Origin of the sequence: Neorhizobium sp. BT27B, from assembly GCF_050455485.1 — a bacterium.
In the GTDB taxonomy this organism is placed as follows: domain Bacteria; phylum Pseudomonadota; class Alphaproteobacteria; order Rhizobiales; family Rhizobiaceae; genus Neorhizobium.
Genome location: NZ_JBCIYT010000003.1, coordinates 280,049 through 337,719, shown reverse-complemented (window position 1 = coordinate 337,719; position 57,671 = coordinate 280,049). Strand labels below are relative to the sequence as shown.

At 60.6% G+C, this 57,671-nt stretch carries 51 protein-coding genes and 1 pseudogene (2 of these 52 running past the window's edge); 24 read left to right on the top strand and 28 right to left on the bottom strand.

Translation table 11 applies throughout. The features are described 5' to 3' along the window. A protein-coding gene (locus AAIH70_RS10315; protein ID WP_165931936.1) for a thiamine pyrophosphate-binding protein crosses the window boundary here: on the top strand, window positions 1–123 show its 3' portion. 1,527 nt of this gene lie to the left of the window's left edge; 123 of the gene's 1,650 nt are visible here — the last part of the coding sequence; its start codon lies off the left edge, out of view; the stop codon is at window positions 121–123. Between the two features lie 59 nt (window positions 124–182). On the opposite strand, the gene AAIH70_RS10310 is transcribed toward AAIH70_RS10315, so the two are convergent. From AAIH70_RS10310 to AAIH70_RS10300, 3 genes are all read right to left on the bottom strand, one after another. After that, a complete protein-coding gene (locus AAIH70_RS10310) occupies window positions 183–524 on the bottom strand; it encodes a RidA family protein (RefSeq protein ID WP_132272150.1) in 342 nt (113 codons plus the stop codon). A 67-nt stretch (window positions 525–591) separates the two neighbouring features. After that, entirely contained in the window at window positions 592–930 is a 339-nt protein-coding gene (locus tag AAIH70_RS10305) for a TIGR01244 family sulfur transferase (protein WP_132272149.1), read from the bottom strand. Window positions 931–1,010: 80 nt separating this feature from the next. Beyond that, window positions 1,011–1,850 (bottom strand): DUF4432 family protein, encoded by an 840-nt coding sequence (locus AAIH70_RS10300; RefSeq protein ID WP_132272148.1) that lies wholly within the window; start codon window positions 1,848–1,850, stop codon window positions 1,011–1,013. A gap of 189 nt (window positions 1,851–2,039) precedes the next feature. Between AAIH70_RS10300 and AAIH70_RS10295 the strand changes: the two genes are divergently transcribed. Then, a complete protein-coding gene (locus tag AAIH70_RS10295) occupies window positions 2,040–3,452 on the top strand; it encodes a L,D-transpeptidase (protein WP_165931935.1) in 1,413 nt (470 codons plus the stop codon). A 69-nt stretch (window positions 3,453–3,521) separates the two neighbouring features. Here the strand turns inward: AAIH70_RS10295 and AAIH70_RS10290 are convergent, their stop codons facing one another. The 8 genes from AAIH70_RS10290 to AAIH70_RS10255 all read right to left on the bottom strand — a co-directional run bounded on the left by AAIH70_RS10290 (window position 3,522) and on the right by AAIH70_RS10255 (window position 11,829). Beyond that, window positions 3,522–4,238 (bottom strand): AAA family ATPase, encoded by a 717-nt coding sequence (locus tag AAIH70_RS10290; protein ID WP_430033984.1) that lies wholly within the window; start codon window positions 4,236–4,238, stop codon window positions 3,522–3,524. A 230-nt stretch (window positions 4,239–4,468) separates the two neighbouring features. Further along, window positions 4,469–5,614 carry an iron-containing alcohol dehydrogenase gene (locus tag AAIH70_RS10285; protein WP_132272146.1) on the bottom strand — a complete coding sequence of 382 codons (1,146 nt, stop codon included), beginning with the start codon at window positions 5,612–5,614 and terminating at the stop codon, window positions 4,469–4,471. Then, complete coding sequence (locus tag AAIH70_RS10280) at window positions 5,611–6,996, bottom strand: aldehyde dehydrogenase family protein (protein WP_132272145.1); 1,386 nt, start codon at window positions 6,994–6,996, stop codon at window positions 5,611–5,613. The genes AAIH70_RS10285 and AAIH70_RS10280 overlap by 4 nt, the downstream gene beginning before the upstream one ends. A gap of 33 nt (window positions 6,997–7,029) precedes the next feature. Continuing rightward, window positions 7,030–7,449, bottom strand: a complete 420-nt coding sequence (locus AAIH70_RS10275; RefSeq protein ID WP_132272144.1) for a type II toxin-antitoxin system VapC family toxin — start codon at window positions 7,447–7,449, stop codon at window positions 7,030–7,032. Then, the gene (locus tag AAIH70_RS10270) at window positions 7,439–7,879 is read right to left on the bottom strand and encodes a helix-turn-helix domain-containing protein (protein WP_132272143.1); all 441 of its coding nucleotides are present in this window, start codon (window positions 7,877–7,879) and stop codon (window positions 7,439–7,441) included. Before AAIH70_RS10270 ends, AAIH70_RS10275 begins: the two co-directional genes overlap by 11 nt. Before the next feature lie 82 nt (window positions 7,880–7,961). Beyond that, window positions 7,962–9,332: a glutamine synthetase family protein gene (locus tag AAIH70_RS10265; RefSeq protein WP_132272142.1), complete on the bottom strand. Its 1,371-nt coding sequence runs from the start codon at window positions 9,330–9,332 to the stop codon at window positions 7,962–7,964. A 74-nt stretch (window positions 9,333–9,406) separates the two neighbouring features. Continuing rightward, a complete protein-coding gene (locus tag AAIH70_RS10260; protein WP_132272141.1) occupies window positions 9,407–10,924 on the bottom strand; it encodes an amino acid permease in 1,518 nt (505 codons plus the stop codon). Between the two features lie 134 nt (window positions 10,925–11,058). Further along, window positions 11,059–11,829 (bottom strand): N-formylglutamate amidohydrolase, encoded by a 771-nt coding sequence (locus tag AAIH70_RS10255; RefSeq protein ID WP_132272140.1) that lies wholly within the window; start codon window positions 11,827–11,829, stop codon window positions 11,059–11,061. A gap of 171 nt (window positions 11,830–12,000) precedes the next feature. Here AAIH70_RS10255 and AAIH70_RS10250 point away from each other — a divergent pair, with 171 nt between their 5' ends. From AAIH70_RS10250 to AAIH70_RS10220, 7 genes are all read left to right on the top strand, one after another. Then, window positions 12,001–12,909, top strand: a complete 909-nt coding sequence (locus tag AAIH70_RS10250; protein ID WP_132272139.1) for a MurR/RpiR family transcriptional regulator — start codon at window positions 12,001–12,003, stop codon at window positions 12,907–12,909. Window positions 12,910–13,039: 130 nt separating this feature from the next. Next, window positions 13,040–14,143: an ABC transporter substrate-binding protein gene (locus AAIH70_RS10245; RefSeq protein WP_132272138.1), complete on the top strand. Its 1,104-nt coding sequence runs from the start codon at window positions 13,040–13,042 to the stop codon at window positions 14,141–14,143. 69 nt (window positions 14,144–14,212) lie between these two features. Continuing rightward, complete coding sequence (locus tag AAIH70_RS10240; RefSeq protein ID WP_132272137.1) at window positions 14,213–15,085, top strand: ABC transporter permease; 873 nt, start codon at window positions 14,213–14,215, stop codon at window positions 15,083–15,085. 10 nt (window positions 15,086–15,095) lie between these two features. Next, a complete protein-coding gene (locus tag AAIH70_RS10235; RefSeq protein ID WP_132272136.1) occupies window positions 15,096–15,884 on the top strand; it encodes an ABC transporter permease in 789 nt (262 codons plus the stop codon). 11 nt (window positions 15,885–15,895) lie between these two features. Next, entirely contained in the window at window positions 15,896–16,957 is a 1,062-nt protein-coding gene (locus tag AAIH70_RS10230; protein ID WP_132272135.1) for an ABC transporter ATP-binding protein, read from the top strand. Window positions 16,958–17,279: 322 nt separating this feature from the next. Further along, on the top strand, window positions 17,280–17,870 hold the full coding sequence (locus tag AAIH70_RS10225) for a DAK2 domain-containing protein (RefSeq protein WP_132272134.1): 591 nt from the start codon (window positions 17,280–17,282) through the stop codon (window positions 17,868–17,870). A 55-nt stretch (window positions 17,871–17,925) separates the two neighbouring features. After that, entirely contained in the window at window positions 17,926–18,813 is an 888-nt protein-coding gene (locus tag AAIH70_RS10220; RefSeq protein ID WP_430033978.1) for an aminoglycoside phosphotransferase family protein, read from the top strand. Window positions 18,814–18,948: 135 nt separating this feature from the next. Here the strand turns inward: AAIH70_RS10220 and metH are convergent, their stop codons facing one another. Further along, window positions 18,949–22,716 (bottom strand): methionine synthase, encoded by a 3,768-nt coding sequence (gene metH / locus AAIH70_RS10215; RefSeq protein WP_132272132.1) that lies wholly within the window; start codon window positions 22,714–22,716, stop codon window positions 18,949–18,951. A gap of 185 nt (window positions 22,717–22,901) precedes the next feature. Between metH and AAIH70_RS10210 the strand changes: the two genes are divergently transcribed. Next, complete coding sequence (locus tag AAIH70_RS10210; protein ID WP_132272131.1) at window positions 22,902–24,152, top strand: AGE family epimerase/isomerase; 1,251 nt, start codon at window positions 22,902–22,904, stop codon at window positions 24,150–24,152. An 82-nt stretch (window positions 24,153–24,234) separates the two neighbouring features. Here AAIH70_RS10210 and AAIH70_RS10205 read toward each other — a convergent pair whose 3' ends face one another. From AAIH70_RS10205 to AAIH70_RS10175, 7 genes are all read right to left on the bottom strand, one after another. Further along, window positions 24,235–24,432 (bottom strand): hypothetical protein, encoded by a 198-nt coding sequence (locus AAIH70_RS10205; RefSeq protein ID WP_132272130.1) that lies wholly within the window; start codon window positions 24,430–24,432, stop codon window positions 24,235–24,237. 130 nt (window positions 24,433–24,562) lie between these two features. Beyond that, window positions 24,563–24,886: a hypothetical protein gene (locus AAIH70_RS10200; RefSeq protein WP_430033975.1), complete on the bottom strand. Its 324-nt coding sequence runs from the start codon at window positions 24,884–24,886 to the stop codon at window positions 24,563–24,565. 137 nt (window positions 24,887–25,023) lie between these two features. Next, window positions 25,024–26,070 (bottom strand): LacI family DNA-binding transcriptional regulator, encoded by a 1,047-nt coding sequence (locus AAIH70_RS10195; RefSeq protein WP_245519039.1) that lies wholly within the window; start codon window positions 26,068–26,070, stop codon window positions 25,024–25,026. 7 nt (window positions 26,071–26,077) lie between these two features. Continuing rightward, on the bottom strand, window positions 26,078–26,902 hold the full coding sequence (locus AAIH70_RS10190; protein ID WP_132272128.1) for an ABC transporter permease: 825 nt from the start codon (window positions 26,900–26,902) through the stop codon (window positions 26,078–26,080). After that, complete coding sequence (locus tag AAIH70_RS10185; RefSeq protein WP_132272127.1) at window positions 26,899–27,720, bottom strand: ABC transporter permease; 822 nt, start codon at window positions 27,718–27,720, stop codon at window positions 26,899–26,901. The genes AAIH70_RS10190 and AAIH70_RS10185 overlap by 4 nt, the downstream gene beginning before the upstream one ends. Before the next feature lie 192 nt (window positions 27,721–27,912). Next, window positions 27,913–29,058 (bottom strand): extracellular solute-binding protein, encoded by a 1,146-nt coding sequence (locus AAIH70_RS10180; RefSeq protein ID WP_132272126.1) that lies wholly within the window; start codon window positions 29,056–29,058, stop codon window positions 27,913–27,915. 37 nt (window positions 29,059–29,095) lie between these two features. After that, a complete protein-coding gene (locus tag AAIH70_RS10175; protein ID WP_132272125.1) occupies window positions 29,096–30,229 on the bottom strand; it encodes an ABC transporter ATP-binding protein in 1,134 nt (377 codons plus the stop codon). A 293-nt stretch (window positions 30,230–30,522) separates the two neighbouring features. Between AAIH70_RS10175 and AAIH70_RS10170 the strand changes: the two genes are divergently transcribed. Further along, a complete protein-coding gene (locus tag AAIH70_RS10170; RefSeq protein WP_281033526.1) occupies window positions 30,523–30,648 on the top strand; it encodes a hypothetical protein in 126 nt (41 codons plus the stop codon). A 79-nt stretch (window positions 30,649–30,727) separates the two neighbouring features. Here AAIH70_RS10170 and putA read toward each other — a convergent pair whose 3' ends face one another. Then, on the bottom strand, window positions 30,728–34,402 hold the full coding sequence (gene putA, locus AAIH70_RS10165) for a trifunctional transcriptional regulator/proline dehydrogenase/L-glutamate gamma-semialdehyde dehydrogenase (RefSeq protein WP_430034206.1): 3,675 nt from the start codon (window positions 34,400–34,402) through the stop codon (window positions 30,728–30,730). Window positions 34,403–34,599: 197 nt separating this feature from the next. Between putA and AAIH70_RS10160 the strand changes: the two genes are divergently transcribed. Continuing rightward, a complete protein-coding gene (locus AAIH70_RS10160) occupies window positions 34,600–35,070 on the top strand; it encodes an Lrp/AsnC family transcriptional regulator (RefSeq protein WP_132272124.1) in 471 nt (156 codons plus the stop codon). Between the two features lie 75 nt (window positions 35,071–35,145). Here the strand turns inward: AAIH70_RS10160 and AAIH70_RS10155 are convergent, their stop codons facing one another. Next, window positions 35,146–35,319 carry a DUF1328 domain-containing protein gene (locus tag AAIH70_RS10155; RefSeq protein WP_132272123.1) on the bottom strand — a complete coding sequence of 58 codons (174 nt, stop codon included), beginning with the start codon at window positions 35,317–35,319 and terminating at the stop codon, window positions 35,146–35,148. A 235-nt stretch (window positions 35,320–35,554) separates the two neighbouring features. On the opposite strand from AAIH70_RS10155, the gene AAIH70_RS10150 reads away from it, so the two are divergent. From AAIH70_RS10150 to AAIH70_RS10135, 4 genes and pseudogenes are all read left to right on the top strand, one after another. Beyond that, complete coding sequence (locus AAIH70_RS10150) at window positions 35,555–35,794, top strand: hypothetical protein (protein WP_132272122.1); 240 nt, start codon at window positions 35,555–35,557, stop codon at window positions 35,792–35,794. A gap of 438 nt (window positions 35,795–36,232) precedes the next feature. Beyond that, window positions 36,233–37,558, top strand: a complete 1,326-nt coding sequence (locus AAIH70_RS10145; protein ID WP_245519038.1) for a TolC family outer membrane protein — start codon at window positions 36,233–36,235, stop codon at window positions 37,556–37,558. Continuing rightward, window positions 37,555–39,762, top strand: a pseudogene (locus tag AAIH70_RS10140) (type I secretion system permease/ATPase); the annotation flags it as partial. The gene AAIH70_RS10145 and the pseudogene AAIH70_RS10140, both read left to right, overlap by 4 nt. 172 nt (window positions 39,763–39,934) lie before the next feature. Beyond that, the gene (locus AAIH70_RS10135) at window positions 39,935–41,158 is read left to right on the top strand and encodes an HlyD family efflux transporter periplasmic adaptor subunit (RefSeq protein WP_132272120.1); all 1,224 of its coding nucleotides are present in this window, start codon (window positions 39,935–39,937) and stop codon (window positions 41,156–41,158) included. A gap of 16 nt (window positions 41,159–41,174) precedes the next feature. On the opposite strand, the gene AAIH70_RS10130 is transcribed toward AAIH70_RS10135, so the two are convergent. From AAIH70_RS10130 to AAIH70_RS10120, 3 genes are all read right to left on the bottom strand, one after another. Continuing rightward, entirely contained in the window at window positions 41,175–42,926 is a 1,752-nt protein-coding gene (locus AAIH70_RS10130) for a hypothetical protein (protein WP_430033970.1), read from the bottom strand. Next, window positions 42,923–43,624 carry an EAL domain-containing protein gene (locus tag AAIH70_RS10125; RefSeq protein WP_430033968.1) on the bottom strand — a complete coding sequence of 234 codons (702 nt, stop codon included), beginning with the start codon at window positions 43,622–43,624 and terminating at the stop codon, window positions 42,923–42,925. The genes AAIH70_RS10130 and AAIH70_RS10125 overlap by 4 nt, the downstream gene beginning before the upstream one ends. A 355-nt stretch (window positions 43,625–43,979) precedes the next feature. After that, the gene (locus AAIH70_RS10120; RefSeq protein WP_132272118.1) at window positions 43,980–44,222 is read right to left on the bottom strand and encodes a hypothetical protein; all 243 of its coding nucleotides are present in this window, start codon (window positions 44,220–44,222) and stop codon (window positions 43,980–43,982) included. Between the two features lie 158 nt (window positions 44,223–44,380). On the opposite strand from AAIH70_RS10120, the gene AAIH70_RS10115 reads away from it, so the two are divergent. The 8 genes from AAIH70_RS10115 (at window position 44,381) to AAIH70_RS10080 (ending at window position 53,369) form a co-directional block, all read left to right on the top strand. After that, entirely contained in the window at window positions 44,381–46,162 is a 1,782-nt protein-coding gene (locus AAIH70_RS10115) for a putative bifunctional diguanylate cyclase/phosphodiesterase (protein ID WP_430033966.1), read from the top strand. A gap of 143 nt (window positions 46,163–46,305) precedes the next feature. Further along, window positions 46,306–47,187 carry a dihydrodipicolinate synthase family protein gene (locus AAIH70_RS10110; RefSeq protein ID WP_132272117.1) on the top strand — a complete coding sequence of 294 codons (882 nt, stop codon included), beginning with the start codon at window positions 46,306–46,308 and terminating at the stop codon, window positions 47,185–47,187. 27 nt (window positions 47,188–47,214) lie between these two features. After that, on the top strand, window positions 47,215–47,889 hold the full coding sequence (locus AAIH70_RS10105; protein WP_132272116.1) for a GntR family transcriptional regulator: 675 nt from the start codon (window positions 47,215–47,217) through the stop codon (window positions 47,887–47,889). 68 nt (window positions 47,890–47,957) lie between these two features. Further along, window positions 47,958–49,286 carry an ABC transporter substrate-binding protein gene (locus AAIH70_RS10100; protein WP_132272115.1) on the top strand — a complete coding sequence of 443 codons (1,329 nt, stop codon included), beginning with the start codon at window positions 47,958–47,960 and terminating at the stop codon, window positions 49,284–49,286. Further along, window positions 49,286–50,224: a carbohydrate ABC transporter permease gene (locus AAIH70_RS10095; protein ID WP_132272114.1), complete on the top strand. Its 939-nt coding sequence runs from the start codon at window positions 49,286–49,288 to the stop codon at window positions 50,222–50,224. The genes AAIH70_RS10100 and AAIH70_RS10095 overlap by 1 nt, the downstream gene beginning before the upstream one ends. Beyond that, a complete protein-coding gene (locus AAIH70_RS10090; protein WP_132272113.1) occupies window positions 50,224–51,045 on the top strand; it encodes a carbohydrate ABC transporter permease in 822 nt (273 codons plus the stop codon). Before AAIH70_RS10095 ends, AAIH70_RS10090 begins: the two co-directional genes overlap by 1 nt. Before the next feature lie 33 nt (window positions 51,046–51,078). Further along, complete coding sequence (locus tag AAIH70_RS10085) at window positions 51,079–52,137, top strand: ABC transporter ATP-binding protein (protein WP_132272112.1); 1,059 nt, start codon at window positions 51,079–51,081, stop codon at window positions 52,135–52,137. Window positions 52,138–52,412: 275 nt separating this feature from the next. Then, window positions 52,413–53,369 (top strand): quinone oxidoreductase family protein, encoded by a 957-nt coding sequence (locus tag AAIH70_RS10080; RefSeq protein WP_132272111.1) that lies wholly within the window; start codon window positions 52,413–52,415, stop codon window positions 53,367–53,369. Between the two features lie 119 nt (window positions 53,370–53,488). Here AAIH70_RS10080 and AAIH70_RS10075 read toward each other — a convergent pair whose 3' ends face one another. The 4 genes from AAIH70_RS10075 to AAIH70_RS10060 all read right to left on the bottom strand — a co-directional run. After that, the gene (locus tag AAIH70_RS10075; RefSeq protein WP_430033962.1) at window positions 53,489–54,532 is read right to left on the bottom strand and encodes an ABC transporter ATP-binding protein; all 1,044 of its coding nucleotides are present in this window, start codon (window positions 54,530–54,532) and stop codon (window positions 53,489–53,491) included. After that, window positions 54,529–56,100, bottom strand: a complete 1,572-nt coding sequence (locus tag AAIH70_RS10070) for an ABC transporter permease (RefSeq protein WP_132272109.1) — start codon at window positions 56,098–56,100, stop codon at window positions 54,529–54,531. Before AAIH70_RS10070 ends, AAIH70_RS10075 begins: the two co-directional genes overlap by 4 nt. Before the next feature lie 43 nt (window positions 56,101–56,143). Beyond that, entirely contained in the window at window positions 56,144–57,154 is a 1,011-nt protein-coding gene (locus tag AAIH70_RS10065; RefSeq protein WP_132272108.1) for an iron ABC transporter substrate-binding protein, read from the bottom strand. 163 nt (window positions 57,155–57,317) lie between these two features. Then, window positions 57,318–57,671 carry the 3' portion of a DNA translocase FtsK gene (locus AAIH70_RS10060; protein ID WP_348639707.1) on the bottom strand. 3,033 nt of this gene lie beyond the right edge of the window, so only the last 354 of its 3,387 coding nucleotides appear in the window; the start codon falls outside the window, past its right edge; it ends in the stop codon at window positions 57,318–57,320.

Genomic DNA, 57,671 nt, shown 5'->3' with positions numbered 1-57,671 from the left:
GATTTTGGCCCGGCCTATGAGCGGGCACGCGCCAGCGGCAAGCCTTCCATCATCGAGGTGCGGCTTGATCCCGAGGCGATCACGCCAGCCAAAACGTTGACACAGATCCGCGACAAGGCTTGAACGAAAAAGGCCGGGGCATCAAATGATGCCCCGGCCTTTTCATTGAACAGTCAAAAGAATCAGATCGCCGCGGTGACGATGAATTCGACCTTGTACTTCGGCGCAGCCAGCTTGGCTTCGCTGGTGGCGCGTGCTGGCGTGTTTGCCGGATCAACCCATGCTTCCCAGGCAGCGTTCATTTCCGCGAAGTAGGAAATGTCCGAGATGTAGATCAGCGTCTGCAGGATCTTGGACTTGTCCGTACCGGCAGCAGCCAGCAGACGGTCAACTTCGCCCAGCGCGTCCTTGCACTGTTCGGTAACCGTTTCACCTTCGCCAACCTGGCCAGCCAGATAAACGGTGTTGCCGTGGACGACTGCGCCGCTCATGCGGGCGCCGGAATCGATACGCTTGATGGTCATGGGAATGCTCCTCGAGAAAAATGCGAGCGTGGAGAAGCCGGCACCGGAAGGGTGCCGGAGGCGAAAATCAGCCGCGGAAACGCTGGCTCTGTTCGTAAATGGCGGTCGAGCGGGCGCCCGAGCGGCAATAGCCGAGCATTGGCTTGGGCAGGTCTTCCAGCGCATCGACCATTTCGGTTACGCCTTCAGGCGTAAGCCCCATGCGGCCGACCGGGATATGGCGGATCTGGATACCCAGTTCCTGCGCCCGCGCGGCAACATCGGCAAAAGCGGGCTGACCCGGCTCTTCCTCGTCAGGACGATGGCAGACGATCGACTTGAACCCTTCAGCCTTCACCTGATCGACGTCCTCGACTGTGATCTGGCCGCTGACCGAATACTCGTCGTTGACCTGGCGGATATCCATGCGTGAGCCTCCAGCTTTTTCAGTTGCCGCACACTTAGCGTGATGCGCCGCGAAGCGTCAATGCGAGCCGCGGCAATGATTTAGACAAAAACAAAACGCAGCGCGTAGTCGGCACTTTCGCCGGGCTGCAGCATGGCAAGCTCGCCGCTTCTGGCAAGTTCGCCACGCTCCGCCAGCCGATGCGACACCGGCTCGATGCCGAGCACATGCGCCGGCGCCTTCTGGTTTCGCCACATCTGCAGATAAGGCAACGTATCGGTCCTGAACCTGACGTGCAGCGTGCGGCCATCGAGCGCGGCGATCGGCCCAAGCGTCACTTCCGCCCATTCCTCGCCGTCCGGGGCAGCCGGCAGGCAAAACACGCTGCCCGGTTCCTCGCCGAAATTCCACGGCAGCGCGCCACCTTCGAACATCTTGCCGCCAAGCCGAACACCATCATCGAACAGCCATGCGCCGAGGTTCATATGATACATATGAACGCGCGCAAATGGCGTCGAACCGGCATTCGTCACGCGGTCTCTGAGAGACACTTCCCCCGTCTGCCCGTCGATGCGCCAGTGGCGTTCCAGCAGCGCGGAACCACCGTCGGCAAGCGCGACTGCCACCTTTGCATGGCATTCGGCATCGTCACCCTGCGCATCCCAGAACAGGATGTCTGCCGGGTGGGCGGAGAAGGATCCATGCAGCGGGTATTTTTTGCCATCCATGCGCCCGGCGATCGCATCGGGGTGACGGATATGATCCGGCCCGCAGGTGAACAGAAATCCTTCGAGCGAATGATCGATACGCGGATCGCCATCGTCGGGGATAGCCCTGCCCGGCGCAACATCGATGCCATCAACGATGCACGAACCGATATCGAGAACCGAAACGGGGTCGAGGAACAGTTTTGGCCCTGCGCCAGTGGAAAATGCCTTCATGCTTGCCTCCCCCCGAGACTATGTTCATTGGTAAACGAACAAACACGTGAATTTTAACAGGACCTTCACCACGAATTCATTTTTTCCATACTAGAGTCGCAATTAACTAGTCAGGAACAAAGAGCTCGAACGTTGGAACGAGGCGCCACCCTTGCGGGTTGGTGAAGAAGTTTAAGGATCGGTGATATCGTGAAGCGCAGTCTCGTTACAAGTCTCAGCCTCATTGCCCTGACCGCGGTTGCTGCTCCGGTTCAGGCGCAGGTCATGTATCGTGATTATGGCGGCGCGCCGCAATACCAGTACGAGCGCCAGTATGGCGGCGAGCAGCCAACCCTCGTCACGCCCGAAGGCTATATCCTCGATTACACGCCGGAGCCCGGCGAATTCGTCGTGACGCGAGACCGAAATGGCCGGCGGACCTATATGGACCGCGCCGGCAATGTGGTTGCCACCGAAATGCAGCAGCAGAACCGTCGTGATCGCGGTGGTTATGCGCGCAGCGAGCAGATGCCCGGCGTCTCCCCCGGCTATCGCGATTACCGTGATTATCGCGGCAATGGCAGCAATGGCGGCCAGTATGATGGCGAAGTCACCGGCTCGGTGCCGGATCGCGGCTCGATCACCCGCCTGCCGCTCGATGCGCCGTCCAACGATCCGGCGCAATACGATCCGAACTACGCCTCGATCGAACCGAACCAGACCCAGCCTCTCGGCCCCGAGCCGAGACATTCCGGCACGACGATCACGGTCACCAACAAGCCGCAGGCCGAGATCGCCGCACTGCAGGTATTCCTCGACCGCGAAGGCATTTCGCCGGGCGTGATCGACGGCCGTCTCGGCGATAACGTCAACAAGGCTATCGCCGCCTGGCAGGAAATGACCGGCGAGACACTCGACCCGAACAATGCCGAGGATATCGTCCAGCGCCTCTCCTATTCTGGCGGCATGCCGATCGTCGAATACACGATCACCGCTGCCGATGCGGCCGGGCCCTACGTCGCCTCCATTCCCGACGATTACGCCCACAAGGCGCAGCTGCCGGCCCTTTCCTACACCTCGACCAGCGAAAAACTGGCCGAGCAGTTTCATATGGACGAGGGCTACCTGAAGGCGATCAATCCCAATGTCGACTTCACCATTCCGGGGACGATCATCAAGGTGATCAGCCCCGGCCAGCCCAAGACGGGCGAAGTCACCCGCATCATTGCAGACAAGGGCCGCAAGCAGGTGTTTGCCTATGGCGCGGACGGCAAGCTGATTTCGGCCTATCCGGCGACGATCGGCTCTTCGGACACGCCCTCGCCCGTCGGCAACCACACGGTTGCCCGCATCGCCCTGAACCCGGGTTATACCTACAATCCGAAAATCAATTTCACGCAGGGTGAAAACCGCGAAATCCTGCAGATCCCGCCGGGTCCGAACGGCCCGGTCGGCACGGTCTGGATCGCCTTGTCAAAACCTACCTACGGCATCCACGGCACGCCGGAGCCATCGAAGATCGGCAAGACCAACAGCCATGGCTGTATCCGCCTCACCAACTGGGATGCGACGGAACTGGCCAAGATGGTGAAGCCGGGCACGACGGTAGAGTTCGTCGAATAATCGCCAAGTGATCAAACAAACAAAGGCCCCGGAAGCACGCTTCCGGGGCCTTTGTTTTTACGATGTGACTCAAGCAGCCTGACGGCGGAACGAAAAGATGCGCGGCAGACCGGAGCGCACCACCCGCACCGGCATCAACCGCATCACTTCGGTCGCAAAAGCCGCCGCGTTTTCACGCGCCTTGTCGACATTGCTGACCTTGGCCGGATCCAGCGTGTGCAGCGTGCCACCCACTTCAAAAAGCTCCTTGAAGGCGTTGCGTTCGTTGATCGGCGTGTTCAGCACATTGACGCCGCGTGCGGCCAGCAGGCCCTTGATGGCCACCAGCGCTTTTGTCGTCACCATCGAGGCGACACGCGTCAGAACCATCGAATGGGCGATGTCGAGACCCGCCTTTTCCTTCATCATCGCGAGAAGATCGAGAATCTGCGCCGCACCCTTGGCGTCCATGGCCGAACCCTGAACCGGGATCATCACGTGGTCGGACAGACCGATGGCCGTCGTCACCAGCGCGTCACGAGCACCGGCGAGATCGATGATGAAATAGTCGGTTCGATCCGCCATATCGCGCAAATGACATTGCAGCGAGGCGAGACTGACCTCGGAGATCACGTCGATATTGCGCAACGCCCCCGACATCTGCGCCCATTGGCTGATCCAGCGCTGCGGATCGGCGTCGATCAGCGTGACGCGATGACCGGAATGGGCAAGCTCGGTGGCCAGCAGAAGTGCTGCCGTCGTCTTGCCGGCGCCGCCCTTGGCATTGGCGAATGAAATCACTGGCATGCGAAAATCCTTGAAAAGGTGCGAGCCGCATCGCTCCTGGAGGCACCGGGAAACATGGTGCCGAGATTCACATCCTTTCCAAACATGGTTAACGAGATATTAATTCAGGTGTCGTTAATATAATCATTGAGTTTTGAGCTTAGGCTTCAGAACGTAAAAACCCGCAGCCAAGCCGCGGGTTTTGCTCCATATTTTCATGGCCGATTAAAAACGCCTCGACAACGGAACAGTTAAAAGCAGTCGCGAAACAGAGCTTTTGTGTTTTCCAGCGTTAACGGAACCGGATTGCCGCCGGCACTCGGATCCTCGATCGCCATCGCCGCAAGCTCGTCGATACGGTCAGGCGTGATTCCCATGGCCGTCAGCGTATCGGGCACGCCAAGCTCGGAGCGCAGTGACAGGACGTAATCGTAAAATCCGTCAAACCCGCCGGTTATGCCGAGATAAGCAGCAGCGCGAGAAATCTTGTCCTCGATCGCAGCGCGGTTGAAACGCAGCACGGCCGGCATCACCACCGCATTCGTCATGCCATGATGGGTGTTGTAGACGGCGCCGATCGGGTGCGACAGCGCATGGATGGCGCCAAGCCCCTTCTGGAAGGCGACGGCACCCATGGCGGCGGCCGACATCATGTTGGTACGGGCTTCCAGATCGGTCCCTTCCCTGTAGGCGCGCGGCAAAAATTCCTTCACCAGTCGTAGGCCTTCAAGCGCGATGCCGGCCGACATCGGGTGATAGAAGGGCGAGGAATAGGCTTCGAGGCAATGCGCGAACGCATCCATGCCGGTGCCGGCGGTGATCACTTTTGGCATGCCGACCGTCAGTTCCGGATCGCAGATCACCACGCCGGGCAAAAACTTCGGGTGAAAGATGATCTTTTTCACATGCGTCTGCGAATTGGTGATGACCGAGGCGCGACCGACTTCCGAACCGGTGCCGGCCGTGGTCGGAACGGCGACGATCGGCGCGATGCCCTCGACCGACGCCCGCGTCCACCAGTCGCCGATGTCCTCGAAATCCCAGACAGGCCGGGTCTGCCCGACCATGAAGGCCACGCATTTGCCGAGATCCAGCCCTGAGCCGCCACCAAAGGCCACGACGCCGTCATGCCCGCCATCGCGAAACGCCTTGATGCCTGCTTCGAGGTTGATCTCGTTCGGGTTGGGATCGACATTGGCAAACAGCGCGCGCCCGAGACCCGCCTCCTCCAGCACGTCGAGAGCCGTCAGCGTGATCGCCATGGTCGACAGGCCGCGATCGGTAATAAGCAGCGGCTTTTTCATGCCGAGCGACTTGGCTGCCTCGGCCAGTTCCCTGATCCGGCCACGGCCCATCTTGACGACGGTGGGATAACTCCAGTTCGCAACGATGTTCATGCTGTGACCTTCTTCAGGTGATAGGACTTTGGACGCGTGAGATTGTGGAAGCCGAGAACCGAGAGCGAACCGCCCCGGCCGGTCTGCTTGACGCCGGTCCAGACCAGCGCAGGGTCGAGATAATCGGCGCGGTTCATGAACACGGTGCCTGTCTCGATTTCGGCACCGATCCGCGACGCCCGCTCGACGTCCTTTGTCCAGAGCGAAGCGGTGAGGCCATACTGGCTGTCGTTCATGAGCGCCAAAGCCTCGTCATCGCCCTTCACCTTCATGATGCCGACCGCCGGCCCAAAGGTTTCCTCGCGCATGAAGGCCATGGAGTGATCGACATTCACCAGAACCTGCGGCGCGAGATAGGCGCCACCATCATCGGCCGGAAACAGTTTTGCATCGACCAGCGCCTTGGCGCCCTTGGCAACGGCATCCGCCACCTGCTCGCGCACCAGTTTGGCAAACCGCTTATTGGCCATCGGCCCGAGTGTTGTCTCCGCATCCAGCGGATTGCCAAGCTTGTAGTTAGACACCCACGCCACCGACTTTTCGACAAAGGCGTCGTAGAGGCTTTCATGCACATAGACGCGTTCGATACCACAGCAGCACTGGCCCGAATTGAAGGTCGCACCGTCCATCAGCGTATCGACCGCCGCATCCAGATCGGCATCCTCCATCACGTAACCGGGGTCCTTGCCGCCAAGCTCCAGTCCCAACCCGGTAAAGGTGCCGGCAGCGGCCCGCTCGATGGCACGCCCGCCCTCCACCGAACCGGTGAAATTGATGAAGTTGAAGGAGCCAGCCGCAATCAGCGCAGCACTCGTCTCGTGATCGAGAAAGACGTTCTGAAACACGTCATCCGGCACGCCGGCCTCGATAAAGGCACGCACCATCCGCTCGCCCACCAGCAGCGTCTGCGCCGCATGTTTGATGATGACGGTATTGCCGGCCATCAGCGCCGGCGCCACCGTGTTGATGGCGGTCATGTATGGATAGTTCCATGGTGCGATGACGAAGACGACGCCATGCGGCTCGCGTTCGATGCGGCGGGCAAAATTTTGGCTGTCCTCCACCTCGATCGGTTTCAGCGCATCGGCGGCGATGGAGGCGACATAGTTGGAGCGTTCGTTGAAGCCGCGAAATTCACCGCCATAGCGCACCGGCCGTCCCATCATCCAGGCCAGTTCCGGCACCACCTCGTCCACCATCTCGTTCAGCCGGGCGACACCTTTCATCACCAGTTGCACGCGGTCTTCCAGCGGCCGCTTCGCCCAGCTTTTCTGTGCCTTTTTTGCCCGCGCGACAGCCTCTTTCGCGGCATCGAGAGAGAGCACCGGCCGCTCGGCATAAACCGAGCCATACACCGGCGAAATGCATTGGATCATCGTCATTTCCAGAAAGTCTCCCAGATTTCAGCAGAGGTATCAGCAGGCGAGCGTGCGGACATGACCCGCAGCACCGTAGTCGAGAATGGCACGGTCACGCGTGATGATGGTGAGGTCGTGTTCGCGGGCGGTGGCGATGAGAATGCGGTCCGCTGGATCGCGATGGATAGGATCGGGCAGGAAACAGGATTTCATGAGAATGTCGGAGGACACATTAGCAAGCCGCGCGGCCAGTCTCGCGACGGCTTCTTCGAACCACAATTTCGGATCCCTGCGGATGATCAGGCGTCCCTTGCCGACCAGCATGCCGATTTCCCATGCGGAGAAAATCGAAACCCACACGCGATCGGAAACCGGTTCGATACTACGCATCACGCGCTGCGCCTCGGCGCCAATGGCTTCGTCCTCGGCAAGATAGATCAGGGCGCAGGTATCGAACAGATAACGCTCAGTCCTCATAGGCTTCGACCCAATCCGGCTCGACAGGAGCAGTCAAATCCACCCCCGCGGCGATCGTGACGGTGCCCTTCATGCATCCTCGCACACGATCGTAAAAATTGGTCGCCTCGAGATCGAGGCCTTCCTGCCGCATACGCCGGGGACGTTGTTCGGCAGGGAACTCGGAAACATCCGTCGCACTGTCATAACTGGTTTGATTATCCTCAGCGAAACCAATGACACCTCCCCGCCGATGCGCGGCGATTTCAAGCGGCGATACCTTGAGATATTCCGCCACGCCATCCTGCTCCTCGGCGCTCATCTTGCGCTCGCCCTTCAGCATGCGGGAAACGGAACTCGGATCGAGCTTCAGATGTTTGGCCAGCTCGCTACTCGACGAGCCGATTTCCTTCAGCCTTGCGAAAAACCAGTCACTGTCGATCTTGACCATGGCGCCATCCTCGAAAACCAAATTCAACCTAGGCGATTATCGAGAAAAACTCAACAATCGCCGGAAATCGGTTGCAGTTTCCTCACGCCCTTTCGAACCCGCGCGCCACCTCCCAGTCGGTCACCCGCCGGTCATATTCCTCCTGCTCCCACTGCGCCGCACGCGTATAATGATCAATCACGTCATCGCCAAAGGCTCGGCGCAGCATGGCGGATGTCGTCATCGTTTCGGTTGCAGCGCGCAGCGTCACCGGGATTTCGCGCACGTCCTTGACACCATAGGCATCCCCCACGAAAGCCGGCTCCAGCGCCATCTTCTGCTCGATGCCGTCAATACCCGCCGCGATCAGTGCCGCCATGGCGAGATACGGGTTGAGATCGGCCCCACCGACACGGCATTCCACACGCACCGCCTTGGTGTCCTCTCCGCAGAGCCTATAACCGGCGGTGCGATTGTCCTTCGACCACACGGCCTTGGTGGGCGCAAACGTGCCGGCCACGTATCGCTTGTAGGAATTGATGTAGGGCGCCAGAAAATAGGTGATCTCGCCGGCATGGGCGAGCAGGCCGGCAATATAGTGCCGCATCGTTTCCGACATGCCGTGTTCGCCATTCTTGTCGAAAAACAGCGGCGTCTTGCCATCCGCGCTCCACAGCGACTGATGGATATGCGACGATGAACCGGCGGCCGAATAATGCCACTTGGCGAGAAACGTGATGGCCTTGCCCTTGAGGAAGGCGATTTCCTTGCAGCCGTTTTTGACGATCACATGCCGGTCGGCCATGGTCAGCGCGTCGGTATAACGGACGTTGATCTCCTCCTGCCCCGCCGATGCCTCACCCTTGGAATTTTCCACCGGAATACCCGCGCCCTGCAGGCCGGTGCGGATGGCCCGCATCACATCCTCTTCCTTGGTGGTCTGAAAGATGTGGTAGTCCTCGTTATAGGCGCTGGCGAGTTTCAGGCTGCGATAACCGCTCTGCTCCGCCTGTTCATAGGTCTGGTCAAACAGAAAGAATTCCAGCTCCGTCGCCATGAAGGCCTTCATGCCCATGGTTTCCAGCCGCGCCACCTGCTTCTTGAGAATGGCGCGCGGCGAATGCGGCACTTCCTCATGGGTGTGGTGATCCAGCACGTCGCACAGCACCAAAGCCGTGCCCTCCAGCCACGGAATGCGCCGCAGCGTCGAAAGGTCCGGCTTCATCGTATAATCGCCATACCCCTTCTCCCAGCTCGTCGCCTTGTAGCCGGAAACGGTCTCCATCTCGATATCGGTGGCCAGCAGATAGTTGCAGCTATGGGTCTCCTTCCAGGCGCTTTCGACGAAAAACTCCGCCTGAAAACGCTTGCCCATCAGCCGGCCCTGCATGTCCACCTGACAAGCAAGAACAGTATCGATGACGCCATCGGAGACGTCAGCCTTCAGGTCTTCGAATGTGTATGCGGTGGTCATGCTGCTCCCACTTTCATGTCCATGTCGGATAAATCGGCCGGCGGCATTGCCGCCGGCCCCTCCTCATCATCCGGTCAGGCGCGCGCTGCCGCCGAAGCTGCGATCGCCTTTTCCTTGTGTTCCAGCGCAAACTCCTCTTCCGGCGACAGGATCAGCTTGTGACGGCCGATCAGCGCGAAATAGGCAATGGCGACTGCGAACCATACGGCCACCCACAACACGCCCTTGGTGAAGTTCGGATCCTGCACCTGATAGACCAGCGTCACGCAGGCGATGATCACCGTCAGCGCCGCACCCGGAATTCCGAGCGGCGAACGGAACGGCCGTTCGATGTTCGGCAGGTTTTTGCGCAGCAGGATGAAGGAGATCGCCTGCATGATGTAGGAGAACATTGCTCCGAACACCGCCATGTTGAGCAGCACCGCGCCGATGACGCTGCCGCCGGCTTCTGCCCCCAGCGAGAACCAGATGACCAGCATGACGGCGAGACCGACGGCTGCACCGGTCAGCATGGCAATATGGGGTGTGCGGAATTTCGAGTGCGTGATCGACAGCACGGTCGGGAAATAGCCCGCACGCGACAGCGAATAGATCTGACGGCCCTGCGCATAAAGGATCGTATGGAAGCTGGCGATCAGGCCGGTGAGCGCCACGAGGCCGAGAACCACCACGCCGCTATCGCCGTAAACCGCCTTGAACCCGTCGAGCAGCGGCTCCAGCGCCGAACCGAGATGGAAGGCGCCGACGCCCGGCAGCGACGGGTTGAGCAGCACGATCATGAAGGCGGACACCATCAGCGTGATGATGCCGAGAATGATGCCCTTGGGCATGTCACGCTTGGGATCGACCGATTCTTCGGCAGCCAGCGGCAGCTGCTCGATGGCGAGGAACAGCCACACGGCAAAAGGCAGTGTCGCCAGCACGCCGGAAAAGCCGAAGGGGAACCAGGAACCATTGCCTTCCGGCAGTTCGATCGCCGCACCGTCCGGCCCGACGCCGATATTCAGCGCCCAACGCGAAAAATCCATGTTCGGGATGGCGCTGATCCAGAAGAACACCAGCACAGCCAGCGAAATCAGCGTGATCACCAGTGTCACCTTGAACGACAGTTCCAGCCCAAAAATGTTGAGTCCGAGGAAGACCGCGTAGAAGAACACCCACAAGAGCGGCGAATAGACCGGGTCCAGCCCTAGAATGGTGTTCACGTAAGCGGTAATGAACGTCACGATGACGGCGGGCGTCAGCACATATTCGACGTTTTCGCAAAGCCCGGTGATGAACCCGCCCCATGGACCCATGGCGGTACGGGCAAAGGAATAGGCCGCACCGGTATGCGGCAAAGCCGGGCTCATTTCGGCGATAGAGAATGTCAGGCCGAGATACATGATGGCGATGATGATGCCGGCCACCAGCATGCCGCCCCAGCCGCCCGTGGCAAAACCAAAGTTCCAGCCGGAGAAATGGCCGGAAATGACCGCGCCGACGCCGAGCGCCCAGAGCGACCATACGCCCGCATAACGGGATAGATGTCTTTTTTCGAAATAGGATGCGTCAGCCTTTTTGTAGCTGACCCCTGATGATGAATTGTCCATGCCTTCTCTCCTGATCAAAGAAAAAACAGGCGACCGGCCGGAATGGCCGAGCAACGCCCCCAGTACGATTTTCGGCATCGCCCGATATTTCGGTGTCGGCGCCGGACATTAGCTGTTTCCCTAGAAGTCTTTCGTCAGGCGTCCACGAGGCTTTCGCGCAGCAGACCCGTCAGGAAATCGGCCACGAATCCTTGGCCGACATCATCTGTAATCAAATCGTTCCTTATCTCGATCATGACATTGAGAAGCCCTGGCCCGATGGCATGGACTTCCAGCGTGTGGGTCACGCCATCGGCGGCCCCGTAAGGTTCGTTGCGGGCGATCAGGTACAGGTTTGTATCGGCAGCCGCCGCCAGCATGCGATCGGCCAGCCGACTGTCCCGATCATGCAGAAAGCCGATCTCCACTTCGCGCTTCTGGCCGTAATAGACCGGCGTAAAGCTGTGCACCGTCACCAGCACAGTCGCCCTGCCCGCTTTTGTCCGGGCAGCAATTTCCTGTGCAATCCGTCCCTGAAACGGCAGATAGAGCGCCGCAGTTCGCCGCGCCTTCTCCGCCTCCGACAGGTTCTCGTTGCCGGGAATGCGAAACACTTCACTGACATCGCGCATCGCAGCCGGCGACGTCGGCGGCCTGTTGCAATCATAGATCAGCCGAGAAAATCGCTGGTAGACCAGCACGGCATCCAGATTTTTCGCGATGCGTTGGGAAACAGCAAGAGCGCCGGGGTCCCAGGCGATATGCGATGTCAGCGCATCGGCCGGCAGACCGAGATCGCCATAGCCTTCGGGCAGCCGGTTGGAGGCATGTTCGCAGACCAGCAGCACATCGCTGCGACCACCGGCATTGTCGACCGCAACCGGATCGCCATCCGCCTCTGTCAGAACTGCAGACTGCACCAACATGCATGCCCCGCCGGGTTGGTTAAAAAACCATCAAGAAAAGAATTCTTCATCTTTTGGTTGAGGTCAATCGCCTTTCTGAAAGAATCTTTTCAATGCCGCCATTGACAGGAGCCACCGCTCGATTGTTAATTTCGCTCAAACCGGCAAAGACCGGAGGGGAACATAGCATCCGTGCCAGAGACCTCGCGCACAGTGTCAGACGTCATACGCCGCGGCTACGACGGACTGACGCCGACCGAGAGGAAACTGGCGGATAGCCTGCTGGAGAACTATCCGGTGTCTGGGCTTGGCAGCATAACCGCGACTGCGGAAAACGCCGGTGTTTCGACGGCGACGGTGGCGCGCGCCGTGCAGAAACTTGGCTTCAAGGGTTATCCCGAATTCCAGCTGCGCCTGCATCAGGAGCTGGAAGCAACGATTTCCAACCCGATCGCCAAGCACGATCACTGGCAGGACCGCTGGGCCGCGCGTGCCCCCGATACCCATATCCTCAACCGCTTTGCCGAAGCCGTGACCGACAATTTGCGCGACACGCTAGCCGAGATCGACATCGCGGCGTTCGACGGCACGACGGCTCTGCTGCAGGATCTGGATCGCCACCTCTATTTCATCGGCGGCCGCATCACTGGCTCGCTTGCCGAGTATTTTTTCACCCACATGCAGGTGATCCGGCCACGCACCACGCTGATTTCCAACAATTCCAGTTCATGGCCGCAGCATGTGCTCAACATGAATGCCGGCGACGTTCTGGTGATCTTCGATATCCGCCGTTACGAGCAGGAGATGGCGACGCTGGCGGAAGCCGCCAAAGCGGCCGGCGTCGTCATTGTCTTGTTCACCGACCTCTGGGCCTCGCCGGTGGTCCGCCATGCCCGCCACACGTTCAAATCCCGCATCGAGGCGCCCTCCGCTTGGGATTCTTCGGTGGTCACGCTGTTTATTGTGGAAGCGCTGATCGAGGCGGTACAGAGTGCAGGCTGGGAAACCACCCGCAAACGCATGCATTCCTTGGAAAATCTTTTCGAGCGAAGCCGTCTTTTCCGCCGTTTGGGGAAAAACGATCGCGTAAAAGAGGAGTGATCCACTAAAATCCGTGGAAATCCAAAGCTTTGCATTGATGCATGCTCAGCTGTGCATACTGTCACATACGATACATGAACCGGCTCTACGAGTGTCGCCCGACACGAACTGAAAACCTCAGGAGGATCCCGTGATCACCAAGACCAAACGTCTTCTGTCCATCACCACCGCCATGGTCGTTGCTTCGACCAGTTTTGCCTTCGCCGAGCCGAGCGCAGAGCTGATCGCAGCCGCCAAGAAGGAAGGCTCGCTCACCACCATCGCTCTGCCCCACAGCTGGTGCGGTTACGGCGACATCATTGCCGGCTTCAAGGCCAAGTACGGCATCGAAGTCAACGAACTGAACCCGGATGCAAGCTCGGGCGACGAAATCGAAGCCATCAAGGCCAACAAGGGCAATACCGGCCCGCAGGCGCCTGACGTCATCGACGTCGGTCTCTCCTTCGGCCCATCCTCCAAGGCTGAAAAGCTGATCCAGCCCTACAAGGTATCGACCTGGGCTTCGATCCCGGACGACGCCAAGGATGCTGAAGGTTACTGGTACGGCGATTATTACGGCGTTCTCTCCTTCATCGTGAACACCGACATCGTCAAGAAGGTCCCGAAGGACTGGAAAGACCTGACCGGTTCGGACTACGCCAACTCGGTTGCTCTCGCCGGTGACCCGCGCTCGTCCAACCAGGCCGTTCAGGGCGTTTACGCCGCCGGTATCGCCGCTGGCGAAACCGATGCCACCAAGGCTGGTGAAGCCGGCCTTAAGCTGTTTGCCGAAATCAACAAGGCCGGCAATTTTGTGCCCGTCATCGGCAAGTCCGCTTCGCTCGCTCAGGGCTCCACCCCGATCGTCATCGCCTGGGACTACAACGGTCTGTCCTGGCGCGACACGCTGAAGGGCAACCCGCCGCTCGAAGTCGTCGTTCCGGAAACCGGCGTTGTAGCCGGCGTCTACGTACAGGCGATCTCGGCCTTCGCACCGCACCCGAACGCTGCCAAGCTGTGGATGGAATACATCTACTCCGACGAAGGCCAGCTGGGTTACCTGAAGGGCTATTGCCACCCGATCCGCTTCAACGATCTTGCCAAGAACAACAAGATCCCGAAGGAAATGCTCGACGCCCTGCCGCCGGCCGCTGCCTATGAAAAGGCAAAGTTCCCGACGCTCGACGATCAGGCCGCTGGCAAGACCGCAATCACCACCCAGTGGGACAAGGTTGTTGGCGCCAACATCCAGTAATGTCTGAAATCGGCCTCCCCGTTTCAACGCGGGGAGGCTTTTATTCCTCCGGCAGAAACGGCGGCATTGATGTCCACCGCATCCCCCTTCATCGACCGTCGCACGATCATCGACTGGCTCGGCATCGCGCCGTTCATGATCTTTGCCCTGATGTTCCTGATCGTTCCGACGCTTTATCTCGTCACCGGCGCGTTTTTTAACGCCGAAGGTCAGTTCACCTTCCAGAACATCGCCGACCTGTTTACGCCGACCATTCTGTCCGCCTACTGGATCTCGATAAAGGTCTCGCTTGCCTCCTCGCTCGGTGGCGCGCTGATCGGCTTTGCGCTGGCCTGGGCGATCGTGCTCGGCGGCCTGCCCTCGTGGATCCGCAACGGCCTTTTGACCTTTTCCGGCGTCGCCTCCAACTTTGCCGGCGTGCCGCTCGCCTTCGCCTTTATCGCCACGCTGGGCCGCACCGGCCTCGTGACGGTCTTCCTGCGCGACTGGTTCGGCTTCAATCTCTATTCGACCGGCTTCAACCTTCTTTCCTTTTTCGGCCTGACCATCACCTACATGTTCTTCCAGATCCCGCTGATGGTGCTGATCCTGACGCCAGCTTTGGACGGCCTGAAAAAGGAATGGCGTGAGGCTTCCGAAATCCTCGGTGCCTCGACATGGCAATACTGGAGGATGATCGGCCTGCCGATCCTGTGGCCGAGCCTGCTCGGCACATCCCTGTTGCTGTTCGCCAACGCCTTTGGCGCCATCGCCACGGCCTATGCGCTGACTGGCGCCTCGCTCAACATCGTGCCGATCCTGCTGTATGCGCAGATCCGCGGCGACGTGTTGCATAACCCCAATCTTGGTTATGCACTGGCGCTCGGCATGATCGTCATCACCGGCCTCTCCAACGTGCTGTACATCTGGCTGCGTATGCGCGCCGAACGCTGGCAAAAGTGAGGGCGCGACCATGAAGATGAGCAAATTTTTCGCCTGGCTCGCCATCGCCGTCGGCGTCACCTATTTCTTCGTGCCGCTGCTTGGCACGTTCGAATTTTCGCTGCGCATGCGCCGAGGCGAATATTCGCTGGATGCCTATGGCTCGGTGTTTTCCGACGTGCAGTTCCAGCAGACATTTGGCTTCTCGATGCTGATGGCGCTGTTCACCATCGCCTTCGGCATGCTGCTGGTCGTGCCCACCGCCTATTGGGTACGCCTGCGCCTGCCGCAGATGCGCCCCTTCGTGGAATTCGTCACGCTGATGCCGCTGGTCATCCCGGCCATCGTCATCGTGTTCGGTTATCTCAGGCTCTACAATTCCTCATCCTACATCCCCTTCACCGGCTCGACCTTCGGCACCAATATCCTGCTGGTGATGTCCTATATCACCCTGTCGCTGCCCTATATGTACCGCTCGGTCGATACCGCCATGCGCACCATCGACGTGCGCACGCTGACGGAAGCTGCCGAAATCCTCGGTGCCAAATGGCCGACCATCCTGTTCAAGTGCATCTTCCCGAACGTCATGTCGGGCGTGCTGTCGGGCGCCTTCATCACATTCGCCATCGTCATCGGCGAATTCACCATGGCAGCGCTGCTCAACCGTCCGGCCTTCGGCCCCTATCTGCAGTTGGTCGGCGCCAACAAGGCCTATGAGCCTTCGGCACTCGCCATCATCGCCTTTGCCATCACCTGGCTTTCCATGGGCCTCATCCAGCTCGTGTCGCGCTTCGGCAAGCTGACACAGTCCCGTCCTTAAAGGTTTTCCCAATGCCCTTTCTCGCACTCGCAAACATCAAGAAGAGCTTTGGCCAGACCCAGGTCGTCCATGATTTCAACATGGCGATCGAAAAGGGCGAGTTCATCTCCTTCCTCGGCCCGTCCGGCTGCGGCAAGACGACGATCCTGCGCATGATCGCCGGCTTCGAGCAGCCGAGCGGCGGCACGATCCATATCAACGGCAAGGATCAGACGCGACTGAAACCCAACCAGCGCAATATCGGCATGGTGTTTCAGGCCTACGCGCTCTTCCCGAACATGACCGTGTTCGACAACGTCGCCTTCGGCCTCAAGGTCGCAGGCCAGCCGAAAGCCGAAATCGAGACGCGGGTGAAGGAGATGCTGAAACTCATCCATCTCGAACATCTGGCCGACCGTTACCCCTACCAGATGTCCGGCGGCCAGCAGCAGCGCGTGGCACTGGCGCGCGCGCTTGCGCCAAAGCCGCAGGTCCTGTTGCTGGACGAGCCACTCTCCGCTCTCGACGCAAAGATCCGCGTGTCGCTGCGTGAGGAAATCCGCCAGATCCAGCGCCAGCTCGGCATCACCACCGTTTTCGTTACCCATGACCAGGAAGAGGCGCTGTCGATCTCCGACCGCATCGTCGTCATGAATGCCGGCCGCGCCGACCAGATCGGCACGCCATCTGACATCTACAACCGCCCGACCACACGCTTCGTCGCCTCCTTCGTCGGCACGCTCAACATCATTGAGGCAACGATCGTCGATCCGGCCGCCGGCACCGTGATGATCGGCGACCAGACGATTGCACTGCGCGAATCGATAGCCGACAAGACCGGTGGCGAAACCATCTCGCTGGCTTTGCGCCCGGAAGCGGGCTCGCTGTCCGAAAGCGCCAAGGGCGACACCGCCCTGACCGGCAAGGTGGTTTCGGCAAACTTCCTCGGCTCGGTGGTGCGAACCCGCATCGCGGTGGGCAAGAACACTGTCTCGTTCGACATGTTCAACTCGCCGGATCTCGTCATGCCCGCGCCCGACGAGGTCGTAACCCTGCGCTTTTCGGCCGGCGATCTTCTCGTGATCCGCGACTAATTTTAGCGGGCGCTTGTGGAAAAAGCGCCCGCGCCGCAATTTGTGATCACCGATTACGAAAAATCGTAAAAGGCCGTGAGGGCAGAAGAACGGGCGACGCGGCCTGTTTTATGACTTCGGGCCGAAATGACAACATAAGCCCTGTTTTCCCGGCATTCTGGGCTGCAAGACAATGCGGCAGCGCACAATAAATTGGACCATCGAGCGCCACTCCGTTTCGCCCAAATCTCGCCAAGCAGCCTACTTTCACCGGCTTTCTACCCTTGCCAAGCTAAAAACTTTTTGAAAGACCGGAGAGGCACAAGAAAGAAAGGCAGGGTTCATGCGGAACACCGACAGCGTTTCAATCTTCGAGATGTTCTCCGAGATCGCCGTGGCGATCAACGAAAACAGCCACCGGCTGGTGCACCTGACGGACCAGGAAGGCCGCGGCGACCACGGTGCGATCACACCCGACATGTTCGACGCCATCGAGGCAGCTCTTGCCGGCCTTGAACCGTCCGAATGGACCCCCGGCCGCTATTTCGACCTTGCTGCCGAAACCCTGCTGACCATACCAGGCGTCGCACCTCGCCTCTATGCCAGCGCATTCCGCCGCGCCGGCAGCGCGCTGATGCGCAAGCGCTCCATTCTGGCTGAAGACTTTGGCAACGCCTTCGCCGCGATGGCGACAAGCTTTCGCGACCATGCCGAGCGTGAACCCGGCGGTGCCGAGATCGCCAGCGTCTGGCTGCGGGCGGCAAAAGCCTATTCCGCAGAGGCGCAGGCGGGTGGTGGAATTCCGGCCTGCCTCGAGGCGGCCACCACGGCGGCCGAAGACAAGCCGGCAGGGTTTCCCGCACGCGGCGCAGGTGAACTGTCATCCATCCTCGTCATCCGCGCCATGCGGGATGCACTGAGCCAGGAAAATTGAAATCTTCGAAGGCACGCGTCATGCGGGTGTCATTTGTCTTTTCTAGCGTCGGCCCATGCATGATGATGACATCTTTATCGACGACGCCCTGATCGCCCGTTTGCTGCGCCAGCACACACCGCAATGGGCCGATCTGCCGTGCGAGCGGATCACGTCCTCCGGCACGGATAATGCGCTTTACCAACTGGGTGATACGCTTTTGCTGCGGCTTCCACGCCGTGGCCACGCCATTGATTTGATCGCCAATGAACTCGACTGGCTGCCGCACATGCAGGGCCTCCCGCTCTCCGTGCCCAACCTGCGCTACCGCGGCACGGCCGATCTTAGCAAACCGGTCGATTTCGGCATTTTCGACTGGCTGGACGGTGATCTTGCGACACCGGACAAGCTTGCCGATCCTGTTGAGGCCGCAGACGATCTCGCCGCGTTCCTGCGCGCGCTGCATGAAAAAGACACGACAGGCGCCCCACGTTCCGGCCCGCTTAACAACCGGCGTGGCGTTGCGCTCGATGACCTGTCGCCGGTCACGCGCCCCGCCATTGACATGCTTGCCGACGAGATCGACAGCGAAGCGGCGCACCGGCTGTGGAAACGGGCTTGCGCTCGCCCCCTGCCGAAACAATCCGTCTGGCTGCACGGCGATCTGAAGGCCGACAATCTGCTTGCCCGAGATGGGCGGCTGCATGCCGTTCTGGATTGGGGACTTGCTGCCGTTGGCGATCCGGCGGCCGATTACGCAACGGCCTGGGTCTGGATCGATCCCGCCGCCCGCGACCGCTTTCGCGAGGTTCTCGGCTTATCGGATGACGACTGGCTACGGGCGGAAGGCTGGGCGCTTTATGGCGCGGTCATTGCACTCAGCTATTATCGCGACGGCCGCAACGAGGCGCTGTGTCGGCAGTGCCGGTTGACGCTGAGCAGGCTGCAACTACTCCTCGCCTGACCGTACTGACCCAACCAGTATCCCTCGCGATGTCACCCTCGGGCCAGTCCCGAGGGTCTAAACACGGTGCCAAGATCTGGAGTTGGCAGATGCTCGGGACAGGCCCGAGCATGACGGTGTTGGAACGACGCGGCCTTACGCCGCCTCATCCTTGGCCGCACCGCCAACCACATAGTTCAGCACCGGCCCGAGCCAGCGCTCGATCTCCTCGACCGCCATGCCCTTGCGTGCCGCGTAATCTTCCACCTGATCGCGCTCCACCTTGGCGACGCCAAAATAATAACTGTCCGGATGGCCGATATAGAGGCCGGAGACGGACGAGCCGGGCCACATGGCGTAGCTTTCGGTCAGAATAACACCAGTTGCTTCCGTCGCGTCGAGCAGGCGGAACAGCGTATCCTTTTCCGTATGATCGGGCTGGGCCGGATAACCGGGTGCCGGACGAATGCCGGCATATTCCTCGTGGATCAGTTCGTCATTGCCAAAAGTCTCATCCGGCGCGTAACCCCAGAATTCCTTGCGGACGCGCTGGTGCATGTGTTCGGCGAAGGCTTCGGCAAAACGGTCGGCCAGCGCCTTGACGAGGATCGACGAATAATCGTCGTTCGCCCGCTCAAACCGCTCTGCAATCGCCACTTCCTCGATCCCGGCAGTGACGACGAAACCGCCAACATAATCTTGTCTGCCGCTATCGACCGGCGCAACGAAATCCGACAGCGCCACGTTCGGGCGGCCATCGCGTTTCGACAGCTGCTGACGCAGCGTGAAGAAGGTCGCGGCCTCTTCCGTGCGGCTCTCGTCGGTATAGACGCGGATATCGTCACCCACCGTGTTGGCCGGCCAGAAGCCGATGACGGCACGCGGACGGAACCAGTTTTCCGCGATGATCTTTTTCAGCATGGCCTGTGCATCGGTCCACAGCTGGCGGGCTGCCTCACCCTGCTTCTCGTCTTCGAGAATGGCCGGATAACGCCCCTTCAGCTCCCAGGTCTGGAAGAACGGCGTCCAGTCGATATATTTCGCCAGTTCCTCAAGATCGTAGCCTTCGAACACCTTGGTGCCGAAGAACTGCGGCTTGACCGGGCTGTAGGCATCCCAATCCACCTTATGGGCATTGGCACGGGCACGCGCCAGCGGTAGGCGGATCTTGTCCGCTTCCGAGCGGGCGTGAGCTGCCGCCACCTTGGCATATTCGGCGCGGATGTCGGCGACGTAGTTTTCACGACCGTCTTCCGCAAGAAGGTTCGAGACGACGCCCACGGCACGCGATGCGTCGGTGACGTAGACCGTCTGGCCCTTGTCATAACCCGGATGGATTTTGACGGCCGTATGGACACGGCTGGTCGTCGCGCCGCCGATCAGCAGCGGGATGTCAAATCCCTGCCGCTGCATTTCGGCAGCCACATGAACCATCTCGTCCAGTGACGGGGTGATCAGGCCGGACAGGCCGATGACATCGACCTTCTCGGCAATCGCCGTCTCCAGAATCTTGGTCGCGGGCACCATCACGCCGAGATCGATGATCTCGTAATTGTTGCAGGCCAGAACCACGCCGACGATGTTCTTGCCGATATCGTGGACATCGCCCTTCACCGTCGCCATCAGGATTTTCCCCGCAGCCTTGCGCTGGTCGCCGCCGTTGAGACGCTTTTCCTCTTCCATGTAAGGCAGAAGCACGGCCACGGCCTGCTTCATCACACGCGCGGATTTCACCACCTGCGGCAGGAACATTTTTCCCGAACCGAACAGGTCGCCGACCACGTTCATGCCGGCCATCAGCGGGCCTTCGATGACATGCAGCGGGCGCTCGGCCTTCAGGCGGGCTTCCTCGGTGTCTGCCTCGATATATTCGGTAATGCCGTTGACCAGCGCATGCGAGATACGCTCTTCGACGGAGCGTTCGCGCCAGGACAGATCCTGCACGCGTGCCTCACGGCCCGGACCACCACGGAAACGTTCCGCCACTTCCAGCAGCCGTTCGGTGCCATCGCTGCGGCGGTTCAGCACCACGTCTTCGCAGGCCTCACGCAGTTCCGCGTCGATCTGGTCGTAGACGGCCAACTGGCCGGCATTGACGATGCCCATGTCCATGCCCGCCTGAATGGCGTGGTAGAGGAACACGGCATGCATCGCCTCGCGCACCGGCTCATTGCCGCGGAACGAGAAGGACAGGTTAGAAACGCCGCCAGAAATATGCACGAGCGGCATTTTTTCGCGGATCGTGCGGGTCGCCTCGATGAAGTCGACGCCGTAATTATTGTGTTCCTCGATGCCGGTGGCAACCGCAAACACGTTGGGATCGAAGATGATGTCTTCCGGCGGGAAACCGGCCTGTTCGGTCAGGATCTTGTAGGCTCGAGAGCAGATATCGACCTTGCGCTGATAGGTGTCCGCCTGTCCGGTTTCATCGAAGGCCATGACGACGACGGCCGCGCCATAGGAGCGCACCAGCTTCGCCTGACGGACAAAATTCTCTTCGCCTTCCTTCAGCGAGATCGAGTTGACGATCGACTTGCCCTGAACGCATTTCAGGCCCGCTTCGATGATCTCGAATTTCGACGAGTCGATCATGATCGGCACGCGGGCGATATCCGGCTCGGCGGCGATCAGGTTCAGGAATTCGACCATCGCCTTTTCACTGTCGATCAGGCCTTCATCCATGTTGATGTCGATGACCTGCGCGCCGTTTTCCACCTGATCGCGGGCGACTGCGAGAGCGGCGGTATAGTCACCGGCGGTGATCAGCTTGCGGAATTTGGCCGAGCCGGTGACATTGGTGCGCTCGCCAACGTTGACGAACGGAATGTCCTTGGTGAGCGTGAAGGGTTCCAGACCCGACAGCGACATGAACGGCTTGTGTTCCGGGATTGGGCGCGGCTTGTGCTTGGCAACGGCTTCGGCAATGGCGCGAATATGGTCCGGCGTCGAACCGCAGCAGCCGCCGACGATGTTGACGAGACCGTCGCGGGCAAAACCCTCGACCTGTGCGGCCATGATTTCCGGCGTTTCGTCATACTGACCGAACTCGTTCGGCAGGCCGGCATTAGGATAGGCACAGATGAACGTGTCGGCAACGCCCGACAGTTCCTGCAGGTGCGGACGCATGGCGTCGGCACCGAGCGCGCAGTTGAGGCCGATCGTGAACGGATTGGAATGGCTGACCGAATCCCAGAAAGCGGTCGGCGTCTGGCCGGAAAGCGTGCGGCCGGAAAGGTCTGTGATCGTGCCGGAAATCATCACCGGCAGGGTGATGCCCTTGGCGGCAAAACGCTCATTGCAGGCGAAAATGGCAGCCTTGGCGTTCAGCGTATCAAAGATGGTTTCGATCAGGATGATGTCGGCGCCGCCGTCGATCAGGCCGTCGATCTGCTCGCCATAGGCAATCCGCAGATCGTCGAACGAAACGGCGCGGTAACCGGGATTGTTGACGTCGGGAGAAATCGACGCGGTGCGGTTGGTCGGGCCGATGGCGCCGGCCACGAAACGGCGCTTGCCATCCTCGCGTTCGGCACGCTGGCAGGCGCGGCGCACGATCTCGGCGCCCTCCTTGTTGAGGTCGTAAACTGCACCTTCCATCTCGTAATCGGCCTGCGCGATGCGGGTCGAGGAGAAGGTGTTGGTTTCGAGAATATCGGCCCCCGCCATGGCGTAGCGATAATGGATATCCTCGATCGCCTGCGGCTGGGTGAGGATCAGAAGGTCGTTATTGCCCTGCTGATGGCAGGCGCAGCCGATAAAACGGTGGCCACGGAACTGGTCTTCATCGAAGCCCAGCCCCTGGATCTGCGTGCCCATGGCGCCATCAAGCACGAGGATGCGTTCGCTGGCAGCCTTGCGCAGCGCCTCGAACACTTCATTGCCGTCGCGGACAGCCCCTTCAGGACCGAAAACAGTATCGAACACGGCAAACTCCCTTGACGTCATGGATTTCAAACACCCAGATCACATAAAGATATCTTTATGTCAATATATGACGGATGTTATATGGGCCTGTCCTCGCCCGATTGCACACCATGGCCGATGACAGACTCACACCCGCCCTATATAGGCATTCGGCAAACTGTTGTGCACGAAATTGGAGGATTATCATGGCATTGGCAGATCGGGATCTCGGCAACTGGACAACCCGCCCTTACCATCGCGACTGGCTGACCGCGCAGGCAAACGGCCTTTTCAGCTTCTTCCAGCACAATTCGATCAATCCCAAGGGCGGCTTTTACGATCTCGATGATCACGGCAAGCCTTTGGATGCGAATGGTCAGGTGCGCAACATCCACATCGCCGCCCGCGCTGTTCACTGCTTTGCCATCGGCACGCTGCTCGGCCGCCCCGGCGCATACGATGTCGTCGATCACGGCATGGATTATCTCTGGAACCACCACCGCGACACACAAAACGGCGGATATTTCTGGTCGCTTGATGACAATGGCCCGGTCGATGCCAACAAGCAGGGTTACGGCCACGCTTTCGTGCTGCTGGCAGCTTCCTCGGCCAAACTCGTCGGCCATCCGCTGGCGGACAAGATGCTGGCCGACATTACCGAGGTCATCAACACCAAATTCTGGGACGAGCAGCACGGCGCGATCGCGGAAGAATTCACACCCGACTGGCAGCCGCTCGACGGCGGCAATTACCGCGGCCAGAATTCCAACATGCACCTCACCGAAGCGCTGATGGCGGCCTTCGAGGCGACCGGTGATGCCGCATATCTCACCAAGGCCGAACGCATCGCCGATCTCGTCATCCGCCGGGCTGCCGGTTCAGTGAACTGGCGCGTTGCAGAACATTTCGACACGTCCTGGAATATCGACAAGGCCTATTACCACGAGAACGAAATGTTCCGCCCCGCCGGCACTACGCCGGGCCACTGGCTGGAATGGGCGCGCCTCATCCTGCAGCTCTGGGTACTCGGCGACAAGATGCACGAATGGATGCTGGACGCGGCAAAGAACCTGTTCGAGCAGTCGATGGTGCTCGGCTGGGATGATGACAAGGGCGGCTTTTTCTACACGCTCGACTGGGACGACAAGCCGGCAAAGCGCAACAAGCTGTGGTGGCCTGCCTGCGAAGGTGCGGGTGCTGCCCATTTCCTCAATGAGCACCTGCCCTCGGATTTCCATGAGGAAAACTACCGCAAAATCTGGAACATCATCGAGCGCCGTTTCATCGATCATAAGAACGGCGGCTGGCATGAGGAACTGACGGAAGACCTCGTGCCTTCCCATGACCTGTTTCCGGGCAAGGGCGATATCTACCACGCCCTGCAGGCCTGCCTGATCCCGCTCTATCCGGCGACCGGCAGTGTCACGCGCGGCATTCTGGAAGCCGGCAAACGCTGATCCACATCACGTCTTTGCAAAACAAAACAGGCGGCTGCATTTTCGTGCAGCCGCCTGTTTCATGAAGAAATTCTTTTAAGGATCAGATCTGGCCGATCCGGCATTCCGAAACACGACGGGCAGAACCGTAATCACGCTTGAAGGACGCTCCCGAAAAATCCTTGCGAGCAAACTCCACCAGTTCCTTTTCGGTCAACTGCAGCACACCATCGGCAAATGTGCCGGTCGCTGCGATATCGTCGGTTGCAAGTGGCGTGGCGACTGGTCTGCTAAACAACATCTGTGCTTCTCCCGTGTGCTGTCTGAAACGCGCAAAACACGTTTCGGTTCCTCACTCTCCCCAGTGAAGATTAACAAATTAACCATTAAATTTAACGGAAGCATGTCAGAAGCGCCATCTGACGAAAATGTCAGATCGTTTGTTTGACGAGATCGGCCAGACGGCGGATTTCATCGGCCACCTGCCGCAAAATCTGCGCCGCCAAGGCGTCCGGCAAGCTCGCCGATTCGCGCCGCAGCATGTCCAGATCGGAAACGATTCCCGTCGGAAGCGAGGCGGCGCCCTTGCCGATATCGAGCAATTCCCGCTGGGTTTCGATCGCCGCCGCCGCCCGCGCCACGAGGATCTTGCGCTGATGCGGTTTGACGTCGCCGATCGACCCGGCGGCCGTCGTCAACTCCGCAACCAGTGCGCTGGCGGCGGTCACACGATAATTCTGATTGGCGTTTTCCATCATTGTCCGGCGGTCAAGGTTGTCAGAGAGACGCTGTTATCGCATCGGCCATTACCGAAGCTTGCGACCCCTGTCCCCGTCAGTGCCGCACAAGGGCCAGCAACCGCACCGTCGTCCCCAGAAACTGCGGGGCCCCGTCATTCCTGCGCGCCGTAAACCGGCCAGAAGCTGTCGCGCACCACCAGTTCGGGGATGACGCGCTGGTGAAACGGCGGTTCATCGGGATTGTCGATTCGCCGTTGCAGCAGTTCCACAGCCCGGTCTGCCATCACGATCGGATCCTGCCGGAACGTAGTCAGACGGAAACCGAGCCATGCCGCTTCCGGCACGTCGTCGAAACCGATCACGGCAACATCCTCCGGCACCCGCAGCCCGCGCTCACAGCGCAGGTGGTCAAGCAGACCGAAGGCGATCAGGTCATTGGTGCAAAACACCGCATCAGGGTGGTCATCACCGGCAAACAGTTTTCGCGCGACAGCCAGACCCGTCGTATAATCGGACTCCGCACCACCGCGCGCCACGGAGGTGCGACAGCCAGCCGCCTGCGCGGCCTCGATAAATGCCGTCTCACGTTCCAGAATGCTCGGCGTGCCGGAAGACGAAGTGGCCACCGCCAGATGTCTGCGCCCTGCCCCGGCGAAAACATCGGCCGCCTTGCGCGACGCCTCCGAATTGCCGGCATGCACATGGTCGGCATTTGCTTCCGAGCGGCCGATCATCACAAGCGGCTGGCCATTGCGCTGTGCCTCTTCGAAAAACGCCGCCGGCGGCGAACCGGACAGCACGATGGTGGCTTCGGCGCGATGACCGATCAGCATTTTTTGCGCCGCCAGCAGTTCGGCTTCGGTCTGCCCGGTATTGATGAGGATGGGGATGCTGCCACGGCGGATCAGCGCCTTGGCAAGCGCTGCCGTCAGATGCGCGCGAAACCCCAGTTCCGGCTTCATGGCGACGATGCCCACCAGCCGGCTCTGGTTGTTGAGCACGCCACGCGCCAGATCGTTGACGTGGTAACCAAGCGCCTTGGCCGCCGCCTGCACCTTTTCGCGGGTGGCAGGTGCCACGCTTGCACCCTTGGTGAAGGTGCGCGACACCGCCGAGCGGGAAACGCCGGCCAGTTCCGCCACCTGCTGGGCGCTGACGAAACGCATTCTGTTGGCTTGCGATTTGTCTTCGTCTGTCATCTCAGCCTCAATGTCCGACACGCGACAGCACGTCGGCTTTCAGGAAACGTTCCACCAGGAGCATGAACACCAGCGATGGCACGAGCAGCAGCAAGGCCGTGATCGAGGCGATCTGGTAATTGCCGCCGGATGCGCTGGTGTAGAGGAGCAGCGGCAGCATGTTGACGTCAGGCGCGCCGACAAAAAAGCTGCCGGTAAATTCGTCGAGGCTTTCCAAGAACACGAAGATCGCGCTCGCCATCAGGCCGGGCGCCGCCAATGGCAAGGTCACATCGCGGAAGGTCCGCATCGGCCCCGCACCGATATTGCGTGCCGCCTGCTCCAGTTCCGGATCAATGGCGGAAAAGGCGGCAGTGGCGATCCACACGGCGTAAACTACGCCATGCGAGACATGCACGAGCACAACGCCGGGGATCGTGCCATTGAGGCCGATTTCATAGAATATGCGGGCGATATTGACGTAGACCGTCAGGTTCGGAAACGCCTGCGGGATGAGGAAAGCCAGCAGGATGAGGCCCCGCAGCGGCAGTTTCAGCCGCGCCAGCGCATAACCTGCCGGGATCGCCAAAGCCAGCGCCACGGCCACCGTCAGAAGCGCCACGACCAGCGAATTGCCGAGCGATTCCAGCGCGCCGCCGCGCGGTGCAAACACCTTTGCCCATGAACTGAACCCGTATTCGAGCGGAAACGTGTGCGGGAAATACCATTTCTCCGTCACGGTCCAGAGCAGCATGTTGAACAGTGGCCCAAAGATGAAAAAGGCCATCAGTCCGAAAATGATGCCGCGCGGCACCCACCAGAGGGCGGCAAGATTGTTGCGCAAGGCGGTCATGTCCGCTCCTTCAGGCTGATGCGGAGATAGATCCAGGCGACCGACGAGGCGAGCACCAGCGAGATCAGGCCGAGCGCATTGGCGACGCCGTAATCACCATAGGCATTGACGCGGAAAGCGATGTCGGCGGTCAGCATGGTCGGCGTTTGGGCGTTGATCATCAACGGCACCGACAGCACCGACATCATGGTGACGAAGGAAAGGATCAGGCCGACGGTGAGCGTCACCGCCACCTGCGGCACGATGATTTCGAAAAGGACGCGCAGTTTCGAGGCACCGAGATTACGGGCCGCCTCGATCGTATCGCGGTTGAGTGAGGCCATGGCGCCGGCCACCAGCAGCGCCACGAACGGCGTCTGTTTCCACACGAAAGCGAAGACGATGCCGCGCCAGTCGAGAAAACTCACCGTATCGAGCGGCGTCATCAGCCCGAGACTGACGGCGGTATTGTTCATCATGCCGTTCTTGGAGAGGAACGTGCGCATCAACTGCCCGACGACGATGAAGGGAATGAACATCGGCCAGCGATAGAGAAAGCGCAGCGCCGCCACGGCGAGCGGATGGCCGCCGAGTGTCAGGTAACCGCCAATGGCGATCGAGGCAAAGCCGATCAGCACGGTCGACAGCGACACGATGACGACAGTGAAAATGATGTCCTTCGTGTAGAGATCGAAGGTTTTTGTGAAATTGCCCCAGCCGAAGGAGCCATCGACCTGAAATGCGCCGACAGCCGACATGATCAGCGGCAGGATGAACAACAGCGCGATCACCGCCAATGCGGGCAGGACGAGGAGAAGACCGAGGAGACGTCTGGACATGGGTTTGCTCGCTGAGTGCGACTGCACGTGATTTCTTCTCCCCAGCGGGGAGAAGATGTCCGAAGGACAGATGAGGGGGAAGCACCAACGCAAGCAGGCGCGAACAGAAGCGTCGAATGTGCCGCCCTGCCCCCCCTCATCCGGCCCTTCCGGGCCACCTTCTCCCCGAGGGGAGAAGAAAAAGCTTGAGGCTTACTTCACCGACTTCTCGTAAGCCTCGAGGATCGCCGAGTTGTACGGAGCGATCGGGAAAGGCTTGCCGTTTTCAGCCAGATCGGCCGGCGAGATGTCGACAAAAAGCTTGTTCCAGGTGGCGTCGTCGAGTTCGGCCTTGACCTTGTCGGCGTCGATGCCCGGATACCAGTTGAAGCGCTTGACGATGCCTTCGGCCTGTACCTTCGGGCTGGTGGCAAGCGCCACGAACTTTTCGGCGAGGTCCTTCTGGGCGGTCTTTTCAGGGATGACGTAATGCATCGGCTGTCCCGGCATGCCCGGAGCCGGCAGAACCAGCTTCATGGTCGGCGGCAGCTGGCCGCTGGCCTGCCACGAATAGAACATGTCGACCCAGACCGGGCCCATGGCGATTTCGCCGCGCGACAGCAGGTCAAGCGTGCCGGCATTGCCCGGCGTCAGCGTCGCATTGGTGGTGAACTCGGCAAGGCTCTTGAAGGCGCCGTCCCACTTCTTGGTGTCATCGGCGTTGAACGGGCCGTTCATGAGCACCTTGGCATCGCTGTCGCCGAAGGCGTAGATCCAGCCCATCACGAAGGACACGCCGGAAGCGCCGCCCTTGATGCCGTTATAACCGAACTGTTTTGGGTGGGCCTTGGCCCACTCGGCCAGATCCTTGTAGGTCTTGGGCGGGTTCGGAACGAGATCGGGGTTATAGGCAATCGCCGTCTGGCTGTTGAACATCGGCATGACGTAACCGTCGACATTGGTGCCGAGCGCCATCTTGGCATTGCCACGTGTTACCAGCTTGCCGGTGTCGATATCGTCGCGATACTTTGCGAGATACGCCTTGGTGACCATCGGGCCAACGAACTTTTCGTGGACGACGGCAACGTCGACATCCCACTTTTCGGACTTGGCAGCAGCCTGCGCGTCAAAACGCTCCAAGAGTTTCTGCGAACCGGCATCGCCCGGGCCGGTGCCCACGGCGCGAACCGTGTTGCCCGGATAGGTCTTTTCGAACAACGGTCCGAGATACTGGTTGATGTAATCGACCATGTTCTGGTCGCCGGCAGTGGCAACCGTCAGTTCCGCGGCCTTGGCCGGGAAGGCAGCCGAAATACCGGTAAGCGTGACGGCGATGGCAGCGTAGGAAAATCTCTTCATGGGTCTCTCCAGAGATTGAAGTCGGATCAGAGAAAAGTCAGGCTGGAATTTTCACCGCCTCCGGCGATACGCCGGGGCGGGAAACTGGATCGCCCGAAGGCGAATTGAACAGGAACAGCGTCTGCGCCGGTACGAACACCGCAACCGGCTGACCCGGCGTAAAAGCCCGATCGGCATCGGCCATGATTTCGCGCTCACCGATGCGCACCGCATGGCGCCAATGGCCACCGGGATAACTGACGGCCACGACCTCGCCGAAGAAGCGCGCACCGGGCATGGTCGCCGGCGTATCGATGTCGGACAGTTTTGCCGCTTCGGGGCGGAAACGCGCCTCGACCGGGCCGCTGCCAAGCGGACGATCACCGACCGGCACCGAGCCACCCTCGCCCGCAGCACCCGGCTGCAGCAGAAAATTGTCGCCGTCGCGAACACCATCGAGATGCAGCAGGTTTTCAGCGCCCATGAAGGCGGCAACGAAGGAGGATGCCGGACGGTTATAGACCTCTTCCGGCGAGCCCTGCTGTGCAATGCGACCGCCATCGAGAATGACGATCCTGTCAGCCATCACCATCGCCTCTTCGCGATCATGGGTGACGTGAACGGCGGTGATGCCGAGCCGCTTCTGCAAGGCCCGCAGCTCATGCCGCACGCTGAGACGAATACGGGCATCGAGATTGGAAAGCGGCTCGTCGAGCAGCAGGATTTCCGGATCGACGGCAAGTGCCCGGCCCAGCGCCACGCGCTGGCGCTGGCCGCCGGAGAGATTTGCGGGCTTGCGCCCCTCCAGGCCGCCAAGGCCGAGCATGGTCGCCATCTCCGCAACACGCCGCGCGATTTCCTCACGAGCGATACCACGCAGCTTCAGGCCGTAGCCGATATTCTGCGCCACCGTCATGTGCGGCCACAATGCGTAGGACTGGAACACCAGCGCCATGCCGCGCTTGTCCGGCTGATGGCGGGTGATGTCGCGACCATTGACGGTGACCTGCCCGTCGGACGGTTCGATGAAGCCGGCGATGACGCGCAGAAGCGTGGTCTTGCCGCAACCGGAAGAGCCCAGCAGCGCCACGAACTCACCCTTGCCGATCGACAGATCGATGTCCTTCAGGACCCGCGTCTGGCCATAACGGCTGGCCACGCCACGCAGTTGAAGAAACCCGTCATCACTCATATTCGCCCCCGTTGCACAGGCGTGCAATCACTATGGAAGCTTCTTTAGAGTGTGATTTTTACAGCCGGATGACAGTGGAGCGGGATAGAGCGTGAAGGCACAGAGCGGAGTGGCGGTACACCCTGTTCAAACCGAGACTGAACCCGACACTTCGGCGTGATCGCCCCGTCTTTCAGCCGAACGGACTGATGCGGATTGGCCACAGCATTCCTACATAACCCTTGAGAAGCCGGGCAATCGGGAACCGCGATCAGGCAATCGTCGTTTTCCGCTTACCCACAAGGAGTTTTCGCATGCGCATTGTATTCGTGATCATGGTCGTATCGGTACTGGGCATTCTCGGTCTGAAATATGCCGACAACACGCTGGGTAACGACATCATGGCAACACCGGAACAGATGGCCGGCGTTGACGACTGATACGTGAGAAAATTTGCCCCATGAAAAAGGCCGCAGCGGTTTCCCGCGCGGCCTTTTTGTTGGATAGCCCCGCTGAGCGCTATCCGATCGACATCAGGCTGGCATTACCGCCGGCCGCTGCCGTGTTGGTGGAGATTGATACCTCTTCCAGAAGCCAGTTCAGGCAATAGGCCTGCGGATCGGCGATCAGCGTTTCCGTGGTTGCCGACTGCACCAGAACCAGCGGCCCCGGCATGGCGGCAATCGCCTTGTTCACCGTCTTCAGCCGTTCGCCGTCACCTTCCACCAGCGCACCGGCATAAGGCCCCTGCTCCGACCAGTCCTTTGCCCAGCTGATCCGTGCCGAAACGGACACAGGAAGACCAGCAAGCACATCGCGCAGACCGCTCGTCTCGTCGACCACGACCGTATTGCCGGTCGCAAGCGCTGCCCCGAGCTGCCAGAACAACCCACCCTTGGTCTGCGGCAGAAGCAGGATGCGGCCGCGCGGATGCAGGCCGTAGAGATTGCGCTCGCCCACCGGACCCGGCAGTTCCTGCTCCAGCCCCAGCGCCGACGTGCTTGCCAGCGTACGCACCACTTCAGCCGCATCGGCCTCGCCGCTCTCATCGAGGAAGCGGGCGAAATCGGCGGTCGCCTCGTCGCGATGCACCGAACTCAGCTGCGGCGGTTCCGGCTGCACGCCAACCAGACGGCCGAGATAAAGCGGCCCGCCCGCCTTCGGGCCCGTACCGGACAAGCCGCGCCCGCCAAAAGGCTGCACACCGACGACGGCACCGATGACGTTGCGGTTGACATAGAGATTACCGGCCTTCACGCGGCTCGTCACATGCGCGATGGTTTCATCGAGACGTGTGTGCAGGCCAAAGGTCAGGCCGTAACCGGTGCCGTTGATCTGGTCGATCAGCTTGTCGAGATCGGCGCGGCGATAGCGGATCACATGCAGGACGGGTCCAAAAACTTCGCGTGTGAGATCGGCGAGTGACGGCAGTTCGATGATCGTCGGCGCGACAAAGGTACCGACGGAAGCGTTGTCGCCAAGATCGATCTGCTCCACCTTGCGGCCGAGCTTGCGCATCGCCTCGATATGGCCTTCGATATTGCCCTTGGCTTCCGCCGTGATGACCGGGCCGATATCGGCCGACAGCACATCGGTACGGCCGATCGTCAATTCATGCAGTGCGCCCTTGAGCATATGCAGAATACGGTCGGCGACATCCTCCTGCAGGCACAGAACCCGGAGAGCCGAGCAACGCTGGCCGGCACTGTCGAAGGCGGATGCGATGACATCGGCGACCACCTGCTCGGCCAGCGCCGAAGAGTCGACGATCATGGCATTCTGGCCACCGGTCTCGGCGATCAGCGGGATCGGACGGCCGGAAGCAGACACACGGTCGGCCAGCTGTTTCTGGATCAGCCGCGCCACTTCCGTCGAACCGGTGAACATCACACCGGCGACGTCCGGCGCACCAACAAGGGCTGCGCCGATCCGTCCGTCACCCGGCAGGAATTGCAGCGCCTCCAGCGGAATGCCGGCTTCGCGCAGAATGCGCACGCCTTCAGCGGCGATCAGCGGCGTTTCTTCGGCAGGTTTTGCCAGAACCGGATTGCCGGCAACGAGGGCCGCCGCCACCTGACCGGTAAAGATCGCCAGCGGAAAATTCCAAGGGCTGATGCAGACGATCGGCCCGAGTGCGGTGTGCGCCGGCCCCAGCGTGCGGCGGGTCTGCTGCGCGTAATAGCGCAGGAAATCGATCGCCTCGCGCACTTCGGCAATCGCGTTCGGCATGGATTTGCCGGCCTCGCGCATGACGAGACCGAGCAGACCCGGCATTTCCGCCTGCATCAGGTCGGCGGCGCGCTCAAGGCACTCGGCACGCTCGACCGGAGAAACGGCAGCCCAGCTTGCGGCTGATGCGGCAGCGCGAGCAACAGTATTGCGCGCCTCCTCTTCCGTCGCCTCGGTGACAGTGCCAACGGTGTCGCGATGATCGCCCGGATTAAGAACCGGCTGCGACGAGCCGGCGGCCTCTGCGCCAATCAGTTGCGGCACGGCGCGCCATTCCATCCCTGCGCCCTGTTTGACGGCAACGGATACGGCAGCCAGCACATCCTCGTTGGAAAGGTCGATACCCGCCGAATTTTTCCGGGCAGAGCCGAAAAGATCTTCCGGCAGCGCGATGCGGTCATGCCCCGCCCCCGGTTCCACCATCGCCTTCACCACATCCACCGGATCGGCAATCAGGTCGTCGACCGACACAAGCGGATCGCCGATACGGTTGACGAAGGAGGAATTGGCACCGTTTTCGAGAAGGCGGCGCACCAGATAGGCGAGCAGCGTTTCATGCGTGCCGACCGGTGCATAGATGCGGGCCGGACGGCCAAGATTTTTCGCGCCAACGACTTCCTCGTACAGCGGTTCGCCCATGCCATGCAGGCACTGGAATTCGTATTTGCCGACATAAAAGTCAGGGCCGGCGAGATGATAGATCGTCGCCAGCGACTGGGCATTGTGGGTTGCAAACTGCGGAAACACATGCTCCGTCGCCGCCAGCAGCTTTTTGGCGCAGGCGATATAGGACACGTCGGTGTGCACCTTGCGGGTAAACACCGGAAAACCGTCGAGACCATCGAGCTGCGCCCGCTTGATCTCGGCATCCCAATAGGCGCCTTTTACCAGACGCACCATGATCCGGTGCTTGGAGCGACGGGCGAGATCGATGATGAAATCGAGCACGTATGGGCAGCGCTTGCCATAGGCCTGCACCACGAAGCCGATACCATCCCAACCGGAAAGATCCGCATCGAGGCAAAGCCCTTCCAAGAGGTCGAGCGAAAGCTCCAGCCGGTCCATTTCCTCGGCATCGATATTGAGGCCGATATTGTAGGACTTTGCGATCGCCGCCAGCGCCTTCACTTTCGGCAGCAGCTCATCCATGACGCGCGCGGCCTGGGCGCGAACGTAACGCGGATGCAACGCCGAAAGCTTGATCGAGATGCCCGGACCTTCATAGATTCCGCGTCCGGCAGACGCCTTGCCAATCGCATGGATGGCATTTTCGTAGTCGCGGTAATAACGCTGGGCATCCGCAGCAGTGGTCGCGGCCTCTCCCAGCATGTCGTAGGAATAACCAAAACCCTTGTCTTCCATATCCTTTGCGCGCTTCAGCGCCTCGGTTATGGTTTCGCCGGTCACGAACTGCTCTCCCATCATGCGCATCGCCATGTCGACGCCGCGGCGGATCACCGGTTCGCCGCAACGGGCGATCAGACGGGTGAGCGCGGCGGTCAGGCTGCGGTCATTGACGGTGGCGGTCAGCTTGCCGGTGACGACGAGGCCCCAGGTGGCGGCATTGACGAACAGCGAACGCCCGCCGCCCACATGCGATTTCCAGTCGCCATCGGAAATCTTGTCGCGGATCAGCGCATCGCGGGTGGCGGTATCGGGGATGCGAAGCAGCGCTTCGGCAAGGCACATCAGCGCCACGCCTTCCTGGCTGGACAACGAATATTCCTGCACCAGCCCCTCGACGCCGGAACCGCGATGTTTTGCCCGCAGCGAGGTGATCAGCTTGCGCGCGGTATTTTTTGCCTTGGCGCTCAGCTCTTCCGAAACGGTCGCGGCCTCCAGAAGCGGCGCAACACAATCCGGCTCCGGCCGGCGATAAGCGGCCGTGATGGCAGCGCGCAACGGCGTCTTTTCGCTCAAGGGCGGTGCGAAATTTTCGAAAACCGGGCGAAAGGGCAGATCCATCTGCGTCGTCGAAACCGGGCCTGGTGCTGCTGGCTGTTCCACTCTGTCTGCCATTTGCGATGTCCTCATCTGGGCTGCGGCGTTGATGTCGCCGCTTTGCTTGCTGAATATCATCTTCTCACTTGAGAGCACGGACTTGAATACGGGCAGTTTCTGGTGTTTTTCTCTTTTATAACGCCGCTTGAAAGTCAAAACACATGGCAAAAGCCACGATCACTGGTGAACTTGACGCCTTCGACCGAAAAATCGTCGATGCTCTGGCCGATGACGGCCGCATGTCTATTACCGATCTGTCCCAGAAGGTCGGCCTTTCCAAGACCCCCTGCCAGATTCGCCTGAAGCGGCTGGTCGATGAAGGTTATATCACCGGTTTTCGCGCCACGCTCAATCCGCAGAAATTCGGGCTGGATCATATCGCCTTTACGGAAGTGAAATTGTCGGACACCCGCGAGGCGGCGCTGGGCGAGTTCAACGCTGCGGTAAAGAAGCTGCGGGAAGTGGAAGAATGCCACATGATCGCCGGCTCTTTCGACTATCTTTTGAAAGTGCGCACCGCCGATATCCGCCGATACCGTATCGTGCTCGGCGAAAAGATTTCAGCCCTGCCGCATGTGGCGAGCACGTCCACGTTTGTGGTCATGCAGTCTGTAAAGGACAAGGGGTTCTGAGCCTCTCACGGCAAAAGCCGCCATCGCGAGCGATGACGGCTTCTTTATTCACGTCGCCACCGAGATCATCCGAGATCAGAAGATCGCGCTGCCGGCCATCAGCGCCAGCACGAGGAAGATCAGGAAGATCACCAGCGCGATGTAGAAGAGCAGCTTGGCGATACCGGCCGTCGCCGCGGAAATCCCCGAAAAACCGAGAAAACCGGAGACGAGGGAGATGACGAGGAAGATGAGAGCCCATTTCAGCATGGATTTCGTCCTTGGTGATCAATGCGCTGACAACGAATAACCCGCCTCCACAGTTCCATCGTGGCGTCTGCCGATCGAAAGAAAAAACAAAGGCAAAACACTGAGCCGCGACCATGGTCGCGCGCTGCCATATGTTTACCGGCCATAAACCACGCCATCGCGCCGGACTTGATCATTCCCCCTCTCAACGAACATAATGCTATACTAATATAAAAAGACTGCAGCGACCTGAGGGATGAAAACGATCGAAAACCACCCCCAAACCATTGCGAAACCGCCGTTATCCCCACCGGACATCTCGCTCGTAGAACGGGCGTTTCTACGCGCCCTGACGATATTGGGATTATCGACGCGCGAACCCGAAGCCGTTCGTCTGGCAGCACTGGCCATCCATCTGTTCCAGACCGGCCTGCATGACGAGGATCTCTTGCGCCGGGCGATCCTCAGCGCCGGCGAACCTCATGATGCGCACTGACGGGCAAACGTCCGGAATCCGACCGTGCATCTCCCCCATGACGTGTCCAGCGTCGCGAATATGACGCTATAAGTGAATTTACAACGAAAGGTAGCCGAAACACTCTCGCACAAGCTTCGAATATTAGTGATAGTTAAGACGCGAATCTGTTCGTTTTGATGGACGGACTGGCAGTGGCGACAATCGGAATGCCTCGATCACGTTCGAAGGCGGGGAAAAACATGAAGCGGCCGGCTTTCCCATCGCCGGTCGAAACGATCCGCGCATGACGCGCGCGACGGAGGGTGAATGTACAGACGGCTCTGGGGAAAGCCGACTGCTCTTGTATTGCTTGGATGTTGGACTTTGACTTCGTGTACGACCCCGACCACGTCCGAGGACGCGGCAAAGGGGGCAAATCTTAACCCGGGCTCCGTTCAACGCGGATCCCTTTCGCCTTTGCAGCAAAAGGAGGAAGCACTGCGCACCTCTCAGGAGCAGAGCCAGTCTCTGCCATCGCCGCAAACAACAGCCGATTATTCGTCACCGCTTTCCGTCAAGAAGGGATCGCTGGAAGAAGCCGTGCTGCGCGCCGTGTCCTGGCATCCGGCGATCACCGCATCGGCCGGACGCGTCAATCAGAGTTCGCAGGAAATCGACGTCGCGCGCGCCGGTTATTATCCAAAGGTCCAAGGCGGCCTCAATTCCGGTTATGGCAACGGTTCCGACGGCGGCTTTCGCCCGCGCGCCACCCTGCAGGTGTCGCAGATGGTCTATGATTTCGGCAAGGTTTCCAATTCCGTCGAGGCGGAAAAGGCCGGCGAAGCCGTCAGCCGCGCCCGGATGCTGGAAAGCATCGATACCATTGTGCGCGATACCACATATGCCGTCATCGAAGTGCAGCGTTACCGCGCCATGATGAAGGTCGCGAAAGACCAGCTTGCCGGCGTCGGCGAGATCGCAAAACTCGTCACCCAGCGCACCGATAGCGGCGCCAGCACCAGATCGGACAAGGTGCAGGCAGAGGCCCGCGTGCAGGCGGCCCAGTCGCAGGTCATGGAAGTTTCGTCCAGCCTCAGCCGCTGGGAAAGCACGCTTTCGGCGCTTGCCGGTGTCAGCGGCCGTGTTGCCCTGTCCTCCGGGCGCTCGCCGACCCTATCCAAAGCCTGCGAGGTGCTGGAACCGGACTGGCAACAGGTGCCGACGCTGTTGCAGGCCGAAGCCGGCAAACGCGAGGCGGCAGCAAAACTGGCTCTCAGCCGCTCGGAAATCTTTCCGACGATCCAGCTTCAGGCGGATGGCAGTTACGATATGGCCGGCTCCTCCAGCTATTCGCGCGTCGACAATCCCGATTTCACCGTTGGCCTCAATCTCGTCGGCAATCTTTATGAAGGCGGCGCCAGCGCTGCCCGTCGCGATGCCGCTGATTATGCGTTGAAGGCAGCCGAAGCCGAAATGCAGGCAGCCCGGTTCGAGACCGGCCGCAGCCTCAACGAGGCGCGCGGCCAAGTGACGGGCCTCAAACAGCTGCTCGCTTCGCTTGCCTCACGCAACGGCATGATGATCGAGACCCGCGACCTCTACCGCGAGCAATATGTGCAGCTCGGCACCCGCACCCTGCTCGATCTTCTCAACGCCGAACAGGAACTGCACGCCGCCCGCTTCGATGCCGTCAATACCGAACATGACCTGAGAAAGCTGGATGCCGATTGCCTCTTCAACTCCGGCATGGCGCGCAAGGCCTTTCGTCTGAACGGAACCGTGGTTCGTGGAGTGAGTTTGTGAGAAATACGCAGGCATCGCCACAGCATTCCGATGCTCCGGCGGAAAAAGTCGCAGACGGACGGGAGGCTGACGCGCTGAAATCGCTGGGCAGCCTGCATTTCGAACCTTGGCTCGAAGCCCTGCAGCACGTCGCCCAGCATTACCGTATGCCCACATCCGTCGAACGCGTTCGCCACGCCGCCGAATGGGACGAACTCAGCGACGAGCCGGAAATGATCCGCAGCATCGCCCGCCAGATGGGCCTGCAGGTCAAGTTCGGCAATGCCGGCTCGACCGGGCTTTCAAGCTGGAACCTGCCGGTCGTGCTGCAGCTTTCCGATGGCAGGATCGGCGTCCTGACGGCACTCGGCAAGGAGTTCGCAAGCTTTGCCTTCAGTGGTGATCGCGGGCTGGAAACCCCGGTTCCGCTGGAAACACTGAAGGACAATGTCGACAGGCTGCTCATTCCGCGTCCGGCCCGCGCCGTGCCCGACCAGCGTGTCGATGCCTATATCAAACCCTACCAGAAGAATTGGCTGCGCCGCATCGTTCTGCGTGACCTGCGGCCTTATGGCCATGTGATGCTGGCATCCTTCGTCGCCAACGTTCTGGGCATGACCGGCATCCTGTTTTCCATGCAGGTCTATGACCGCGTCGTGCCGGCGCAATCCTATCCGACACTGTACGTGCTGTTCAGCGGCGTCATGCTTGCCATTGGCTTCGATTTCCTCATGCGTCGCCTGCGAACGGGCGTTGTCGATCTGCTCGGCAAACGCGCCGACCTGCGCATGTCGGACACTGTTTTCGGCCATGCCCTGCGGGTCAAGAACAGCGCCCGCCCCGCCTCCACCGGCACGTTCATCGCGCAGTTGCGTGATCTCGAACAGGTGCGAGAGCTTTTGACCTCCACCACGGTCACTGCCGTTGCCGATCTGCCCTTCGTGCTGCTTTTCCTTGTTCTGTTCTGGTTTATCGGCGGCATCATCGTGCTGGTGCCGATCGCTGCAATCTTCGCCATGCTCATTCCCGGCATTCTTGCGCAGCGAAAGATCCGCATCCATGCCAGCGAAGCCATGCGCGAAGCCTCTCTTCGCAACGCCATGCTGGTCGAGGCCGTACAGGGTATCGAGGATATAAAGACACTGCAGGCGGAAGAGCGTTTCCAGCAGCAATGGAACCACTTCAACCTCGTCACCGGCGAGGCACAGATCCGCTCGCGCGATATCGCCAACACGCTCAACACCTGGACCGGCAGCGTCCAGACCGGCGTTTATGCGGTGATCATCTTTGTCGGCGCACCGATGGTGATCGCCGGCGACATGACGACCGGCGCGCTTGTCGGCGCATCCATGCTCGGCTCGCGGATGATCGCGCCGATGGCGCAGATCGCCCAGGTGTTGACCCGCCTGCAGCATGCCAAGGTGGCAATGCACAGCCTCAACGAGCTGATGCGCCTGCCGGTCGATCACCCGGATGAAGAATCGCGTGTGCATCTCACCCGCATTCGTGGCGATTATCGCCTCAAGTCGGCCGTTTTCCGTTACAGCCCGGAAGCCGGCGTCCCTGCCCTTTCGGTGCGGGATCTGTCCATCCGGCCGGGCGAGCATATCGCCGTGCTCGGCAAGAACGGCGCCGGCAAATCCACGCTTCTGCAAGCGCTTTCCGGCCTGCTCGAAGCCTCTGCCGGCCAAGTGCTGCTCGAATCCGTATCGCTGCCGCAGATCGACCCTGCCGACGTGCGCCGCGATGTCGGCCTGCTCACCCAGAACTCGCGGCTGTTCTACGGCACGATCCGCGAAAATATCACGCTCGGCGCACCACACGCCTCGGCCGACGAGATACTCGGCGCACTGAACATGGTTGGCGCCGACGAGTTCATCCGCAAGCTGCCGAAAGGTCTGGAACATGTGCTGCTCGAAGGCGGAATCGGCCTCTCGGGCGGCCAGCGGCAGGCGCTTCTGCTCGCCCGCCTGATCATCCGCCAGCCTTCCGTCATCCTGCTCGATGAACCCACGGCCTCGATCGACGAGGCGACGGAGCGCAATTTCATCCGCCAGTTCGGCGAATGGAGTCATGGCCGCACGGTGGTGATTGCCACCCACCGGATGCGCGTACTGGAAATGGCCGGCCGCATCATCGTCGTCGAAAACGGCGCGATTGCCCTCGACGACAGCAAGGATAACGCCATGCGCCGGCTGGCCGGTACGCCGCCGGTGGCGCAGCCGGCCGTGATCAAACCGGCACAGCCGTCAGCTACGCCTGCTCCGCCGGTCGCCACCATCACGAAAGAGACAGCAGAACTCCAGCAAACGACGGCAGCAAAAGTCGAGCAGGAAGCGACACCGACCGCCGCCAAACCTCAGACGACCAAAACCAGGCGCATGCGAAAGCCACGGCATGAAACATGAAAAACGAGATGGCGTGACCATTCACCGGCATGGCGGTGAAGAGGAACGCTCATGGATCTACGGGGAAGCGGATGATGCCCGCCTCGTCCGCTCCACGCGTATCATCGTGCTGGCCTTCGTGCTCGTCATCGCGGCCGGCGTCTGGGCTTATTTTGCCATGCTCGACGAGGTCTCCAGCGGCACCGGCCGCGTGGTGCCGACCAGCCGCGAACAGGTCATCCAGTCTCTCGAAGGCGGCATTCTCGCGGAACTCAACGTACGTCAGGACATGGTCGTCTGGCCGGGTCAGGTCATTGCCCGCCTCGATCCGACGGTTACGGAATCAGAAGTCGGCGAAAGTGCTGCCAAATACCGCGCGGCCCTTGCAAGCAGCGCCCGCCTGCGTGCGGAGGTCAACCAGACCGCCCTGACCTTCCCGGCGGAACTGGACAGTTTTCCCGACCTCATCCGGGCTGAAACCGATCTCTACAATGCCCGTCGCGAAAGCGTCGAGCAGACGGAGAAATGGATCGCGGAATCGCTCGTCCTGCTGAATGACGAACTGTCGATCAATACCGGCCTGATCGCCATGGGCGCCGCCAGCAATGTCGAGGTTCTGCGGCTGAAACGGCAGGTCGTCGAACTGGAGATGAAAAAGGTCGACACGAAAGCCCAATATGTGGTGCAGGCGCGCGAGGAACTGGCAAAGGCCAGCGCCGAGGTGGAATCGCTCTCCTCGGTCATTCGTGGCCAACGGGATGCGCTCACCCGCCTAACCCTGCGCTCGCCGGTGCGCGGTATCGTCAAGGACATCGAGGTCTCCACCATCGGCGGCGTCATTCCACCCAATGGCAAGCTGATGGCGATCGTGCCGCTCGACGACAAGCTGCTGATCGAAGCCCGTATCGCCCCGCGCGATATTGCCTTCATCCACCCGGATCAGGATGCCAGCGTCAAGATCACCGCTTATGACTATGCCGTCTACGGCGACCTGAAAGGCAAGGTCACCACCATTTCGCCCGATACGATGCGCGATGAGGCCGACCCGGAAGTCTATTATTACCGCGTCTTCATCCAGACCGATGCCGATGCCCTGATCAACGCCACGGGAAAACGTTTTCCCATCGTGCCGGGCATGGTGGCAACGGTCGACATCCATACCGGCGCCAAGACAGTGTTCGATTATCTGGTAAAGCCGTTCAACAAGGCGAGCGAAGCGCTGCGCGAACGGTAAGCCACGGCTGAGCCAATCAGACGCCTTGTCCCGCCGATATGCGCGCTCTGCCATGCGCGACGACGAGATCGTGAAATTCCTCACTGCTGGCGAGATGCCGCAGATAGGCGACATATCCCGACAGGTAATGCTCGACATCGTCAATCCGCACCCGAAAGGCCTGATGGCGGATGAAAAAGGAACCGGCAATGCGCGCCGGGTTGCCGAAGAACATCGCCATTTCCGGCCAGAAAAAGCCGTTGAGCAGATGGCGTGCGCGCGCCTCCAGCGCCCGCTCGAATTTTTCGAGGTCGATACTGCCGAAAAGATGATGCAGATCGGGCATCGCCCGCATGCGCACCAGCATGTCGCGCGCCGCCATCATAATTTCCAGAAGCGTCGGAAAGGTGGTGATACGCTCGGTGAGGAAATCGAGATAACCGGCGACATTCTGCAGGCCGAAACGGAAATAGCGCTCTTCCGGCCGGTAGCGCGTCAACTCGTTGACGCAATAACCCAGCCAATGGTCGTGGTGACGCCAGTGTTCCTCGCGGATGAAATAATCGAATGCCCGCTCGACAATGGCAAGCCAGCGCGGATCTCGCGTCAGGCCGTAAAGCCGCATCAGGCCGAAAGCCGCCTCGCCGTCGTAATAGATCGTGCGGAAAGCCTGCTTGACCTTTAGCCCCGGAAAATCCAGCACATGCACGAAACCGCCCGAGGCCGTGTCCTGCATGGCAGAAATGCCGATCGCCAGCTTCTCCATCAGCTGCCAGTGCCGGCGATCGCCGGTCACCTCGCAATGTTTAACCAGCGCCAGAATGGCCACAGCATTGCCGCCGAGCTTGATTTCGCCGCCGGTATCGACAAGGAAAGCCCCCTCCCGCCCGTCGTCAAGAGTTACGCTGCGGATCATCTGCCCCGTCAGATGCGAGAGCGATCTTTCAATCGCCACCTTAAGTCCGGGATCCCGCGTCACCTCGAACGCCTCGACCATGGAATAGGTCGTGCTGGCATGGCGAAGCGTGTTGTAGGCGGCGATCTGCCGGTCGAAACACGGATGATAGCCATAAACGAAGCGGCCATCGCCACCCACCTGGCGTGCCAGAAAATCCGACCCCGATCGGATCATCCCTTTGACTATTGGAGCATCAAGCGCCCCAACGACGCGTCGCCCGGTTTCCAGACCACGGCTATGCAGGGCATGGAGTTCCTCGCCGTCGCAGAATATTGCGGAGGTGGAAAACACCAGCACCTCGGCATCGTCCGCCGGAAGCGCCGGTTCCGCGCCAAACCGCAGGCGCCCGTAAATGGCCAGATTGTCGGGATTGAACCGGGCGTTCGTAACCGTACTGCCGGCATAAAGCACGGCATTGGCGTTCAACTCCTGCTCCGTGAGCGCATGCCGAAAGTCCGGATCGAAAGCGATGCCATAACGGAAATAGTTGCGCTTGGTATCACCGAGCGCCGATTGAAGCCGCGCCCAGTGGGTCGCCTCCACCGAATCGACCCAATCGACACGCAGCCAGCCGGCGGCTTGGCCCCCGGCCTCACCGGTCAGCCCACGAATCAGATCCGCCCCTTGTCGCCAAACGGCGTCGAATTCGCCGCCGGTGACGTGCACGACACCGGCGCGTTGGTTGCCGTCGGTAAAGGCGAAGAAAAGGCAGAAACGCGGATATGGCTGCGCAAGCGCACGGCATTGCTGCAACACGGCGGGTCGGGCCAGATCGAGCATTCCGGAAAGCGTCAGCCTTGCCTGCCCGTCCTGAACCGCGTCTACCGTCACATCAGCCGCGCCATGATGTCGGCAGCCGGTGTGGGTAACAGGCCGACCGCCGGCCGGGCGAAAAGATAGCCCTGCATCAGCGCAATCCCGATGGATTGCAGCATGCGCGCCTGCGACAGCGTTTCAACACCCTCGGCCACGACGATGATGTCGAGCCGGCTGCAGGCTTCCGCAAGACTTGAGATCAGCGTCTGCTGCATCTCGCAGGTATCGATGCGGTTGATCAGCCCCATGTCGAACTTTACCACATCGGGCTTCAGCTCCATCAAGGTCTGGATGCCATTGTAACCGGCACCGAAATCATCGAGCGCCACCATCATGCCGCGCTTGCGGAACGGCACGATCAGGTCGCGGATCGCGCGAATATCGCCGACCTTTTCCTTCTCGGTGAATTCCAGAAGCAATTGGCGTTCATGCAGACCAAGGCTGCGCGCCACACGGATGGTCTCGCAAATTCCGAATTCGGTATCGAGAACCGCTTCGGGAGAAACATTGAGACTGATCCGCGTATCGTCGAGGCCGATTTCCTTGACCGCTTCCAGCGCCCGCTGGCGGCAAAGGGCTTCAAACAAGTGAAGCGCAGATTGCGGCACCTTGTCGAAGACCGAGGCAGCACCTTCGCCGTCGTGTCCGCGGGCAAGCGCTTCCTGTGCAAAAACGCCACCCGTCATCGTATCCACGATCGGTTGGAACGCCATCGCAAATCGGGGGAGCACTTTTATGATTTCGCTGGACAAGCCAGCTCGCCGCGGAACGGTATCGGAGCGTAGCGGTCTCTGCCCGAAAACGGACGACAAATCCGTATTCAGGTGCGTGGGAACACGAAGGGATAAATGTCGAAATCCGGCTTTATCAGGCACTACCGTTTCTCGTTCTGGGCTTCGTGTGGATGCATCCGCTGCGGGAAAATCAACGCAATGCAAATTCAGTGAGATGATGTAAACACAGCCATAACGTGCAGTCCAGCACAAAAATTGATGACATAGCGCAAAAGACGATATTGCCTCATTTAGCACCAACTAATGCGTCAGCATGGTCAATAAAGCGTAAAAATCAGCCGAAATCACCCACGGCGCCGCGCTTGGCAATGATACGAGGCTCGCCTATTTCGCCGATCGCCGGGAGTGATTCCCGCCGCCATGCCACGGCTCCGGCGTGGCGAGCCCCCAGTATTTCTACGGCATTTACTGCCTCAGCCTCGTCCGTTGCCTGCCTTGGCGTAAAAGCCGGAATGGTCTCGCCGCGCGCATTGCGATCAAAAGCGACGAACATGACGATGTCGTTGGTTCCCGGCATGACAGCCTCCTCAAAATTGCCTGGCATCCCTTTTCCAACCGCGAACGCCCGCAGGATGTTCCGCAGAGACGGAAAACCGAGTGATAGAAAGATTTTGCCGATACAAACACTACGTTAATAAGCAAGCCCTACTATATTCTCGAAATTCGAGGACAGCAGTGGCAAAATCTCCATCGACAACGCGCGAGTATCGCGATCTCTTCCGCAGGCTTGAACTTGCGCTCGACGCATCTCAGATGGGCGTCTGGGAGCACAATCTCGCACGCGACGAACTGCTATGGGATGCCCAGATGCACCGGATATATCGCACCGGGCGCACCGAAAGACGGGTCTCTGCAGACGCATGGCAGAATGCCATTCATCCCGATGACATGCTGCGCGCCAACGCCGATTTCGACAAAGCCATAGCCAGCCACGGACATTATGACTCGCAGTTCCGCATCGTGCTGCCCGGCGGCGAGGTCCGGCACCTGCGATCACGCGGCCATTATTACCTCACCGACGAAGGCGAACCCTCGGTGATCGGCGCTGAATGGGATGTGACCGACGATGTCGTGCTACACCACGCGCTGCAAAGCCAGAAGGTGCAGTTGGAAGAGCGCGCCCGCGAACTCGCCGACAGCTATGCCGAGATCGAACACGCAGCCCAGCATGATTATCTGACCGGCCTGCCAAATCGGAATTTCTTTGACGCCCGACTGCGCGCCTTGCAGGCAGACGGCCGCTATCGGTCGCTTGCCGTGCTGCATCTGGACCTCGACCGTTTCAAGCAGATCAACGACAGCCACGGCCATGGTGCCGGCGACCACGTGTTGCGCGTGGCATCGTCACGCATCATCGGTGCCGCGCCTGCCAATGCCGTGGCGGCCCGCACCGGCGGTGATGAATTCGTCATCGTGCTGACCGATTTCGCCACGACGCAGGAGCTTGAGCAGATCGCAAGACGCATGCAGAAGGCACTTGGAGAGCCAATTACCTTTGGCAACGACATCTTGCGTTCGGGCGTCTCGATCGGCATCGGCTATACGCTGGACGCCCGCCCCGGCGCCAACCTTCTCACCGAATCCGATGTTGCACTTTATCAGGCGAAACGGCTCGGCCGAAACCGCATCGCGTTTTTTGATCCCGCTCTCAAGGACGAACTTCTGGCCCGGCGCACCTTGGCCGCAGAGCTTCAGGGCGGGCTGGAGCGGCGGGAAGTCGTGCCGCATTATCAAGTCCAGATCGATGCCCGAACCGGTGCCATCACCGGACTGGAAGCGCTGGTGCGTTGGAACCATCCGACACGCGGTCTATTGTCACCTTTCGAATTCCTGCCCATTGCGCAGGAGGCGGGTCTTGCCAACAGCATCGACGCCACTGTTCTCGACCGGGTTCTGGAAGACCGTGAACGCTGGCAGACCGAAGGATTTTCCGTACCACGTATTGCCGTCAACGTATCTGCAACCCGGCTTCACGACGCCGAACTGCTGGCCGAACTGGAGCGGCGACGTGCGGATTTCCACGGCATCGCGTTCGAACTGGTCGAAACCATCTTCCTCGACGAATCCTCCGACGAGATCCTCGACCGTATCCGGGCGTTGCGTACGCTCGGCATCGATATCGAAATCGACGATTTCGGCTCCGGCCACGCCTCCCTGCTCGGCCTTGTGAAAATCCGCCCGGATCGGCTGAAGATCGACCGCAATCTCGTCAAGGACGTCGTCGTTTCCGTCGAACAGCGCCGTATCCTGAAATCGATCATCCAGATCGCGCAGGCGCTGAAAGTCGGCGTCATCGCCGAGGGTATCGAAACCAAACAACACGCCGAGGCCCTGCGCCGCCTCGGCTGTGACGTTTTCCAGGGCTATCATTTCGGCCGACCCGAACCCGCCGAGATGGTGGCAAGACGCCTGTCGCCGCAACAGACGGACACGGAAAAGTCGGCCGGGCGCCGATAACTCGGCACAGACGCACCCCAGAAGATCGAGCCTTCCAGCGCCGCAAGGCCTTCGCCGAGGGTCTCCGACGCCTCTCGCAACTCATCAGTTGACAACTGACATGTTAGTCACCTACCACTAAGAAATCAGTGGAGGAGACACTCATGAGCCGCTTCGGTCTTTCCGTCGCTTTGACAACCCCTTTTGACGAAAACGGTGACATCGTGCTCGACATGATGATCGCCCAGGCCAAGCGCAGTCTTGCCGCCGGCTGCACCAGCTGCACCCTGTTCGGCACCACAGGCGAAGGTTCTTCAATCGGCACGAAGGAACGCGAGCGCGCGCTTTCGGCGATCCTTAGCGCCGGCGTGGCGCCTGAGCAGATCGTCGTCGGCGTGCTGGTGGATTCGGCAGAAGACGCAGCCGAGCAGGCCGGACAGGCGCTCGACCGCGGCGTGCGCAACATCCTTCTCGCCCCGCCCTCCTATTTCAAGAATGTCAGCGACGAAGGCCTGTTCCGCTGGTTCTCGCGGGTGTTCTCGTTGCTTGGCAGCAAGGCCCGCGACATCCTCGTCTACAACATCCCATCCGTCACCATGGTAACGTTGAGCGTGCCGCTGGTGGCGCGGCTGCGCGAGGCGTTTCCGGGCATCGTCACGGGCGTCAAGGATTCGGGCGGCGACTGGCCGCACACACAGGCGCTCTTGAAGGATCATTCAGACCTGATCATCCTGATCGGCGACGAACGCCATCTGGCTCAGGGTGTGCGCTTGGGCGGACAAGGCGCCATTTCCGGCGTTGCCAATTTCGCCGCACCGGAAGTTGCCGCCATGGCCAATGAAGGCCGTGAGGACGCCCGTGTCGTGGAACTCGTGGTGGAACTCCTGAAACATCCGGTCACGCCCGCCGTAAAGGCCATGGTGGCGCGCGAACTTGGCGATGAAAAGTGGCTTGCGGTGCGTGCGCCCCTGCTTTCTATATCGACCGACGTTCAAAAACAGCTCGGCAATGTCTTCGACGGACTTTTTCGCACCAAGGCGGCCTGAGCAGAAACAAGGAAAACCGGAACAGCAATGGCCACGCGGCATGACGACCAGCAGGTTGAAGAACCCACGCTTCGGGAAAAGGCTTACGAGAGCTTTACCCGGCACCTGCTGGCGCGTGACGTTCGGCCTGGCCAGTTCGTGTCGCAGCGCCGGCTTGTCGAACTGACCGGCCTGCCGCTCGGTGCCATCCGTGAACTGATCCCGCGGTTGGAGGCCGAGGGACTGATCAAGACGGTGCCGCAGCGAGGATTGCAGATCGCCCATATCGATCTGCATCTGATCCGGGAAGCCTTTCAGCTGCGCCTGTTTCTGGAGAAGGAGGCGGTCGCGCTGTTCGTGGCTTCGGCATCCGACGAACTGGTCGGCAGGATGATCGCCAAGCACCGCGAGCTTGCCGCAGCCGTTGCTGCCGGAAACGAGACGCCGGAACTGGAGGCGGAAGCGCAGGCGGTCGATTGGGGCATGCATGACGCTTTCATCGATGCGCTCGGCAACCGCATCATCTCGAATGTCTACCGCGTCAACTCGATCAAGATGCGGCTGATCAACCAGGAACGCTTTCGCATCAACGGCCGCGTCGCCTCGGTCATGGGCGAGCATATGACCGTTCTGGAAGCCATCGAGCGTCGTTCCGCCGAGGATGCGGTCGCAGCACTCGTCAAGCATATCGGACATGCGAGGGACCGCGCCCTCAGGATCTAGGACAAGCAGAATTTCAACGTTCATGAGCCGGGATGAGGAGATCCCGGTAAACCTTGGAGGAGGACATCATGACATCATCACTCTGGACCCCGACCCGCCGCAATTTTCTGGCAGGTTCCGCAGCGCTTAGTGCCGCAGGCCTTGTCGGCGCCCGCCCGGCATCTGCCGCAGTCGACTGGAAACGCTTTGCCGGCACAACGCTGGAAGTGAACCTCGTCAAAAGCCCGCGCGGCGAAATTCTCTTGAAATACCTGAAGGATTTCGAGGCGCTGACCGGCATCAAGGTCAACGCCGAAGCCACGCCCGAACAGCAGCAGCGCCAGAAGACCACGATCGAACTGTCATCCGGCCGCCCCAGCTTCGACGTCGTGCACCTGAGCTACCATGTGCAGAAACGCCAGTATGAAAAGGGCAAATGGCTGGCCGACCTTTCCGGTTTCTTCAAGGATCCGAGCCTCACCGACCCATCCATGGTCGAGGGCGACTTTGCCGAAGCCGGGCTGAAATTCGCCAAGGATGCCGATGGCACTTTGCGCTCCCTGCCCTTCTCCGTCGATTACTGGATCGTCTACTGGAACAAGGAACTGTTCGACGCCAAGGGCCTGAAATATCCGCAGAGTTTCGAGGAACTTGTTTCCACGGCGGAAGCACTGACGGACAAATCCACCAATACGTTCGGTTTCGTCGCGCGTGGGCTAAAAAATGCCAACACGCCGGTCTGGACCTCGCTGATGCTGGGTTACGGTGCGACCCCGATCGTCGATGGCAAGATCGCCAGCGATAGCAAGGAAGCCGTCGAAGCCGCAAAAATGTACCAGACGCTGATGACCAAGGCCGCCCCGGTCGGTGTCTCCGGCTTCAACTGGGCCGAGGCACAATCCGCCTTCCTGCAGGGCAAGGTCGGCATGTGGTTCGATGGCGTCGGTTTTGCCCCGCCGATCGAAAACCCGGAAAAATCCCGCGTCGTCGGCAAGACCGGCTACAGCGTCATCCCGAAGGGTCCGGCAGCGCAGGCCGCCGGCACGTTCGGCGATGGCCTCGGCGTCACCGCCGCCAGCACCAAGAAGGAAGCCGCCTACCTCTTCTGCCAATGGGCGATCTCCCATGAAATGGGGGCGCATCTGCTGCAGGCCGGCGCCGGCGTGCCGTATCGTCAGTCGATCCTCGACGACGCCAAGGTGCGCGAAGGCGTCACCATGCCGGGAGAATGGGTGGATGCCGTGGTTGCCTCCGGCAAGGTTTCGCAGCTGGCGCTGCCGGTCATCATCCCCGTCACCGAGTTCCGCGACATCTATGGCGTGGCGCTCACCAACATGATCGGCGGCGCAGATCCGGCAGCCGAGCTGAAAAAGGCCGGCGAACAGTTCGCACCGGTTCTGGCACGCAGCGAGGGATAATGGCTTCCGTGACCGTTGATACGACCGCGGCAGACGCCGTGACAGAAAAAGGGGTGAAGCCGCCAAGGCTTGCCCCCAATTACTGGCCCTTCGTCGTCCCGGCCCTGGTGGTCATCGGCGCAGTCATCGTTTTTCCCTGGGTGTTCACCCTCTGGATGAGCGTCAATTCCTGGACCTTGGGACAGGAGCAGACCTTCATCGGGCTGGACAACTATGTCCGGCTCGCGGGCGACATGCGGTTCTGGGAAAGCATGTGGCATACGGCGATCTACACCGTTCTATCGGTCGTGGCGCCGCTGTTTCTCGGAACGCTTGCCGCCCTCGTTTTCGACGGCCAGTTCCCGCTGCGCGGTTTTTTGCGCGGCGTGTTCGTCATGCCGATGATGGCGACCCCGGTCGCCATCGCGCTGGTCTGGACGATGATGTTCCACCCGCAGCTCGGCGTTCTCAACTATCTTCTGTCGCTGGTCGGCATCGGCGCGCAGGAATGGATCTATAACCAGTCGACGGTCATCCCGTCTCTGGTTCTGGTCGAGACCTGGCAATGGACACCGCTGATCATGCTGATCGTGCTCGGCGGTCTCGCCGCGGTTCCACGCGAACCTTACGAAAGTGCCGAAATCGACGGCGCCAATGCCTGGCAGAAGTTTCGGTACCTGACACTGCCGATGATCGCGCCCTTCCTGATGATCGCCGTCATCATTCGCTCCATCGATGCGGTCAAAAGCTTCGACATCATCTACGCGATGACGCAAGGGGGGCCCGGCACGGCGTCGGAAACCATCAACATCTACCTCTACAACACCGCCTTTGCCTATTACGACATCGGTTACGGATCGGCCATGGCCGTCGTGTTCTTCGTCGTCATCGTGGCGCTGTCCTTCGTGCTGATGATGGTTCGCGCCCGCACCAACTGGTCCGACATGGAGGACCGCTGATGACCTATCGTGTATGGAACCGTATCGGCCTGTTCTTCGCCGCTTTCATCATGATCTCGCCTGTCATCCTGTTCTTCATCTGGATGATCTCGCTATCGCTGAAATTCGAGATCGACAACGGCGCCTATCCGCCAATCCTGATCCCCGAACGCGTCGCCTGGTCGAATTACGCAAAGGTCTTCGAGGAGAACAACTTTCTTCTCTATTTCTGGAATTCGGTCCTCGTCACCGGAGCCGCCACGCTGCTCGCGTTGATCATCGGTGTGCCGGCCGGCTACGGCATCGCGCGGCTGAAGGCGGAGCGCGCCGCGATGGTCATCATGATCGCCCGCATGACGCCCGGCCTATCCTTCCTCATTCCGCTATTCCTGCTGTTCCAATGGATGAACCTGCTCGGGACGCTGCTGCCGCAGATCATCATCCATCTCGTCGTCACCGTGCCGATCGTCGTGTGGATCATGATAGGTTATTTCGAGACGACACCAAAGGAACTGGAAGAAGCCGCCAGCATAGACGGCGCCACCTCTTGGCAGGTTTTTCGCCTCGTGGCGCTGCCGATCGCCAAACCCGGCATCGTCGTCGCCTTCATCCTGGCGGTGATCTTCTCGTGGAACAATTTTGTCTTCGGCATCGTGCTCGCCAGCCGCGAGACCCGCACGCTACCGGTCGCCGTCTACAACATGCTGTCCTTCGAACAGGTCAGCTGGGGGCCGCTCGCCGCCGCCGCATTGATCGTCACCCTGCCGGTTCTGGTGCTGACCATGTTCGCACAGAAACAGATCGTCGCGGGCCTCACCGCCGGCGCGGTCAAGGGCGGCTGAAAACTCAATTGGAAATCGGGAGGATTTTCACCCATGGCTACAGTCAACATCCAGAACATCGAAAAGCGTTTTGGCGCCGTCGAAGTCATCAACGGTCTTAGCGTCGATATTGCCGATGGCGAATTCGTCGTCCTCGTTGGCCCATCCGGCTGCGGAAAATCCACGCTGCTGCGTATGGTCGCCGGTCTTGAGGAAATCTCGGGTGGTGCCATCCGCATCGGCCCGCGCGAGGTCTCGCACCTGCCGGCCCGCGACCGCGACATCGCCATGGTGTTTCAGAACTATGCGCTCTATCCGCACATGACGGTGGCCGACAACATGGCCTTCGCCTTGAAACTCAAGAAGGCCGATGCCACCGAGACCCGCCGCAAGGTGGAAAGCGCCGCCGCCATTCTCGGCCTCGAAAAACTGCTCGACCGTTACCCCCGTCAGCTTTCCGGCGGCCAGCGCCAGCGCGTCGCCATGGGCCGCGCGCTGGTGCGCGATCCGCAGGTGTTTCTGTTCGACGAACCGCTCTCCAACCTCGACGCCAAACTGCGCGTGCAGATGCGCGCCGAAATCAAGGCACTGCATCAGCGTATCGGCACGACGATCATCTACGTAACCCACGACCAGATCGAGGCGATGACCATGGCCGACAAGATCGTCGTGCTGCAGGATGGCCGTATCGAACAGGTCGGCGCGCCACTCGACCTCTACGACCGCCCCGCCAACCTCTTTGTCGCCGGCTTCATCGGCTCGCCGGCCATGAACTTCATCGATGGCAAGATCGAGGAAGGCGTGTTCCGCAGCGACAAGGGCCTCGTCCTGCCACTGCCGCCCGGCGCTGACACCGCCAAACTCGGCGGCCGCAAGCTGGTCTACGGCATCCGCCCGGAACATATCCGCGCCGATGCAAACGGCATTGCCGGCCGCGTCGATATCGTCGAAGGCACCGGCTCGGAAATCTTTGCCCGCGTGCTGAGCCACGACGAGCAGATCTCCTGCCTGTTCCGCGAACGCCTCGACATCCGCTTCGGCGACGATATCGGTGTTACGGTCGATGCCGGCAAGGCGCATCTGTTTGACAAGGCGAGTGGGGCGAGGGTGTGATGCTGGAACGGACAAGGGGCAATTTCCCGTGACCAGCCGCGCGCATTTCGCGCGCGGCCGTCATTGCGAAAGCGCAAAACCCGCTTCCCCCTGAACGCACAGGGGTCTTCCGGGCAGGTCACGAAACAGCATTCCGCTTCGTTTATTGCGCCTTCGCTCCCGTCACGTCTAAAAGTGACTCCACCGCGTGGCTATATGGATGCAGGACGGCCAGCGCCGGGTCTGCAGCATCCGGCTCTCCGTCGAGCATCCCATACGACAGGAGACATGACTTCATGAAAGCGGTAATTTATCACGAACCCGGCCCCCCCGATGTGTTGCACTACGAAGACATTGCCGATCCGGTCCCGGCCGATGACGAGGTTCTCATCAGGGTCGAGGCGATCAGCATCGAAGGTGGTGATCTGGCCGGCCGGCGCGATCTGACGCCGGGGAAAAACGAAGTGCCGGGTTATGCCGCCGCCGGTGAAATCGTCGGGCTCGGAAAGAACGTCACCAACTTTGCCATCGGCCAGAAGGTCACGACCTTCCATTGGAAAGGGTCGCATGCCGCACTGCGGGCAGCCCCGGCCCGTAACACATTTGCCATTCCGGATGGTCTCGACATTGGCGTCGCTTCGACCATTCCGGTCGGTCCCGGTACCGCTGCCTGGGCGCTGCATCTGGCGAAGGCCAAACCCGGTCAGACGGTTCTTGTCCTTGGTGCTGCCGGTGGCGTCGGTCTTGCGACCGTTCAGCTAGCCGCCGGGCTCGGCGCCCGTGTCATCGGCACCGGCACCCGGCCGGAATCGCTGGCACGCATTCGCGAATACGGCCTGAACGACGCAATAGTCGTCGGCGAAAAGACAGCCAGCGAGCAGATCCGAACCCTGCTCGGCGGCAATGAGGTCCATGTCATCATCGATACGATCGGCGGCGACGCCCTGGTCGATGCGCTCGGCGTTTTGAAGGATGGCGGCAATGCCGTGTTGATCGGCGTATTCGGCGGCCGCAACACGATGATCGATGCCGGCGACCTTCTGAAGCATCGAAAGACGGTCATCGGTTGCCTTCTCGGCCCGGAAATGGGCGATGAGGAACCACGCAGGCTGATCACCGAATTGTTCGAAATGGCAAAATCCGGCGATCTGAAAATTCCGATCGACGCCACTTTCCCGCTTACGGAAGCCGCAAAGGCACATCGTCGCGCGGAAGAACGCGGCCGTATCGGCCGTGTATTGATGACGCCCTGATTTTCAGCGGCAAAGGCATCGCGGATTTCGACGCTCGGAAACGATCAGCAGGAACCGCGATGCGCTCAATGTGTATTTGCATCGGGACCAGCGGCAGTTGACGACCAGCCGCCGCGGCCTCACCCCCCGAACACATGCACCTTCCCCGCCACACGCAGCCGCAGCCGATCCCCCTCGCCTAAAATATTCCGGCTCGGCAGGCTCAACCGCATCACAAACGGCTGCGGTCCTTCGGTGGTGATCGTCACATCATAACTCGGCCCACAGAAATCGATCTGCGAAGCAATCCCTGCAACGCCCTCGGCCCCCTCATGGAACGGCAGAACCTCGATCTGCTCCGGCCGCACCATGATTTCCGCTGTGCCCGACCTCGCACCGCCATCGACCGCCACACGGCCCAGCGCACACTCCGCGAAACCATCGGAAATCTCCGCCGGAAGCACGATCGCCTCCCCTAAAAACCGCGCCGTGGCCGTATCCACCGGCCGTGCATAGATGTCGCGTGGGCTGCCCACCTGCGCAAACTTTCCGCCGCGCATCACCGCCACCTGATCGGCGAAGGCCAAGGCTTCTGCCTGATCATGGGTGACGAGAATGGTGGTGATGCCGGCTGCCGCCAGCACCTCCGTCACCGCCCGCCGCGTTTGCGCGCGCAAACCCGTGTCGAGCGCGGAAAACGGCTCGTCCAGCAGCATCAACCGCGGTTTGCGGGCAAGCGCCCGCGCCAGCGCGACGCGCTGCTGCTGGCCGCCGGAAAGCTGTTCCGGCTTGCGCGACAGCATCGAGCGCTCCAGCCCCACCATGTCGATCAGTTCATCGATCAGGGCGTCGCGGCCGGCAAAATTCTTCTCCAGCCCGAAACCGATATTGTCGGACACCGTCAGATGCGGAAACAGGCTGCCATCCTGCGCCACCAGCCCGATGCCGCGTTTATGCGCCGGCACTTGCATCTGTTCATCCGCAAGAAGCACGCCATCCACTGTGATCGAACCACCATCGGGCACATCGAAACCGGCGATCATCCGCAGAAGCGTGGTCTTGCCGCAGCCGGACGGCCCGACGATCGCCGTGCGGCTGCCGGCGGCCACCGTCAGATCGACCCCATCGAGCGCCGCAACGCTGCCAAAATGCCTGCGCAGACCCCGTACCTGCAAAAATGTCATCGGCCTGCGATCTTTCTGGATTGATGATGGAGAAGCCATGTCATCGGCAGTGAAAACACCACCATCAGCAACGCATAAGGCGCGGCACCGGCATAATCGATCTCGCTCGACAGCGCCCAGAAGGCCATGGCGAGCGTGCGCGTGCCGTTCGGTGCCAGCATCTGTGTTGCCGTCAACTCGTTGAGGATACCGAGCGAGGTGAGCGCCATGCCGGCCGCAGCCCCCGGCGCCGCCAGTCGCACCGTGGTCGCCATCAGCGCCCGCGCCGGTGAGCGCCCGAGGCTGGCGGCTGCCTGTTCCAGCTCCACCGGCACCTGCGCGATGCTGGTTCTAAGGCTCACCAGCGCGCGCGGCAGGAACATGATGACATAGGCGAGCGTGATCGTCGCAACGGTCTGGTAAAGCGGCAGCGCCACCCGCACCGTCACGGTTACCAGCGCCAAGGCCACCACGACGCCCGGCATCGCACTCGCCAGATAATAACAGCTCTCCACCAGCCGGCTGGATCTGACCGGCCGGCGTACCGAAAGCCAGGCGATGGGCAACGCCGCCAGCACCGTGAAAAACCCGCCGATCACGCAGATCGTCAGCGTCTGCAAAAGCGCCAGCCCGATCTCGTCCATCCGCCAGATTGTTGCGCCGCCGGCAATCAGCCAGCGTGAGAGCGTATAGGCCGGAATGCCGAGCGCAAAGGCCGCGGTCAGCGCCGGCAGAGCCATCACCGCATAACGCCAGCGTCCCAGCCGCACCACGCCCGCCACCCGCGCCACGCCGGAGCCCAGCCGGGCATAACGGCTGCGTCCACGCAAAATAGCTTCGAACCCGATCAGCGCAAAACAGCACAGAACGAGCACCAGTGCCAGCATATGCGCGGCGACACCGTTATAGGTCGACTGGAACTGCTCAACGATCGCCGTCGTAAACGTGTCGAAGCGGATCATCGCAAACAACCCGTATTCGGCCAGTAGATGCAGACCCACCAGCAGCGCGCCGCCGCACAGCGAAAGCCGCAATTGCGGCAAAACCACCCGACGAAACACGCCAAGTGGCGAAAGCCCCAGTGATGACGCCTGATCCTCCAGCGCCGGATCGAGCAGGCGAAGCGCTGCGGCAACGGGCAGGTAGAGAAGAGGGAAATAGGCGGTGACGGAAATCGCCACGCCGGCGGGCAGGCCATGCAGGCCCGGCCACAGCCCGATCCAGGCATAGGAATGCACGAAGGCCGGCACGGCGAGCGGCGTGATGCACAGCCACGCCCACAGCCGCCTGCCCGGCATGTCGGTTCGCTCGGTCAGAAAAGCAAGCGCCACCGCCAGCACGGCACAGATCGGCACGGTTATCGACACGAGAAGCACGGTGTTGGTGAGTAGCGCGCCGACACGCGGCCGCGCGATCAGCTTATAGGCCATCTCCGGGCCGGTCGCGATGGTCGCCCAGATCACGAAACCGAGCGGCACAAGCGCCAGCAGCGCCACCACGACGGCGATCAAAAACGTCCATGACGACGCACCGAGGCGATGCCTGTGTCGAGCCAGAGGGACTGCGATATCTGAAACGGATGACGTCATGGCCAGCCTGAAAAGGGCGGGAGGGAAAAACGGCTGTCGCGCCTCAAAAAATCCCCGCCTCGGTCATCAGGTCGGTCACTTGCGCATTGTTGAGCGTCGATGGCTCCACTTTTGGCGCGTCGAGCTCGGCCAGCGGCACCAGCGCCTTGTTGGAGGCTTGGCCCTTGCCCACCGCATATTCGAAGAATGTGCCATCGCGCAAAACCCGCTGGCCACCTTCACCGGTCAGCCATTCCAGAAAGGCCTGCGCCTGCTCCTTGTGTTTGGAGGATTTCAAAATGCCGCCGCCGGAAATCGAAACGAAGGCGCCCGGATCCTGCCCCTTGAAATAATGCAGGCCGACATTGTTGCTGTTCTCGCCGGTCTTGGCCTGATCGCCAAAATAATAATAGTGGTAGATCAGCGCGCCCTCCACCTCCCCGGCATTGACTGCCTTCATGGCGATCGAATTACCCTTGTAGGCGGTGTAATTGGCCTGCATGCCCTCCAGCCAGTTTTCCGTCGTGTCCCTGCCCTTCAACTGCAACAAGGCACCGACAATCGCCTGAAAATCGGCCCCCGAAGGTGAGGCCGCCCAGCGCCCCTTCCATTCCGGCGTGGCGAGGTCGAGCATGGATTTCGGCAGCTTGTCTGCGGAAAGTTTCGTCTTGTCATAGGCAAACACGGTCGAGCGCGCCGCCACCCCGATCCAGTGACCGTTAGACGGCCTGAATTGTTCGGGCACCTGCGCCAGCGTATCGGCGGCAACAGGCTCGAAAAGGCCTTTGCCATCCACCAGCGCCATGGCCGGCGAGTTTTCGGTCAGAAAAACGTCTGCCGGAGAGTTTTCCCCCTCCTGCACGATCTGGTTGGCGAATTCCATGTCGGAGCCGTTGCGGATGGTCACGACAATGCCGGTATCCTCCTTGAACGCCTCCGCCCATTCCTTCGTCAGCCCCTCGTGCTGTGCATTGTAGATGGTGATCGCATCGGCCACCTGGGCATGGGCCGGCGGAGCAAAAACGGAAACCGCCAGCGCGCTGGCACCGGCGAGAAGGGCAACGGAATTTCTCAAGAAAACATCCTCCAGGACACCCCGCGAAACAGAGATCGCAGCCGCACTGTTCTATTGAAAGGCGAGGATGGCCGTCAAGTTTTGGATCGCGCCCGCCAAGCTGCACACGAAAAAGGGCCCGCAAGCGGACCCTCTCCCATCATTCACATCCGAGGTAAAAACCTCAGTCGTCCAGACCGGAACCCTGCGGCCCGCGACCATCACCGATGATCTCGCGTTTGCCGACATGGTTGGCCGGGCCAACCAGACCTTCCTGTTCCATGCGTTCCACCAGCGACGCGGCGCGGTTATACCCCACCGACAGACGGCGCTGGATATAGGAGGTCGAGCATTTGCGATCCTTCAGAACGACCTTGACGGCCTTTTCGTAAAGATCGTCGCCGCCGTCCTCGGCACCCATGGCACCTTTGTCGAACACGGCTTCGTCAGTCGCCTCGTCGGCGCCGCCCTCTTCCTCGTCCTCGGTCACGGTGCCGAGATATTCCGGACGGCCCTGAAGCTTCAGGTGCTTGACCAC

Coding starts and splice junctions, on each gene's coding strand:
- AAIH70_RS10310 (WP_132272150.1), bottom strand. CDS start 524: ATGACCATCAAGCGTATCGATTCCGGCGCCCGCATGAGCGGCGCAGTC.
- AAIH70_RS10305 (WP_132272149.1), bottom strand. CDS start 930: ATGGATATCCGCCAGGTCAACGACGAGTATTCGGTCAGCGGCCAGATC.
- AAIH70_RS10300 (WP_132272148.1), bottom strand. CDS start 1,850: ATGAAGGCATTTTCCACTGGCGCAGGGCCAAAACTGTTCCTCGACCCC.
- AAIH70_RS10290 (WP_430033984.1), bottom strand. CDS start 4,238: ATGCCAGTGATTTCATTCGCCAATGCCAAGGGCGGCGCCGGCAAGACG.
- AAIH70_RS10285 (WP_132272146.1), bottom strand. CDS start 5,614: ATGAACATCGTTGCGAACTGGAGTTATCCCACCGTCGTCAAGATGGGC.
- AAIH70_RS10280 (WP_132272145.1), bottom strand. CDS start 6,996: ATGACGATGATCCAATGCATTTCGCCGGTGTATGGCTCGGTTTATGCC.
- AAIH70_RS10275 (WP_132272144.1), bottom strand. CDS start 7,449: ATGAGGACTGAGCGTTATCTGTTCGATACCTGCGCCCTGATCTATCTT.
- AAIH70_RS10270 (WP_132272143.1), bottom strand. CDS start 7,879: ATGGTCAAGATCGACAGTGACTGGTTTTTCGCAAGGCTGAAGGAAATC.
- AAIH70_RS10265 (WP_132272142.1), bottom strand. CDS start 9,332: ATGACCACCGCATACACATTCGAAGACCTGAAGGCTGACGTCTCCGAT.
- AAIH70_RS10260 (WP_132272141.1), bottom strand. CDS start 10,924: ATGGACAATTCATCATCAGGGGTCAGCTACAAAAAGGCTGACGCATCC.
- AAIH70_RS10255 (WP_132272140.1), bottom strand. CDS start 11,829: ATGTTGGTGCAGTCTGCAGTTCTGACAGAGGCGGATGGCGATCCGGTT.
- AAIH70_RS10240 (WP_132272137.1), top strand. CDS start 14,213: ATGTCCACCGCATCCCCCTTCATCGACCGTCGCACGATCATCGACTGG.
- AAIH70_RS10235 (WP_132272136.1), top strand. CDS start 15,096: ATGAAGATGAGCAAATTTTTCGCCTGGCTCGCCATCGCCGTCGGCGTC.
- AAIH70_RS10230 (WP_132272135.1), top strand. CDS start 15,896: ATGCCCTTTCTCGCACTCGCAAACATCAAGAAGAGCTTTGGCCAGACC.
- AAIH70_RS10225 (WP_132272134.1), top strand. CDS start 17,280: ATGCGGAACACCGACAGCGTTTCAATCTTCGAGATGTTCTCCGAGATC.
- AAIH70_RS10220 (WP_430033978.1), top strand. CDS start 17,926: ATGCATGATGATGACATCTTTATCGACGACGCCCTGATCGCCCGTTTG.
- AAIH70_RS10210 (WP_132272131.1), top strand. CDS start 22,902: ATGGCATTGGCAGATCGGGATCTCGGCAACTGGACAACCCGCCCTTAC.
- AAIH70_RS10205 (WP_132272130.1), bottom strand. CDS start 24,432: ATGTTGTTTAGCAGACCAGTCGCCACGCCACTTGCAACCGACGATATC.
- AAIH70_RS10200 (WP_430033975.1), bottom strand. CDS start 24,886: ATGGAAAACGCCAATCAGAATTATCGTGTGACCGCCGCCAGCGCACTG.
- AAIH70_RS10195 (WP_245519039.1), bottom strand. CDS start 26,070: ATGACAGACGAAGACAAATCGCAAGCCAACAGAATGCGTTTCGTCAGC.
- AAIH70_RS10190 (WP_132272128.1), bottom strand. CDS start 26,902: ATGACCGCCTTGCGCAACAATCTTGCCGCCCTCTGGTGGGTGCCGCGC.
- AAIH70_RS10185 (WP_132272127.1), bottom strand. CDS start 27,720: ATGTCCAGACGTCTCCTCGGTCTTCTCCTCGTCCTGCCCGCATTGGCG.
- AAIH70_RS10180 (WP_132272126.1), bottom strand. CDS start 29,058: ATGAAGAGATTTTCCTACGCTGCCATCGCCGTCACGCTTACCGGTATT.
- AAIH70_RS10175 (WP_132272125.1), bottom strand. CDS start 30,229: ATGAGTGATGACGGGTTTCTTCAACTGCGTGGCGTGGCCAGCCGTTAT.
- AAIH70_RS10170 (WP_281033526.1), top strand. CDS start 30,523: ATGCGCATTGTATTCGTGATCATGGTCGTATCGGTACTGGGCATTCTC.
- putA (WP_430034206.1), bottom strand. CDS start 34,402: ATGGATCTGCCCTTTCGCCCGGTTTTCGAAAATTTCGCACCGCCCTTG.
- AAIH70_RS10160 (WP_132272124.1), top strand. CDS start 34,600: ATGGCAAAAGCCACGATCACTGGTGAACTTGACGCCTTCGACCGAAAA.
- AAIH70_RS10155 (WP_132272123.1), bottom strand. CDS start 35,319: ATGCTGAAATGGGCTCTCATCTTCCTCGTCATCTCCCTCGTCTCCGGT.
- AAIH70_RS10150 (WP_132272122.1), top strand. CDS start 35,555: ATGAAAACGATCGAAAACCACCCCCAAACCATTGCGAAACCGCCGTTA.
- AAIH70_RS10135 (WP_132272120.1), top strand. CDS start 39,935: ATGAAACATGAAAAACGAGATGGCGTGACCATTCACCGGCATGGCGGT.
- AAIH70_RS10125 (WP_430033968.1), bottom strand. CDS start 43,624: ATGGCGTTCCAACCGATCGTGGATACGATGACGGGTGGCGTTTTTGCA.
- AAIH70_RS10120 (WP_132272118.1), bottom strand. CDS start 44,222: ATGCCGGGAACCAACGACATCGTCATGTTCGTCGCTTTTGATCGCAAT.
- AAIH70_RS10110 (WP_132272117.1), top strand. CDS start 46,306: ATGAGCCGCTTCGGTCTTTCCGTCGCTTTGACAACCCCTTTTGACGAA.
- AAIH70_RS10105 (WP_132272116.1), top strand. CDS start 47,215: ATGGCCACGCGGCATGACGACCAGCAGGTTGAAGAACCCACGCTTCGG.
- AAIH70_RS10100 (WP_132272115.1), top strand. CDS start 47,958: ATGACATCATCACTCTGGACCCCGACCCGCCGCAATTTTCTGGCAGGT.
- AAIH70_RS10095 (WP_132272114.1), top strand. CDS start 49,286: ATGGCTTCCGTGACCGTTGATACGACCGCGGCAGACGCCGTGACAGAA.
- AAIH70_RS10090 (WP_132272113.1), top strand. CDS start 50,224: ATGACCTATCGTGTATGGAACCGTATCGGCCTGTTCTTCGCCGCTTTC.
- AAIH70_RS10085 (WP_132272112.1), top strand. CDS start 51,079: ATGGCTACAGTCAACATCCAGAACATCGAAAAGCGTTTTGGCGCCGTC.
- AAIH70_RS10080 (WP_132272111.1), top strand. CDS start 52,413: ATGAAAGCGGTAATTTATCACGAACCCGGCCCCCCCGATGTGTTGCAC.
- AAIH70_RS10075 (WP_430033962.1), bottom strand. CDS start 54,532: ATGACATTTTTGCAGGTACGGGGTCTGCGCAGGCATTTTGGCAGCGTT.
- AAIH70_RS10070 (WP_132272109.1), bottom strand. CDS start 56,100: ATGACGTCATCCGTTTCAGATATCGCAGTCCCTCTGGCTCGACACAGG.